This window comes from Leisingera caerulea DSM 24564, assembly GCF_000473325.1.
In the GTDB taxonomy this organism is placed as follows: domain Bacteria; phylum Pseudomonadota; class Alphaproteobacteria; order Rhodobacterales; family Rhodobacteraceae; genus Leisingera; species Leisingera caerulea.
Genome location: NZ_KI421513.1, coordinates 3,275,754 through 3,332,292 on the forward strand (window position 1 = coordinate 3,275,754; position 56,539 = coordinate 3,332,292).

51 protein-coding genes and 1 tRNA gene (1 of these 52 running past the window's edge) are annotated in these 56,539 nt (G+C 62.6%); 29 read left to right on the forward strand and 23 right to left on the reverse strand.

The genetic code is table 11. The features are described 5' to 3' along the window. Positions 1-64 precede the first annotated feature (64 nt). The 3 genes from CAER_RS0123185 to CAER_RS0123195 form a co-directional block, all read right to left on the reverse strand. Positions 65-895: an ABC transporter ATP-binding protein gene (locus CAER_RS0123185; protein ID WP_084299626.1), complete on the reverse strand. Its 831-nt coding sequence runs from the start codon at positions 893-895 to the stop codon at positions 65-67. After that, on the reverse strand, positions 892-1,680 hold the full coding sequence (locus CAER_RS0123190) for an ABC transporter ATP-binding protein (RefSeq protein WP_027237606.1): 789 nt from the start codon (positions 1,678-1,680) through the stop codon (positions 892-894). Before CAER_RS0123190 ends, CAER_RS0123185 begins: the two co-directional genes overlap by 4 nt. A 99-nt stretch (positions 1,681-1,779) precedes the next feature. After that, positions 1,780-2,973, reverse strand: a complete 1,194-nt coding sequence (locus CAER_RS0123195; RefSeq protein ID WP_027237607.1) for an ABC transporter substrate-binding protein — start codon at positions 2,971-2,973, stop codon at positions 1,780-1,782. 189 nt (positions 2,974-3,162) lie between these two features. On the opposite strand from CAER_RS0123195, the gene CAER_RS0123200 reads away from it, so the two are divergent. After that, on the forward strand, positions 3,163-4,266 hold the full coding sequence (locus tag CAER_RS0123200; protein ID WP_027237608.1) for a PQQ-dependent sugar dehydrogenase: 1,104 nt from the start codon (positions 3,163-3,165) through the stop codon (positions 4,264-4,266). Positions 4,267-4,286: 20 nt separating this feature from the next. On the opposite strand, the gene CAER_RS0123205 is transcribed toward CAER_RS0123200, so the two are convergent. After that, positions 4,287-5,291: a GlxA family transcriptional regulator gene (locus tag CAER_RS0123205; RefSeq protein WP_027237609.1), complete on the reverse strand. Its 1,005-nt coding sequence runs from the start codon at positions 5,289-5,291 to the stop codon at positions 4,287-4,289. 181 nt (positions 5,292-5,472) lie between these two features. Here CAER_RS0123205 and CAER_RS0123210 point away from each other — a divergent pair, with 181 nt between their 5' ends. Then, entirely contained in the window at positions 5,473-6,843 is a 1,371-nt protein-coding gene (locus CAER_RS0123210; RefSeq protein ID WP_027237610.1) for a class II 3-deoxy-7-phosphoheptulonate synthase, read from the forward strand. Positions 6,844-6,984: 141 nt separating this feature from the next. Here CAER_RS0123210 and CAER_RS0123215 read toward each other — a convergent pair whose 3' ends face one another. Further along, complete coding sequence (locus tag CAER_RS0123215; protein WP_027237611.1) at positions 6,985-7,836, reverse strand: PAS domain-containing protein; 852 nt, start codon at positions 7,834-7,836, stop codon at positions 6,985-6,987. Between the two features lie 238 nt (positions 7,837-8,074). Between CAER_RS0123215 and CAER_RS0123220 the strand changes: the two genes are divergently transcribed. From CAER_RS0123220 to phoB, 10 genes are all read left to right on the forward strand, one after another. Continuing rightward, complete coding sequence (locus CAER_RS0123220) at positions 8,075-8,971, forward strand: YicC/YloC family endoribonuclease (RefSeq protein WP_027237612.1); 897 nt, start codon at positions 8,075-8,077, stop codon at positions 8,969-8,971. A gap of 16 nt (positions 8,972-8,987) precedes the next feature. After that, positions 8,988-9,629, forward strand: coding sequence for a guanylate kinase (gene gmk, locus CAER_RS0123225; protein WP_027237613.1), 642 nt, complete (start codon positions 8,988-8,990; stop codon positions 9,627-9,629). Further along, a complete protein-coding gene (locus CAER_RS0123230) occupies positions 9,626-10,147 on the forward strand; it encodes a gamma carbonic anhydrase family protein (RefSeq protein WP_027237614.1) in 522 nt (173 codons plus the stop codon). The genes gmk and CAER_RS0123230 overlap by 4 nt, the downstream gene beginning before the upstream one ends. 103 nt (positions 10,148-10,250) lie before the next feature. Next, the gene (locus tag CAER_RS0123235; RefSeq protein WP_027237615.1) at positions 10,251-11,291 is read left to right on the forward strand and encodes a sensor histidine kinase; all 1,041 of its coding nucleotides are present in this window, start codon (positions 10,251-10,253) and stop codon (positions 11,289-11,291) included. A 206-nt stretch (positions 11,292-11,497) separates the two neighbouring features. Continuing rightward, positions 11,498-12,538: a substrate-binding domain-containing protein gene (locus tag CAER_RS0123240; RefSeq protein ID WP_027237616.1), complete on the forward strand. Its 1,041-nt coding sequence runs from the start codon at positions 11,498-11,500 to the stop codon at positions 12,536-12,538. A 109-nt stretch (positions 12,539-12,647) separates the two neighbouring features. Next, positions 12,648-14,120: a phosphate ABC transporter permease subunit PstC gene (gene pstC, locus CAER_RS0123245; RefSeq protein ID WP_027237617.1), complete on the forward strand. Its 1,473-nt coding sequence runs from the start codon at positions 12,648-12,650 to the stop codon at positions 14,118-14,120. Then, positions 14,120-15,478: a phosphate ABC transporter permease PstA gene (pstA, locus tag CAER_RS0123250; RefSeq protein WP_027237618.1), complete on the forward strand. Its 1,359-nt coding sequence runs from the start codon at positions 14,120-14,122 to the stop codon at positions 15,476-15,478. Before pstC ends, pstA begins: the two co-directional genes overlap by 1 nt. Positions 15,479-15,492: 14 nt before the next feature. Continuing rightward, on the forward strand, positions 15,493-16,290 hold the full coding sequence (gene pstB, locus CAER_RS0123255; RefSeq protein ID WP_027237619.1) for a phosphate ABC transporter ATP-binding protein PstB: 798 nt from the start codon (positions 15,493-15,495) through the stop codon (positions 16,288-16,290). 17 nt (positions 16,291-16,307) lie between these two features. Further along, entirely contained in the window at positions 16,308-17,018 is a 711-nt protein-coding gene (gene phoU, locus CAER_RS0123260) for a phosphate signaling complex protein PhoU (RefSeq protein WP_027237620.1), read from the forward strand. 3 nt (positions 17,019-17,021) lie between these two features. Then, entirely contained in the window at positions 17,022-17,711 is a 690-nt protein-coding gene (gene phoB, locus CAER_RS0123265) for a phosphate regulon transcriptional regulator PhoB (protein WP_027237621.1), read from the forward strand. Positions 17,712-17,784: 73 nt separating this feature from the next. Here phoB and CAER_RS0123270 read toward each other — a convergent pair whose 3' ends face one another. After that, entirely contained in the window at positions 17,785-18,696 is a 912-nt protein-coding gene (locus tag CAER_RS0123270) for a LysR substrate-binding domain-containing protein (RefSeq protein ID WP_027237622.1), read from the reverse strand. A gap of 99 nt (positions 18,697-18,795) precedes the next feature. On the opposite strand from CAER_RS0123270, the gene CAER_RS0123275 reads away from it, so the two are divergent. After that, positions 18,796-20,016 carry an acyl-CoA dehydrogenase gene (locus CAER_RS0123275; RefSeq protein ID WP_027237623.1) on the forward strand — a complete coding sequence of 407 codons (1,221 nt, stop codon included), beginning with the start codon at positions 18,796-18,798 and terminating at the stop codon, positions 20,014-20,016. 667 nt (positions 20,017-20,683) lie between these two features. Here the strand turns inward: CAER_RS0123275 and CAER_RS0123280 are convergent. Beyond that, positions 20,684-22,231, reverse strand: a complete 1,548-nt coding sequence (locus CAER_RS0123280; protein WP_027237624.1) for a trimethylamine methyltransferase family protein — start codon at positions 22,229-22,231, stop codon at positions 20,684-20,686. Between the two features lie 445 nt (positions 22,232-22,676). Between CAER_RS0123280 and CAER_RS0123285 the strand changes: the two genes are divergently transcribed. The 5 genes from CAER_RS0123285 to CAER_RS0123305 all read left to right on the forward strand — a co-directional run bounded on the left by CAER_RS0123285 (position 22,677) and on the right by CAER_RS0123305 (position 28,329). Continuing rightward, the gene (locus CAER_RS0123285) at positions 22,677-23,186 is read left to right on the forward strand and encodes a hypothetical protein (protein ID WP_245597399.1); all 510 of its coding nucleotides are present in this window, start codon (positions 22,677-22,679) and stop codon (positions 23,184-23,186) included. Positions 23,187-23,445: 259 nt separating this feature from the next. Beyond that, positions 23,446-24,027, forward strand: a complete 582-nt coding sequence (locus tag CAER_RS0123290) for an outer membrane protein (RefSeq protein ID WP_027237626.1) — start codon at positions 23,446-23,448, stop codon at positions 24,025-24,027. Positions 24,028-24,328: 301 nt separating this feature from the next. Further along, positions 24,329-25,882: a cysteine--tRNA ligase gene (cysS, locus tag CAER_RS28400; protein WP_036797553.1), complete on the forward strand. Its 1,554-nt coding sequence runs from the start codon at positions 24,329-24,331 to the stop codon at positions 25,880-25,882. A 46-nt stretch (positions 25,883-25,928) separates the two neighbouring features. Next, positions 25,929-27,563 carry a citramalate synthase gene (gene cimA, locus CAER_RS0123300; protein ID WP_027237627.1) on the forward strand — a complete coding sequence of 545 codons (1,635 nt, stop codon included), beginning with the start codon at positions 25,929-25,931 and terminating at the stop codon, positions 27,561-27,563. Beyond that, positions 27,553-28,329, forward strand: a complete 777-nt coding sequence (locus CAER_RS0123305; protein ID WP_027237628.1) for a squalene/phytoene synthase family protein — start codon at positions 27,553-27,555, stop codon at positions 28,327-28,329. Before cimA ends, CAER_RS0123305 begins: the two co-directional genes overlap by 11 nt. Before the next feature lie 61 nt (positions 28,330-28,390). Here the strand turns inward: CAER_RS0123305 and CAER_RS0123310 are convergent, their stop codons facing one another. Next, complete coding sequence (locus tag CAER_RS0123310) at positions 28,391-29,608, reverse strand: MFS transporter (protein ID WP_027237629.1); 1,218 nt, start codon at positions 29,606-29,608, stop codon at positions 28,391-28,393. Positions 29,609-29,703: 95 nt separating this feature from the next. On the opposite strand from CAER_RS0123310, the gene CAER_RS0123315 reads away from it, so the two are divergent. Beyond that, a complete protein-coding gene (locus tag CAER_RS0123315) occupies positions 29,704-30,363 on the forward strand; it encodes a DNA-3-methyladenine glycosylase family protein (RefSeq protein ID WP_245597400.1) in 660 nt (219 codons plus the stop codon). Next, entirely contained in the window at positions 30,360-31,025 is a 666-nt protein-coding gene (locus CAER_RS0123320; RefSeq protein ID WP_027237631.1) for an alpha/beta hydrolase, read from the forward strand. The genes CAER_RS0123315 and CAER_RS0123320 overlap by 4 nt, the downstream gene beginning before the upstream one ends. A gap of 37 nt (positions 31,026-31,062) precedes the next feature. Here the strand turns inward: CAER_RS0123320 and CAER_RS0123325 are convergent, their stop codons facing one another. Next, positions 31,063-31,485 carry a VOC family protein gene (locus CAER_RS0123325; RefSeq protein ID WP_027237632.1) on the reverse strand — a complete coding sequence of 141 codons (423 nt, stop codon included), beginning with the start codon at positions 31,483-31,485 and terminating at the stop codon, positions 31,063-31,065. 12 nt (positions 31,486-31,497) lie between these two features. Next, a complete protein-coding gene (locus CAER_RS0123330) occupies positions 31,498-32,151 on the reverse strand; it encodes a pseudouridine synthase (protein WP_027237633.1) in 654 nt (217 codons plus the stop codon). Positions 32,152-32,381: 230 nt separating this feature from the next. Here CAER_RS0123330 and CAER_RS0123335 point away from each other — a divergent pair, with 230 nt between their 5' ends. Further along, positions 32,382-32,966 carry an HNH endonuclease gene (locus CAER_RS0123335; RefSeq protein ID WP_027237634.1) on the forward strand — a complete coding sequence of 195 codons (585 nt, stop codon included), beginning with the start codon at positions 32,382-32,384 and terminating at the stop codon, positions 32,964-32,966. Between the two features lie 198 nt (positions 32,967-33,164). On the opposite strand, the gene CAER_RS0123340 is transcribed toward CAER_RS0123335, so the two are convergent. The 3 genes from CAER_RS0123340 to rocF are packed head-to-tail and all read right to left on the reverse strand — an operon-like array spanning position 33,165 to position 36,060. Continuing rightward, on the reverse strand, positions 33,165-34,211 hold the full coding sequence (locus tag CAER_RS0123340) for an ornithine cyclodeaminase (protein WP_027237635.1): 1,047 nt from the start codon (positions 34,209-34,211) through the stop codon (positions 33,165-33,167). Continuing rightward, entirely contained in the window at positions 34,208-35,137 is a 930-nt protein-coding gene (gene ctlX / locus CAER_RS0123345) for a citrulline utilization hydrolase CtlX (protein WP_027237636.1), read from the reverse strand. Before ctlX ends, CAER_RS0123340 begins: the two co-directional genes overlap by 4 nt. Further along, the gene (gene rocF, locus CAER_RS0123350; RefSeq protein ID WP_027237637.1) at positions 35,134-36,060 is read right to left on the reverse strand and encodes an arginase; all 927 of its coding nucleotides are present in this window, start codon (positions 36,058-36,060) and stop codon (positions 35,134-35,136) included. Before rocF ends, ctlX begins: the two co-directional genes overlap by 4 nt. Positions 36,061-36,172: 112 nt before the next feature. Here rocF and CAER_RS0123355 point away from each other — a divergent pair, with 112 nt between their 5' ends. Next, positions 36,173-36,598 (forward strand): Lrp/AsnC family transcriptional regulator, encoded by a 426-nt coding sequence (locus CAER_RS0123355; protein WP_027237638.1) that lies wholly within the window; start codon positions 36,173-36,175, stop codon positions 36,596-36,598. Positions 36,599-36,658: 60 nt separating this feature from the next. Here the strand turns inward: CAER_RS0123355 and CAER_RS0123360 are convergent, their stop codons facing one another. Both CAER_RS0123360 and CAER_RS0123365 read right to left on the reverse strand, forming a co-directional pair. Next, positions 36,659-37,126: a disulfide bond formation protein B gene (locus tag CAER_RS0123360; protein WP_027237639.1), complete on the reverse strand. Its 468-nt coding sequence runs from the start codon at positions 37,124-37,126 to the stop codon at positions 36,659-36,661. Between the two features lie 2 nt (positions 37,127-37,128). Further along, positions 37,129-37,707, reverse strand: coding sequence for a YqaA family protein (locus CAER_RS0123365; protein WP_027237640.1), 579 nt, complete (start codon positions 37,705-37,707; stop codon positions 37,129-37,131). Between the two features lie 164 nt (positions 37,708-37,871). Here CAER_RS0123365 and CAER_RS0123370 point away from each other — a divergent pair. Next, a tRNA-Leu gene (locus CAER_RS0123370) sits at positions 37,872-37,957 on the forward strand. Between the two features lie 117 nt (positions 37,958-38,074). Here CAER_RS0123370 and CAER_RS0123375 read toward each other — a convergent pair. From CAER_RS0123375 to ypfJ, 3 genes are all read right to left on the reverse strand, one after another. Further along, complete coding sequence (locus tag CAER_RS0123375; RefSeq protein WP_051357844.1) at positions 38,075-38,758, reverse strand: class II aldolase/adducin family protein; 684 nt, start codon at positions 38,756-38,758, stop codon at positions 38,075-38,077. After that, positions 38,755-39,861: an S-methyl-5-thioribose-1-phosphate isomerase gene (mtnA, locus tag CAER_RS0123380; RefSeq protein ID WP_027237642.1), complete on the reverse strand. Its 1,107-nt coding sequence runs from the start codon at positions 39,859-39,861 to the stop codon at positions 38,755-38,757. The genes CAER_RS0123375 and mtnA overlap by 4 nt, the downstream gene beginning before the upstream one ends. Positions 39,862-39,995: 134 nt before the next feature. Beyond that, complete coding sequence (ypfJ, locus tag CAER_RS0123385) at positions 39,996-40,841, reverse strand: KPN_02809 family neutral zinc metallopeptidase (RefSeq protein WP_027237643.1); 846 nt, start codon at positions 40,839-40,841, stop codon at positions 39,996-39,998. Between the two features lie 349 nt (positions 40,842-41,190). Here ypfJ and CAER_RS0123390 point away from each other — a divergent pair, with 349 nt between their 5' ends. Then, positions 41,191-42,339: an efflux RND transporter periplasmic adaptor subunit gene (locus tag CAER_RS0123390; RefSeq protein WP_051357845.1), complete on the forward strand. Its 1,149-nt coding sequence runs from the start codon at positions 41,191-41,193 to the stop codon at positions 42,337-42,339. A gap of 3 nt (positions 42,340-42,342) precedes the next feature. Continuing rightward, positions 42,343-45,468, forward strand: coding sequence for an efflux RND transporter permease subunit (locus CAER_RS0123395; RefSeq protein WP_027237645.1), 3,126 nt, complete (start codon positions 42,343-42,345; stop codon positions 45,466-45,468). 70 nt (positions 45,469-45,538) lie between these two features. Here the strand turns inward: CAER_RS0123395 and CAER_RS0123400 are convergent, their stop codons facing one another. Beyond that, a complete protein-coding gene (locus CAER_RS0123400) occupies positions 45,539-45,751 on the reverse strand; it encodes a hypothetical protein (protein WP_027237646.1) in 213 nt (70 codons plus the stop codon). Between the two features lie 506 nt (positions 45,752-46,257). Here CAER_RS0123400 and CAER_RS0123405 point away from each other — a divergent pair. From CAER_RS0123405 to CAER_RS0123415, 3 genes are all read left to right on the forward strand, one after another. Continuing rightward, complete coding sequence (locus CAER_RS0123405; RefSeq protein WP_027237647.1) at positions 46,258-47,223, forward strand: TAXI family TRAP transporter solute-binding subunit; 966 nt, start codon at positions 46,258-46,260, stop codon at positions 47,221-47,223. Between the two features lie 109 nt (positions 47,224-47,332). Beyond that, positions 47,333-49,942: a TRAP transporter permease gene (locus CAER_RS0123410; protein WP_027237648.1), complete on the forward strand. Its 2,610-nt coding sequence runs from the start codon at positions 47,333-47,335 to the stop codon at positions 49,940-49,942. Continuing rightward, on the forward strand, positions 49,939-50,370 hold the full coding sequence (locus CAER_RS0123415; protein WP_027237649.1) for a universal stress protein: 432 nt from the start codon (positions 49,939-49,941) through the stop codon (positions 50,368-50,370). Before CAER_RS0123410 ends, CAER_RS0123415 begins: the two co-directional genes overlap by 4 nt. Before the next feature lie 27 nt (positions 50,371-50,397). Here CAER_RS0123415 and CAER_RS0123420 read toward each other — a convergent pair whose 3' ends face one another. Genes CAER_RS0123420 through CAER_RS0123430 form a run of 3 tightly spaced genes read right to left on the reverse strand, consistent with a single transcriptional unit; the run spans position 50,398 to position 54,507 of the window. After that, positions 50,398-51,447 (reverse strand): lipocalin-like domain-containing protein, encoded by a 1,050-nt coding sequence (locus CAER_RS0123420; protein ID WP_027237650.1) that lies wholly within the window; start codon positions 51,445-51,447, stop codon positions 50,398-50,400. Then, positions 51,437-53,854 (reverse strand): ABC transporter permease, encoded by a 2,418-nt coding sequence (locus tag CAER_RS0123425; protein WP_027237651.1) that lies wholly within the window; start codon positions 53,852-53,854, stop codon positions 51,437-51,439. The genes CAER_RS0123420 and CAER_RS0123425 overlap by 11 nt, the downstream gene beginning before the upstream one ends. Then, the gene (locus CAER_RS0123430) at positions 53,851-54,507 is read right to left on the reverse strand and encodes an ABC transporter ATP-binding protein (RefSeq protein ID WP_027237652.1); all 657 of its coding nucleotides are present in this window, start codon (positions 54,505-54,507) and stop codon (positions 53,851-53,853) included. The genes CAER_RS0123425 and CAER_RS0123430 overlap by 4 nt, the downstream gene beginning before the upstream one ends. A gap of 192 nt (positions 54,508-54,699) precedes the next feature. On the opposite strand from CAER_RS0123430, the gene CAER_RS0123435 reads away from it, so the two are divergent. Further along, complete coding sequence (locus tag CAER_RS0123435) at positions 54,700-55,149, forward strand: potassium channel family protein (protein WP_027237653.1); 450 nt, start codon at positions 54,700-54,702, stop codon at positions 55,147-55,149. Here CAER_RS0123435 and cls read toward each other — a convergent pair. Continuing rightward, positions 55,146-56,539: the 3' portion of a cardiolipin synthase gene (cls, locus tag CAER_RS0123440; RefSeq protein ID WP_027237654.1), read on the reverse strand. 22 nt of this gene lie beyond the right edge of the window; only the last 1,394 of its 1,416 coding nucleotides appear in the window; the start codon falls outside the window, past its right edge; it ends in the stop codon at positions 55,146-55,148. The genes CAER_RS0123435 and cls overlap by 4 nt on opposite strands.

The window sequence follows — 56,539 nt, forward strand, 5'->3', positions numbered from 1 at the left end:
TCGTCGCTTGCGAACGCAAGCGAAGGAAGAACTGCAATGAACCCGAACAAAAATTTCCGCATTCTCAGCCCCCCAGGAAAGATTTGCGCACTTCGGGATCGGCCAGCAGCTCCTTGCCGGTGCCGGTATAGGCATTGCGCCCCTGCACCAGAACATAGCCTTTGTCCGCGATCTCAAGCGCTTGCTTGGCGTTCTGCTCCACCATCAGGATCGGCAGCCCGGTGCGGGCAACTTCGATGATGCGGTCGAACAGTTCATCCATCACGATGGGGGAGACGCCCGCCGTGGGCTCGTCCAGCATCAGCACCTTGGGCTTGGTCATCAGCGCGCGGCCCACGGCCACCTGCTGGCGCTGGCCGCCGGACAGCTCACCGGCCGGCTGGTTGCGCTTGTCGCGCAGGATCGGGAACAGATCATAGACCTGCTCCATCGTGTCCCGGAAATCATCGGTGCGGATAAAGGCGCCCATCTCCAGGTTCTCTTCCACCGTCATCGAGGTGAAGATGTTGCTGGTCTGCGGCACAAAGCCCATGCCCTTGACCACGCGGTCCTGGGGGCTGAGCAGGGTGATGTCCTCGCCGTCCAGCCGCACCGCGCCGGAGCGCACGTTCAGCATCCCGAACACCGCCTTCATTGCGGTTGACTTGCCGGCGCCGTTGGGGCCGACGATCACCGCGATCTCGCCCTTGTCGACGGCGATTGTGCAGTCATGCAGGATGTCCGGACCCTTGCCGTAGCCGCCGGTCATGGTGTCGCCGATCAGGAAAGGGCCGCCATCGACCTTATGCGTGGGGCCGCTCTTCAGATGGGCGGGCTGCATCGTGCCCACGCCTTTCAGGTTGGTGATCGAGGCGTCCTTGTTGCCGTGATCGTCCTGGTAGGGGTTGTCGCTCATGCGTCCGCCTCCAGCTTATCCTTGTTTTTCAGACCGGTGCCCAGGTAGGCCTCGATCACATGCTCGTTTGCCTTGATCTCGTCCAGGGTGCCCTCGGCCAGCTTCTTGCCTTCGGCCATACAGATCACCGGGTCGCACAGGCGGCCGATGAATTCCATGTCGTGCTCGATGACGACAAAGGTATAGCCGCGCTCCTCATTCAGGCGCTTGATCGCGTCGGCAATGGTATAGAGCAGGGTGCGGTTCACCCCGGCGCCGACCTCATCCAGGAAGACGATCTTGGCATCCACCATCATGGTGCGGCCCAGTTCCAGCAGCTTCTTCTGGCCGCCGGACACCTGGCCTGCTTTCAGGTCGGCGATGTGGCTGATGGTCAGGAACTCCAGCACCTCATCCGCCTTGGCCCGCAGCGCGCGTTCCTCGTCTGCAATCCGCTTGCGGCCGAACCAGGTGTTCCACAGCGTCTCGCCCGATTGCGCGCCGGGCACCATCATCAGGTTTTCCCGGCAGGTCATCGAGGAGAATTCATGCGCGATCTGGAAGGTGCGCAAGAGGCCCTTGTGGAACAGCTCATGCGGCGGCAGGCCGGTGATGTCCTCACCATCCATGGTGACCCGGCCTGAGGTTGGCTCCAGCACGCCTGCGATAACGTTGAAAAGTGTGGTCTTTCCGGCCCCGTTCGGGCCGATCAAACCGGTTATGGACCCCTTAGCGATTTCCAGCGAAGCGCCATCCACCGCGTGGAACCCGCCGAAGTGCTTATGCAAGTCCTCGACGACGATCATGTCATTTCATCCCCTGCCGCAGTTTGTGCGGCGTTTTTAATTTGGAACAGCCCGGGCAAAACCCGGGCTGTTCTTTTTTGGTTGCTTTTCCGATAGTTATCAGCGGAAGCGAAGGGTTTCGTTCTTGCCGTCCTTCACTTCGATCTCGCGGTAGGAGCCTGCGCTCTCACCCGGGCCGATCAGCTCAACGCCAGTTGCGCCCTGATAGTCGATCTCACCGCCTTCGGCGAGGATTTCAAGCGCCTTGCCCAGTTCACCCGGGTTGATCGGCTCGCCCGGGGCGTTGGCCACGTCCAGGATCTTGCCGACGTAATCCGCCGGGTTGGTGGAGTTGGCAGCCTGCATCGCCAGCAGGAACAGCGCCGCAGCGTCATAGGATTCGGACGCATAGGCGGAGGTGCCGTCAAAGCCGCGCTCTTTCGCCATTTCGGCAAAGATTTCCGCGCCCTTGCTGTCGGAGCCTGCGATCTGGCCAAAGGAGCCGTCCAGGTCCGGGCCGACGTTCTGCGGCAGGGTGTCGCCGATCATGCCGCCGGGCAGGCCAAAGGTGTCAAACGCACCGGAATCCAGCGCGCCCTGAATGATACCCAGGCCGCCCTGGTCCAGATAGCCCGCAACCACCAGAATGTCGCCGCCGGCCGATGCCAGCGCGCCGACTTCAGCAGAATAGTCGCCTTTGCCGTCTTCATGCGCGGTCACGATGGTGACTTCGCCGCCAACTTCCTCAAACGAGGTCTTGATCGCGTCCGCCAGTCCCTTGCCATAGTCGTTGTTGGTGTAGGTCAGGGCGATCGAGTTGATGCCGCGCTCTTTCAGGATCTCGGCCATCACCTGGCCTTCGCGCGCGTCAGACGGCGAGGTGCGGAAGAACAGGCCGTTGTCTTCCATGGACGACAGGCCGGGCGAGGTTGCGGAGGGCGAGATCATCACCATGCCGTTCGGAATTGCCACGTTCTGCAGGATGGCGCCCGTCACGCCGGAGCAATCGCCGCCGATGATGCCGTTCACGCCCTCAGCCACCAGCTTTTCGCCGTTTGCCACGGCCAGGCCGTTGTCGATACAGCCGGTGTCAGCACGGACCGGGGTCACGGTGGCGCTGTCCAGCAGCTTGCCCGATTTGGTGACTTCTTCCATGGCCAGTTCGGCGCCGTCGCCCATTGCCGGGGCCAGCGATTCAATCGGGCCGGTGAAGCCGAACAGCACGCCCAGTTTCACTTCCTTCGCATGGCCGCCAGCAAATGCGGTGCCAGCCGTCAGCGCAGCGGCCGCGGTGGCCATCAGCAGTTTTTTCATTTGAGAACTCCCATTGTTGGAACAAAAATGTTCACATCGGACCCTAGGCAAGCCGGTTGAAAAAGAAAAGTCTTATTGAACCGGAACAATTTTCCTCGGGCCGCTTGTTTCGCGCTGCTCCTCCTCTTGATCCCCGGATGCAGCGCCGGCGTGGATTTACCGTGGAATCAGCAGAAGGAAAAGACCTCAATGTTACAGCTGCTTCGCCCCGTGACGCTTGCCCTGGCGCTGATGACGGTTTTCACGGCGGCACCCGCGGAAACGCTCTCCAGCAGCCAGGGCGCGCTCCGCGTCACCCGGATCGCGGCGGGGTTTGATGTGCCCTGGGCGATTGCGTTTCTGCCGGATGGCGGCCTTTTGGTGACAGAGCGGGACGGCCGGCTTTTTTATGTGCGCGACGGGCAAAAGCAGCGCGTCAGCGGCACGCCGGCAGTGGCAGCCGAGGGGCAGGGCGGGCTGCTGGATGTGATGGTGCCGCGCGACTTTGCCCGCAGCCGCGAGATATTCCTGACCTACGCCAAGCGCCAGGGGCGCGGGGCTGGCACCGCCTTGGCTGTCGGCAAGCTCAGCCGGGACAATTCCCGGCTGACGAATGTCAGACTGCTGTTCGAGGCCGCGCCCGGGTCCCGCGGCGGGCGGCATTTCGGCTCCCGCGTGGTGGAAGCGCGGGACGGCACCTTGTTTGTCTCGCTGGGGGAGCGCGGCGACCGGCCCAGCGCCCAGAACCTGCGGCTACACCAGGGATCGGTGGTGCGGATCAACCGCGACGGCACGGTGCCAGTCAGTAACCCATTCACAAAGACCGAAGGCGCTCAGCCGGAAATCTGGTCCTTCGGGCACCGCAACCCGCAGGGCATGGCGCTGGACTTGCAAGGCAACCTGTGGGTCGCTGAACACGGCGCCAAAGGCGGCGATGAGGTGAACAGGGTCCGCAAAGGGGCCAACTACGGCTGGCCGGTGATTTCCTACGGCCGCCATTACTCAGGCGCGCGGATCGGAGAGGGCACCGCGAAACCCGGCATGGAGCAGCCGCAGTGGTACTGGGACCCCTCCATGGCGCCGTCCGGTATGATGATCTATTCCGGCCGGATGTGGCCGGAGTGGCGCGGTGACATCTTTGTCGGCTCACTCAAGTTCGACTATATCTCGCGGCTTTCCGGAGCGCCGCTGCAGGAGGTAGAGCAGTTGCAAAGCAGCGAAACGGGCCGCATCCGCGACGTGCAGGAAGCGCCAGATGGCAGCATCTGGTTCGCCTCGGAAACGGAGGGGGCCATTTTCAGGCTGTCCCGCTGAACGGAACAGCCAGCCGCAGGTCAGAGTTTGTAATGCGCCGCCTTGCTGCCGCGCTCGCGGTACGGCGTGGTGTCGTAATGCGCGCGGTAGCATTTGGAGAAATGCGACGGCGAGGCAAAGCCGCAGGCCAGCGCCACGTTGATCACGCTCATATCGGTTTGCATCAAGAGGTTGCGCGCCTTCTGCAGCCGAAGCTCCATGTAATAGCGTTTGGGTGAGCGGTTCAGGTAACGGCGGAACAGCCGCTCCAGCTGGCGGGTGGACATGCCCACATCCTGCGCCAGCACCGAGGGGCTGATCGGCTCTTCGATGTTGGCTTCCATCATCTGGATGACCATCGACAGCTTGGGGTGGCGCACGCCGATGCGGGTCGGGATCGACAGCCGCTGGGTGTCCTGGTCGGTGCGGATCGAGGAATAGATCAGCTGGTCCGCCACCGCATTGGCCAGTTCCTCGCCGTGATCGTTTGCAATCAGCTTGAGCATCAGGTCGATTGACGAGGTGCCGCCGGCGGTAGACACACGGTTGCCGTCGATCACAAATACCGATTTGGTCAGGTCCACCTCGTCGAATTCCTCGGCAAAGCTGTCTGCGTTTTCCCAGTGGATGGTGGCCCGTTTTCCATCCAGCAGTCCGGCCTTGGCCATGGTATAAGAGGCCGTGCACAACCCGCCCACAACCAGCCCTTTGCGGGCTTCGCGGCGCAGCCAGGCCAGCAGCTTTTTGGTGGTGGCCTCCTGCACGTCGATGCCGGAGCACAGCATCAGCACATCATCGCGGCGCAGTTCCGTCAAATCGCCATCCAGCTGGAACGTGGTGCCGGCCGAACAGGTTACGGTCTCGCCGCCTTCGCCGATCAGGGTCCAGGAATAAGTGTTTTCGCCATTCATCCGGTTGGCGATCCGCAGGCACTCGACTGCCGATGCAAAGGACAGCATCGTGAACTTGTCGAGCAGCACAAAGACGAACCTCTTCGGCTGGCCGGCTTCATTTCCAGAATCAGCAGGCTTGCGTGACGTCTGCATGGCGGGGGTCCTTCAAGAAACAATTCGGGCCGCGGGAGCACGCTCCGCGGCAGGTCAGAAAACCGTGTTCACAGGATGGACGCCGGGTCAAGTAGGCGCAATTCTAAACTGGCCTCCAAGGGACGGATTTTGTATAGAGCTTCCAACAATTTCTAAAGTCCTCTGATGCGGAGAAAAAGTCATGAGCGAATGGCAAAAATCGGACTGGCGCAACAAGCCGCGGGTTCAGATGCCGGACTACACGGATGCGGCAGCGCTGAACGCTGTCGAGGCTCAGCTTTCCAAGTTTCCTCCGCTGGTCTTTGCCGGTGAGGCGCGCCGCCTCAAGCAGCATCTGGGCGCTGCCGGCCGCGGCGAGGCGTTCCTGCTGCAGGGCGGCGATTGTGCCGAAAGCTTCGACCAGTTCAGCGCGGATGCGATCCGCGACACCTTCAAGGTGATGCTGCAGATGGCGATGGTGCTGACCTATGGGGCTAAGGTGCCGGTGGTGAAGGTGGGCCGCATGGCCGGCCAGTTCGCCAAACCGCGCAGCGCGCCGACCGAAACCATCGACGGCGTCGAACTGCCCAGCTACCGCGGCGACATCATCAACGAGCTCGCCTTCACACCGGCCGCCCGCATCCCCGATCCCAGCAAGATGCTGCAGGCCTACACCCAAGCCGCGGCCACGCTAAACCTGCTGCGCGCCTTCTCCACCGGAGGTTTTGCCGACATGAGCCGGGTGCACTCCTGGACCCTGGGCTTCACCGATGAACAGGAAGTCCAGAAATACAGCGAGATTGCGACCCGCATTCAGGACACCATCGACTTCATGGGCGCTGCGGGTATCACCGCCGAAACTACCCATGAGTTCTCCACCGTGGAATTCTACACCAGCCACGAAGGCCTGCTGCTGGAGTATGAAGAGGCGCTGACCCGCCTGGATTCGACCTCTGGCAAATGGCTGGCAGGCTCCGGCCACATGATCTGGATCGGCGACCGCACCCGCCAGCCGGACGGCGCCCATGTGGAGTTCTGCCGCGGCGTGCTGAACCCGATCGGGCTCAAGTGCGGCCCGACCACCACCGCCGAGGACCTGAAGGTGCTGATGTCGCGCCTGAACCCCGAGAACGAAGAGGGCAAGCTGACCCTGATCGCCCGCTTCGGCGCTGGTAAGGCGGGGGAGCATCTGCCGCGGCTGGTCAAGGCGGTGAAGGAAGAGGGTGCCAATGTCACCTGGGTCTGCGACCCGATGCATGGCAACACCATCAAGTCCTCCACCGGCTACAAGACCCGCCCCTTCGACAGCGTTCTGCGCGAAGTGCGCGACTTCTTCGGCATCCACAAGGCGGAGGGCACCGTGCCCGGCGGCGTGCATTTCGAGATGACCGGCCAGGACGTGACCGAATGCACCGGCGGTGTCCGCGCCGTGACCGAAGAGGATCTGAGCGACCGTTACCACACCGCCTGCGATCCGCGCCTGAACGCCAGCCAGTCGCTGGAACTGGCCTTCCTGGTGGCAGAGGAGCTGTCCGCCCTGCGCGCCGCTCAAAACGCCCGTCAGGCCGGCTGACACCGGACGGGCCGCGGGTTCGCGGCCGGTCTGCAAGGCTCGGCACAGAAAAAGGCGCCCCGGGGGTTCTCCCTCGGGGCGCAGTCAATTCAAGTGCTATGACCTTGTACTTGAATGAAAACAGCTATGCAGTGCGGCCTGTCAGTCGCGGCTGACCACCAGGCGCAGGTGCGGCGCGCCCTTGCGCTTGGCTGGGGCTTCTGCGGGCGTCTCAGCCGGTGCTGCGGGCCTCGACACCCGGCTGCGGTCCAGCAGCGCCTTGGCCTCGTCCAGAATGGACCGCTCCGGCTTGAACCGGGCCTGTGTTTCGGCAAAGCCCGGATTGGGCTGATTCACGTCGCGGCGCTCTTCCTTGGCGGCAGGCGTGCCAGCAGGCGCGGGGGCTTCGGGCCGCGGCTTGGCCTTGAACCCGGCAGTGCCCGGGGCTTTGGCGACCGCGCGCATTTCGATCGAGGAGATCGAGAACCGCTGCGAAGTGGCCGTGTCGCCCTCATCCGCCACCAGAACACCCAGAACCCGGCTGATATCGCCCAGATCGCTCCGAAGCGGCAGCATCAGCATGCGGGCTTCGCGCGGGGTGCGCAGGCGCGGCGCTTCGATCTGCAGCTCCAGCTCCACGATTGCGGGCGTGTCGAACATATGCTCCATCGCCGAGCTCAGCTGCTTGCGCGCGTCGGTGGTGAAGAAGGCGGTGATCGGCATGCCGCGCACTTCCATACCGGCCATGTCGTTCACCGTAGAACCGGCCAGGCGGAAGCGGGCGATGCCCGGTGCGATCCGCTCCAGAATAAAGGTGTGGCTCAGGATGTTTTCCAGCCCGCGCGGGTCAATCTGCGACCGGCTCGGCACATCATCGCCGCGGCGCAGTGCCGTCCAATAGGCCTCCGCCTGGCGCAGCGGCGACAGCGGCCCGCCCTTGCGGAACCGGTTCATGGAAACAACCTTGTCCTGTCTATTCGTCGTTCCGGTACCGCTGCGGCTGCCAAAAATCATTTCATTTCCCCTTCAACCCCGGCGCGCCTTGCGTCTCCTTCAGCCAGCGGCTGCGTTAACACTTAGGGCCGGAATGGTTACCCTGAAGTTAAGATGACACAATCTAATTCAAATTTGGACTACTTCTTTAAGCAATGGTTAACGCGCAGGGGTAGGGGCGTTTATGCGATTGCGCTTGCACCCTATACTTTCGAGACAGTAGAGCTGACCAACCACCAGCGACGAGAGGGCCTTTCCCATGACCATCCGCAGCATGACCGCCTTTGCCTCGGCGCAGGGCAGCACCGGGCAGCACAGCTGGAGCTGGGAGCTCCGCTCGGTCAATGCCAAGGGGCTGGACATCCGGCTGCGGGTGCCGGATTGGCTGGAAGGCCTTGAAAACCATATCCGTACGGTTCTGTCCAAGGCGCTGGCGCGGGGCAATGTGTCATTGACGCTGCGGGTATCCAGGACCGAAGACAGTGCCGCGCAGGTGCAGATAAACACGGCGGTCCTGCAGTCGGTGATCAAGGCCTTGGGCGAGGCGCAGTCTATCGCCCAGCAGAACAGGGTCGGCATCCGCCCGGCCTCTGCGGCGGAGGTGCTGGGCTTCAAGGGCGTGCTGGAGCAGGCCGCAATCGACGACGACCCGGCGCCGCTGGTCAATGCACTGAGTAAGGAACTGGACACACTTGTGGCGGAATTCGTTCAGATGCGCGAGGCCGAGGGCGCCGCGCTGGCCGTAATTCTTAACGGCCAGCTGGAGCAGGTCGCTTCACTGACGGCCCAAGCGGGCGCCCGCGCCGACGAGCGCAAGGTGAAGATGGCCGAAACCTTCAAGGCCAATCTGGCCCGGGTGCTGGACAACGCCGACGGCGCCGACCCGGACCGGGTGGCGCAGGAACTGGCGCTGATTGCCGTCAAGGCGGACGTCACCGAAGAACTGGACCGCCTCGGCGCCCATGTCGAAGCTGCGCGCGGCCTGCTGGTCAAGGGCGGGGCCGTGGGCCGCAAACTGGACTTCCTGATGCAGGAGTTTAACCGCGAGGCCAACACGCTCTGTTCAAAGGCGCAACACAGTGCCTTGACGGCGGTGGGGCTTGAGCTGAAAACCGTGATCGACCAGATGCGCGAGCAGGTGCAGAACATAGAATAAGACAAGGAGTGCCCAGATGGCGGACCGCCGCGGCCTTTTGATCATCCTCTCATCGCCTTCGGGCGCAGGCAAATCCACCCTGGCCCGCCGCCTGATGGCCTGGGACCCGGGCCTCAAGTTCTCGGTCTCCGCCACCACCCGCGCCCCGCGCCCGGGCGAGGAGCATGGCCGCGAGTATTTCTTCATGTCCGAGGACGAGTTCCGCCAGAAGGTGGCCGAAGGGGGCATGCTGGAGCATGCACACGTCTTCGGCAACTTCTACGGCTCGCCCGCAGGCCCGGTAAAGGACACCATCGAGGCCGGCCAGGACGTGCTGTTCGACGTCGACTGGCAGGGCGAAATCCAGATCCGCAACTCGGACCTGGGCAAGCACGCGCTGTCGATTTTCATCCTGCCGCCCTCGATCCCGGAGCTGCGCCGCCGTCTGGAAACCCGCGCCCAGGACAGCGACGACGTGATCGCGAAACGGATGCAGAAAAGCTGGGATGAGATCAGCCACTGGGGCTATTATGACTATGTGCTGGTCAACGACGACTTGGACCAGACCGAGGCCAAGCTGAAAACCATCGTCGAAGCCGAACGGATGCGCCGGATCCAACAGCCCAAGCTGCAGGAACATGTGCGCGCCTTGCAAACCCAATTCGAGGAACAGTCATGACCCTTTACACACTTGGAGAGGACAAGCCGCAAATTCATGAGGACACCTGGGTCGCCCCTGATGCCAACCTGATCGGCAAGGTGGTGATGGAGGCGGGGTCTTCGGTCTGGTTCGGCGTCACCATCCGCGCCGACCACGAGGAGATCCGCCTCTGCGAAGGCACCAACGTGCAGGAAAACGTGGTGATGCACATTGATGCGGGCTATCCGCTGACCATCGGCAAGAACTGCACCATCGGCCACAAGGCGATGCTGCACGGCTGCACCATCGGCGAGAACACCCTGGTCGGCATGGGCGCCACCATCCTCAACGGCGCCAAGATCGGCAAAAACTGCCTGATCGGCGCCGGCGCGCTGATCACCGAGAACAAGGAAATCCCCGACAACTCCCTGGTCATGGGCAGCCCCGGCAAGGTGGTGCGGGAGGTGGATGCTGCGCTGGCAGAGAAGCTCACCCAAAGCGCGCTCCATTATCAGGACAACATGCGCCGCTTCCGGGCAGAGCTGAAACCGCTGTAAGCGGACCGTGCCGTCCCGGATTTTGCGCTGCCTGAACGGCTGCTGCCACACGCCGTTTACATTGCAGCGCTAGGCAGTCCGGACTCTCATAAACGGGGATCTGATGACGACGGAGCTAATCGACGGATTTCTGGCGGCCATTCCGCTGCCCGCGGTGATGGTGGACCAGACAGAGCGCTTCATTGCGGTGAATGACGACGCCGCGACGCTGCTGGGGCAGGGGGTAAAGGGGCGCCATTTCGCCACCATCCTGCGCCAGCCCAGCGTCGCCGCCGCCATCGAAGGGTGCCTGCGCGACCGCAATCCGCGTGTCGCCAAACATCTTGCCAATGACGGCGCCCAGGACACCACATTCGCCGTCACCCTGCGCTATGTGCCCGGCATTGGTGCGGTCGGCGGCGGCGCGGTGCTGGCCTGTTTCGACGACGTCACCGAGCGCGAGCAGGCGGGTCAGATGCGCCGCGATTTTGTCGCCAATGTCAGCCACGAGCTGCGCACGCCGCTGACCGCGCTGATCGGCTTCATCGAAACCCTGCGCGGCCCGGCCCGGGAGGACGCGCAGGCCCGCGACCGTTTCCTGACCATCATGGAGGGCGAGGCCAGCCGGATGAACCGCCTGGTGGGCGACCTCCTGTCCCTGAACCGGGTCGAAAGCGAAGAGCGGGTGCGGCCCAAGCAGACGGTCGATCTGACCGGCCATCTGGCTTCGACTCTCAAGACGCTTCAGCCGGTGGCCGAGGCCCGCGGCGTGGCGATGAAACTGGAGGCGCCGGAAGAGGCCGTTTCGGTCACCGGGGATCCCGACCAGCTGCAGCAGGTCTTTACCAATCTGGTTGAAAACGCAGTGAAATACGGCGGCGACGAAGTCCGGGTGGTGCTGAGTCGCTCCGAACGCGACCCGGCGGTGCGTGCCGCCGCCGCCCGCGTTCAGGTGATCGACAACGGGCCGGGAATCGACCCTGTCCACCTGCCGCGCCTGACCGAACGGTTTTACCGCGCCGACAGCCACCGCTCTCGCGAAATGGGCGGCACCGGGCTGGGCCTGGCGATTGTAAAACACATCGTCAACCGCCACCGCGGCCGCTTGCGCGTCGAAAGTGAATTGGGGCAAGGGTCTGTTTTCAAGGTGGTTCTTCCGGAATAACTCCCGCCGCACATCCTGAACGTAAACAACCGCCGCCGGACATTTCCGGCGGCGGCTTGCTGATTCATGACGCATTTTTTGCCGCCCGGACCGGGTTTGTCATGAACCTGTTACACTGGTGTCACAAAAGCCTCATCAGCGGCCTCTAGGTGATGCGCCAAGATCACCGCGGGGTGATCGAACATTGAAAACTCATGGAGACAAAAATGTCCTTTGTGAAACTGACCGCGTCCGCCCTGGCAATTTCCGCCGTTTCTGCCACCGCAGCAGCCGCGCGCGACCAGGTGCAGGTTGCCGGTTCGTCGACCGTTCTGCCCTATGCCTCTATTGTGGCTGAGGCCTTTGGCGAGAACTTCGACTTCCCGACCCCGGTTGTGGAATCCGGCGGCTCCTCCGCGGGCCTCAAGCGGTTCTGCGAGGGTGTGGGCGAAAACACCATCGACGTCGCCAACGCCTCGCGCAAGATCAAGGACAAGGAAATCGCCGCCTGTGCCGAAAACGGCGTGACCGACATCATTGAGGTCCGCATCGGCTATGACGGCATCGTGTTTGCCTCTGACATCAACGCCAACGCGTTTGAATTCACCCCGTCCGACTGGTTCCTGGCGCTGTCCGACAAGATCCTGGTTGACGGTGAGCTGGCAGGCAACCCGAACACCACCTGGGCCGACGTGAACCCGGACTTCCCGGCCGTCGACATCCAGGCCTTCGTTCCGGGCACCAAGCACGGCACGCGCGAAGTTTTCGAAGACAAGGTTATCCTGGCAGGCTGTGAGGAAACCGGCGCCTTTGAAGCCTTCAAGGAGGCCAACGGCGGCGACAAGAAAGCAGCCGAGAAAGCCTGTATCGCCCTGCGCACCGACGGCAAGTCGGTCGACATCGACGGCGACTACACCGAGACCCTGGCCCGGATTGAGTCCAACAAGGACGGCATCGGCGTTTTTGGCCTGGCGTTCTATGAGAACAACACCGACAAGCTGCAGGTTGCCACCATGTCCGGCGTTGTGCCCTCGACCGAGAGCATCGCAACCGGCGAGTACCCGGTCTCCCGCCCGCTGTTCTTCTACGTGAAGAAAGCCCACATCGGCGTGATCCCGGGCCTGAAGGAATATGCTGAATTCTTCGTGGCTGACGAAGTTGCCGGCGAAGACGGCCCGCTGGCCGAATACGGCCTGGTTGCTGATCCGGAACTGGCCGAGACCCAGGAAACCGTTGCAAACGAAGCCGTCATGGGCGGCAACTCCTAAGACGTTGCCCTGATACAAGATTTGCCGGGGCGGATCCTTCTGCCCCGGCGCTGTTTGTCCCGGTCCCCGACGCTGTTTCCCTTTCCGTCACCGCCAAACGGAGCCCTCTATGCCCACTTTCTGGCTCGTTGTTCTCCTGCTTGCTTTGTCCGCAGCGGGTTTCTACCTGGGGCGCAGCCGCGCGCTCAGAACCGCCGGGGGCGATGCAAAAGACCTGCATTCGCTGCCGTCTTATTATGGCTATCACGTTGCGCTGGCCGCATTTGTGCCCGCCATCGCGGTGCTGGCCGTCTGGCTGCTGGCCCAGCCGATGATCATCGAAAACCGCGTCTCAGACATGATCCCGGCCGAGGCTGTGCCGGAAAACACCACCATCGGCCTGGTGATGAGCGACGTGCGCCGGGTTGCCGAGGGGCTGGATCTGGCGGTGGAGCAGGGGCTGCTGACCGCCCGCGACGCCCGCAATGCCGTGGCGGGCGAGCAGGACCTGCGCGGGCTGCTGGGTGAGGTGGGCGTGGCCCTTGGATCTAACGTGCGCCCTGAGGTGCTGGAGGCTGCGCAGGCCTACCGCAATCTGTCCCACACCGGCCGGACCGCCATGACCGCGGTTGTCGCGCTGCTGGCGCTTGGGGGCTTTGGCTGGGCGTACAGCCGCACTCATAAGGACTTCCGCGCCCGCAACGTTGTGGAGCGCGGCGTGCTGGCGCTTCTGATCCTGGCCGCTTCGCTTGCGATCCTGACAACGGTCGGCATTGTCCTGTCGATGCTGTTTGAGACCAAGAACTTCTTCGGCCTGCATAGCTGGACCGATTTCTTCTTCGGCAGCACCTGGGCGCCCAACTTCCGCGGCGACAGCGATCTGTCGATCCTGCCGCTGTTGTGGGGCACGCTGTATATCTCCTTCATCGCGCTGCTGGTGGCGGTGCCGGTTGGCCTGTTTGCCGCCATCTACCTTTCCGAATACGCCAGCAACACGGTGCGCTCTTTCGCCAAGCCGCTGCTGGAGATCCTGGCGGGTATCCCGACCATCGTCTACGGCCTGTTTGCGCTGCTGACGGTCGGTCCTGCACTGGCAGACCTGTTTGCCAAAGGCGGGCTGCTGGGGGTCGAATGGATGTCCGGTGCCACCTCTGTGCTGACCGCCGGGCTGGTGATGGGTATCATGCTGATCCCCTTTGTTTCCTCGCTGTCCGATGACATCATCAACGCTGTGCCGCAGGCCATGCGCGACGGCTCGCTGGGCCTGGGCGCCACCAAATCCGAAACCGTGCGCCAGGTGGTGATGCCAGCCGCGCTGCCGGGAATCGTCGGCGCGGTGCTGCTGGCCGCGTCGCGCGCCATTGGCGAGACCATGATCGTGGTGATGGGGGCAGGTGCGATTGCCAAGTTCTCCGCCAACCCGCTGGAGTCGATGACCACCATCACCACCCGCATCGTCAGCCAGCTGACCGGCGACACCGACTTTGCCAGCCCCGAAACCCTTGTTGCCTTTGCCCTGGGCCTGACCCTGTTTGTCCTAACCCTCGGCCTGAACGTCCTGGCGCTCTTCATCGTGCGCAAATACCGGGAGCAGTACGAATAATGACTGACCTCAGCCAATCCCCCGCAGGCGCTGCGCCCCGCAAACACGGCGGTTCGCTGCTGGAACAGACCCCGCGCACCAAAAAGCGCAACGCCGCCGAAGCGCGCTTTCGCGCCTATGGCATTGCGGCCATCACCGCGGGCCTGATCATGCTGGTGATCCTGGTGACCACCATCGTCGGCAAGGGCACCGGCGCGTTCCAGCAAACCTTTGTCACACTCAATGTGGAACTGCTGGAAAGCAAGCTCGACAAAAAGGGCAACCGCAATATCGAGGACATCAAGAAGGTCACCACCTTCGGCTATGCACCGATCATCAAGGGCGCGATGACCGCCGCGGTTGAGGAGCTGGGAATCGAAACCGGCCTCAAACCCAAAGAACTGGCTGGCATTTTGTCCAAGGATGTGGCCGCCCAGCTGCGCGATTATGTGATCGCCAACCCGGGCCAGATCGGCCAGACGGTGGAGTTCCGCTTCCTCGCCTCCAGCCGCGTGGACGGCTACCTGAAGGGCCGCGTCACCCGCGACAGCATCGTCAATGACAAGAATATATCCGCCGAACAGCTTGATCTTGTTGACGCTTTGGCTGCTGCCGGGGTGCTGGAGAAGACCTTTAACCTCGACTTCATCACCGGCGCCGACGCCTCTGACGCCCGCCCCGAGGCGGCTGGCATTGGCGTGTCGATGCTGGGTTCGCTGTTCATGATGCTGGTGGTGCTGGCTCTGGCGCTGCCGATCGGCGTCGCCGCCTCCATCTATCTGGAGGAGTTTGCGCCGCAGAACTGGCTCACCGACATGATCGAGGTGAACATCTCCAACCTCGCCGCGGTGCCCTCGATTGTATTCGGCATCCTGGGCCTCGCGGTCTTCATCAACTACATGCACATGCCGACCTCGGCGCCGCTGGTGGGCGGCCTGGTGCTGACGCTGATGACCCTGCCGACCATCATTATCTCCACGCGCGCCTCGCTGAAATCGGTGCCGCCGTCGATCCGCGACGCCGCATTGGGCGTCGGTGCGTCGAAAATGCAGGCGGTATTCCACCACGTGCTGCCGCTGGCCGCGCCCGGCATCCTGACCGGCACCATCATCGGGCTGGCGCAGGCGCTGGGGGAAACCGCGCCGCTGCTGCTCATCGGCATGGTCGGCTTTATCGCCTCCAACGCGCCGGAGACGCTGGCCGACGGCCTGCTGGCACCGAACTCCGCCATGCCCGCCCAGATTTACGAATGGGCCAAACGCGCCGATCCGGCCTTCTATGAACGCGCCTGGGGCGGCATCATCATCCTTTTGATCTTCCTGGTGACCATGAACACGCTTGCCGTGATCCTGCGCCGCCGCTTTGAACGCCGCTGGTAAGGGGGCATAGTGCAATGAACGACATGACCTTGATGGATAACACCGTGGACACTCAGAACATCAAAATCGCCGCAAAGGACGTGAACGTCTATTACGGCGACACCCACGCAATCAAAGACGTGAACGTCGAGATCGAGGACAACACTGTCACCGCCTTCATCGGTCCCTCCGGCTGCGGCAAGTCCACCTTCCTGCGCTGCCTGAACCGGATGAACGACACCATCGGCACCTGCAGGGTGACGGGCGATATCCTGCTGGATGGCGAGGACATTTACGACAAGCGCGTCGATCCGGTGCAGCTGCGTGCCAAGGTCGGCATGGTGTTCCAGAAGCCGAACCCGTTCCCCAAGTCGATTTATGACAACGTGGCCTACGGTCCCCGCATTCACGGCCTTGCCAGGAACAAGGCGGAACTGGATGAAATCGTTGAAAAATCCCTGCGCCGAGGCGCGATTTGGGACGAGGTGAAGGACCGTCTGGACGCGCCCGGCACCGGACTTTCGGGCGGCCAGCAGCAGCGCCTGTGCATCGCCCGCGCCGTCGCGACAGAGCCCGAAGTGCTGCTGATGGACGAACCCTGCTCGGCGCTTGACCCGATTGCCACCGCGCAAGTGGAGGAGCTGATTGACGAACTGCGCAGCCGCTACTCGGTGGTGATCGTCACCCACTCGATGCAGCAGGCTGCGCGCGTCAGCCAGAAAACCGCCTTTTTCCACCTCGGCAACCTTGTGGAGTTCGGCCCCACCGGTCAGATCTTCACCAACCCCGAAGATCCGCGCACCGAAAGCTACATCACCGGCCGGATCGGCTGATCTATAGGAATATCAACATGGTAGAACAGCATATTGCATCGGCATTCGACCGCGACCTGGAGGCAATTCAGGCCCGGATCATGAAAATGGGCGGCTTGGTCGAGGACGCCATCCGTGAGGCGGCCCGCGCGCTGGAGACCCGCGACGAAGAACTGGCGCTGACAGTGCGCCACGGCGACAAGGCCATCGACGGGCTGGAAGAGCTGATCAACGAGGAAACCGCCCGCCTGATTGCGCTGCGCGCGCCCGCAGCCTCTGACCTGCGGCTGGTGCTGTCGGTGATGAAGATTGCCGGCAACCTGGAACGCATTGGCGACTATGCCAAAAACATGGCCAAGCGCACCGCCGTGCTGGCCCAGGGTCCTAGCATTAGTGAAGGCACCGCCGCCCTGCGCCGGATGGCGCGCGAGGTGGAGCGGATGCTCAAGGACGCACTTGATTCCTATATCCAGCGCGACGTGGAGCTGGCCCGCGATGTGATTGAACGCGACCGGGACGTGGACCAGATGTACAACGCCTTGTTCCGTGAATTCCTGACCCACATGATGGAAGACCCGCGCAACATTTCGGCCTGTATGCACTTGCATTTCATCGCAAAAAACACCGAACGCATGGGCGACCACGTGACCGCGATTGCAGAGCAGGTGATCTATCTGGTGACCGGCGAAAAGCCGGAGGAAGACCGCAAGAAAGCCGACACAACCTCGACAACACCGCAGGAGATCTGACCGATGGCTGCCGATCAGCCCACCGTTCTTGTTGTTGAAGACGAAATGGCCCAGCGGGAAGTGCTGGCCTACAACCTCGAGGCCGACGGCTTCCGCGTGCTGCGCGCCGAACATGGCGAAGAAGCGTTGCTGGTGGTCGAGGAGGACATGCCCGACATCATCATCCTGGATTGGATGATGCCCAACCTCAGCGGCATCGAAGTGTGCCGCCGGCTGAAAACCCGCTCTGAAACCCGCAACATTCCGGTGATCATGCTGTCGGCCCGCTCGGAAGAGGTCGACAAGGTCCGCGGCCTGGAAACCGGCGCCGATGATTACGTGGTCAAACCCTATTCGGTGATTGAGCTGATGGCCCGCGTGCGCGCCCAGCTGCGCCGGGTGCGGCCCTCCACCGTGGGGGTCCGGCTGGAGTACGACGACATCGTGCTGGACGCGGAGACCCACAAGGTCAGCCGCGCCGACAATCCGCTGAAGCTGGGGCCGACGGAATTCCGTCTGCTCTCCACCTTCATGGAGAAGCCGGGCCGGGTCTGGAGCCGGGAGCAGCTTTTGGACCGGGTCTGGGGCCGCGACATCTATGTCGACACCCGCACCGTCGATGTTCATATCGGCCGGCTGCGCAAGGCGCTGACCCAGCATGGCGGCAGCGACCCGGTGCGCACTGTGCGCGGCGCGGGCTACGCGCTCGGCTGAGGCGGCATCAGGGGGTGTACAGGCGGTGCACAGGGGGTGCACGCATGTCACCCCCTTGTTTTCCGGCCGCCGGTCAGCGCGGCAGCGGATCTTCCGGCTGCGCCTGGCCCGCCAGCCACTCCCGGAACTTCACCAGCGCGGGCGCGCCCGATTTCCGCTCCGGCCACACCAGGTAATAGGCGCCGGAAGTCTCAGCAGCCTCCGGGTGCAGGGCCACCAGACGGCCCGTCGCCAGGTCCTGCTCCACCAAGTAATCCGGCATCAGCGCCACCCCCAGGCCATGCAGCGCGGCCTGAGTGATGGTTGCGAATTGATCATAGATCGTGCCGCTCAGCCCGTCCTCGGCGGCAATTCCAAGCCGGCCGAACCAGTCGCGCCAAGCGGTCGTCCGGGTTTGAATGTGCAGAAGCGGCAACTTGAGAATGTCTTTAGGTTCGGTAACACTTCTGCCGTCCAAAAGCTGCGGCGCGCACACCGGCAACAATTGTTCGTGCTTCAGCAGCAGGGATTGCGTGCCGGGCCACTCTGCATTTCCATAATGAATAGCCGCGTCAAAGGGTTCTGAGGAAAAGTTGAAAGGTTCCAGCCGGGTCGACATATTGATTGTCACATCTGGATGCAGCCGGGCAAAGTCCGGCAGCCGCGGCATCAGCCAGCGCATTCCGAAGGCCGGCAGAATGGCCAGATTCAGCGTTCCCGCCAACGGCGCGGCTTGCAAACGCAGGGTGGACTGCACGATCTGTTTCAAGGCCTGCCGGATCTCCGCCGCGTAATCCTGCGCCTCTGTGGTCAGCATCAAGCGCTTCTGGTCCCGTTGCACCAGCTCCATCCCCAGTTGCCGTTCCAGCGTTTGCAGCTGCCGGCTAACAGCGCCTTGTGTCAGCGCCAGTTCCTCGGCCGCGGCGGAGGCGCTGCCTAAGCGGTCAAGCGCTTCCAGCGCGCGCAGGGAGGGGATAGACGGCAGGAATTTGCGAGGTACAGACATGTATGAGTTTTTGTCATGCTTCTGTGCAAAAGTCTCGCTGTTTTTTCCGTTCACCTGCCGTTAGGGTTTGGCCAAATCGCGAACCATTGAGGTAACAAGATGACCGACAAACCCGCGCTGCGCGCCAAGGATGCCCCGGATCTGGGCCGTTTCAACTGGGAAGACCCGCTGCGGCTGGAGGATCAGCTGACCGAGGATGAACGGATGATCTCCGCCTCCGCCCGCGCCTATGCCCAGGAAAAACTTCAGCCGCGCGTTCTAAGTGCATATGAGAACGAGGAAACCGATCCGGAGATCTTCCGCGAGATGGGCGAGATGGGCCTGCTCGGCACCACGATCCCAGAGGAATACGGCGGGCTTGACGGCGGCTATGTGTCTTATGGCCTGGTTGCCCGCGAGGTGGAGCGTGTGGACAGCGGTTACCGCTCGATGATGTCGGTGCAAAGCTCGCTGGTGATGTATCCCATCTATGCATACGGCAGCGAGGAGCAGCGCCAGAAGTATTTGCCGAAACTTGCCTCCGGCGAGTGGATCGGCTGCTTCGGCCTGACCGAACCGGATGCCGGGTCCGACCCTGCCAGCATGAAGACCCGGGCCGAAAAAACCGAAGGCGGTTATAGGCTTACCGGCTCCAAGATGTGGATTTCCAACGCACCGATTGCCGATGTTTTTGTGGTCTGGGCTAAGTCCGAGGCGCATGGCGGCAAAATCCGCGGCTTTGTGCTGGACAAGGGCCTGAAGGGCCTGAGCGCGCCGAAGATCCAGAGCAAGGCCTCCTTGCGTGCGTCGATCACCGGTGAAATCGTGATGGACGGCGTTGAGGTAGGCGAAGAGGCGCTTCTGCCGCATGTTCAAGGGCTTAAAGGGCCTTTCGGGTGTCTGAACCGCGCCCGTTACGGGATCAGCTGGGGTGCTATGGGCGCAGCAGAGGCGTGCTGGCACGCGGCGCGCCAGTATGGGTTGGACCGCAGCCAGTTCGGCCGGCCGCTCGCCAACACCCAGCTGTTCCAGCTGAAGCTTGCCAACATGCAGACAGAGATCACCCTTGGCCTGCAGGCCTCTTTGCGGGTCGGGCGTCTGATGGACGAGGCGAACGCGGCCCCTGAAATGATCTCGATAATCAAGCGCAACAACTGCGGCAAGGCGCTGGAGATTGCCCGGATGGCCCGCGACATGCATGGCGGCAACGGCATCAGCCTGGAGTTCAACGTGATCCGCCACATGGTGAACCTGGAAACGGTGAACACCTATGAAGGTACCCATGATGTGCACGCTCTGATCCTGGGCCGGGCACAAACTGGCTTGCAGGCTTTCTTCTGAGGACTGCGTGCAGCGCGGGGTAAGGCCTCGCGCTGCACTTTTGCATTTTGATCTTGCGGATTTGCTGGCGGTGACCATCCTGCGGATTTCGCAAAGGATCCCGGCGCGGCGCGTTTGCGAATAACCGCACAATCGGATCCCAAAAACTTACCGCCAATTGCAAAGCAGGCCGGGGTTTTAAGGTTTTTCTGCTGTCTGGCAGTTTAACCGGTTAACGTCGCGCACCTTGCTTGCGCAGAACAGCAACCCTTCGAGGTCATTCCGAAGCTCCGACTTGCGTTTTTTCAGGCGATGACATCAGGCCTCTTTGATGCAAGTGTTTTGCATCCTTCAAGGGGTGCTGCTCTGCCGAGGACGCCGGGCGCATTGTCATTTGCATTTTTGCAGGATGATATTGCGCAATTGCCCTGGCAAAATTACATGTCCTCCACTACCCGTGCTAAGAGTGGTTTGCAAGAAATCACGCCTTAACAAAAGGTTATCATTAATAATTCGGCTGCAAAAGCCAATTATTAGACTTCTAGAAGTTTCAGCCGCTGCGGCGCAGAAGCGGTAGGGCCAAGTAAGCGGGTTAGCGGATTGGCAGCGTTCCTGCCGTTGAAATGGCTGGCAGAGCGGCACAAAAACGGGCCGGAGTGACCGGCCCGTCTGCAAGCGATTCGGGCGCTTATGCTGGCAGATGGATGTTGAATTTCTTCCGGATGGCCATGTCGGTGGCAGCGTCAAACCGGGCGGCGGAGCGCTGCGACAGGATCTTTTCCTTTTTCGCAATCGCTTTCTCGATCAGGTCCGGCTTGTCGCGTTCCGCCCACTCCTTGGGCGAGGTCCGGTCCCCCAGGTCGGGATAGACATAGTCCATCTGCATCCGGCTGAGGGTCTGGTCGGTGCCGAGATAGTGGCCGGGCCCGCCGAGACAGGTGGCACGCATCTGGTCCAGGGCCAGAGTGTCTTCGTTCACTTCGATGCCGCGCACGCAGCGCTGCGCCTGGCCCAGCAGATCGTTGTCGAGGATCAGCGACTCATGGCAGAAGCCCAGCAGCGAGGCGTGCATGCCCGCGGCCTCGTAAGCCATATTCAGACCTGAGAGACCCGCCATGACGGCAGAACACATCTGCTCCCAGCCGGCCTGCATATCGGGCATTTTCGAATCCGAGGCACCCGCAGCGGCACCGCCGGGCAAGTCATAGAATTTGTGCATCTGGGCGCAGCCAGCGGTCAGCAAGGCCTGTTCGCCGGAGCCCACGGACATCGCGCCGGTCCGCAGGTCCAAGCCAAAGGGCCAAGTCCCGAAAATCGCGGGTGCACCGGGCTTTACGGCGTTTACGTAAACCAGTCCGGCCAGGCATTCCGCAACTGCCTGGGCAATTGCGCCGGCAATGGTGGAAGGGGCGGTCGCGCCTGCCATGCCCGCCGACAGCAGCAGCACTGGCATACCGCCCTTGATGCATTCCTCCATCACCTCGCAGGATTCCGTGGCAAATTTCAACGGCGGAACCACAAAGCAGTTGGAGTTCGAGACGAAGGGGCGCTCGCGCCATTTGTCCTCGCCGCCAGCAATCATGTGCAGCAGCTCCAGCCCGGGTTTCACGAAGCCCGGCTCAGTGAAGGAGACGCCCACATGTTTGGTGGTCCCGGCGGTGGTGGCGTAGATCGAGTTCAGATCCATCTCGCAGTTATCGGCGATGTCGCGGCACACCATCGGGCGCTGGACAAAGTGGATATTGTCAAGCTGGTCACAGATGCGCGCGGCGTCGTGCAGGTCCTGCACGGTGGAGTCGCGGTAGGTCTTGCCATGCACGTCCACCATGCTGACCGCGGCGCCGGCGGTGCCGTAATGGACCCGGCCGCCAGAGAGCTGCAGGTCGGTCTTGCCGTCCCGGCTGTAAAGGGTGACGGAGCGGTTTGCCTTGGCAATGGTGTCTTCGACCAGGGCGCGGGGGAAGCGGATCCGGCCATCGTCGCCCAGAGTGCAGCCTGCCGCGGTGAGGTAGCCGATGCCGCTTTGAGGCGCATCGGCGAGGCCGATTTCTTCCAGTGCGGTCAGTGCGGTCTGATGGATCTTCTCCATGTCCTGCGGGCTGAGAACTTGGAGGGCTTTGGATTCCATTCCCGGACGTACGGGACGCAGATGATCGGGCAGTGCTGCAGCGCGGGCTGCACGGCGCGCGTTGCGTCCGCCGCTGCGGCCAGCGCGGGAGGAGGCTTGGTCGTTCATTACATTTAGCCTTTCAGTTGGATGAGCATAAAATTCTGGAATTTCAGCTCAGAACGGCCGTCCTCTGGCCGCACGCCCGCGTGCCGCACCGATGGTGCGGAAGATCAGGCTGACAAGGCAGCGTTCACCCTGCATGCGGACTCCCTCTGGTTTGCTGAAGAGTGCCAGCCCTGGAAGGGGTTTCTAGCACAATTGCGACCAGTGTGAAAAAAACGACAAGAATTTCACCCGGGTTCAGAGGCGGCTTTGGACAGTCTTGAAGCAGTGGCTTTAAGTAAATGTTTTGACTTTTAATGGTGGGACTTCGATTTTTGACGCTATGCGGGGCGGGTGGATATTGGCAGGATGACCCTGGGAACCGAATATTAATCATTAACGGTGATACTGGGGCCCTGGGGATGGCGCGCTGACACGGCGCATTTCAAAGAGGCAGAGAGACATGCCGATGGTCAGGAAAACCGCACTTATCCATGCCTTTGCCGCGGGTGTCACGGTGGCGCTTACTTTTGGCCAGTCAAGTTCGGCAGAAGGGTGGGCGCGGCCGCTGTTCAACACCTCCGCTCGCGCCCCTTCCGGCGGCGGCAGCGCGGAGCCGCAGGCGTTCCAGCTGGCCTTTATCCGGGAGTTCGGCAGCATTATCTTCGGCGGCACTGTTGCGTCCAACCGGTCCGGCCTGCTGACGCGGGCAGTGCAAGCGGACGAAACCCACCAGCTGCGCCTGCATGCCGGCTACGACTTTGGGCCGGCAACGGGTGTTGTCACGCTCGGCGGGCTGCAGGCCGAAACTTCAGGCGGCAAGCGTCAGGGGACGCTGTTCGGGTTGGGGATGCGCGTGTCCCTCAACCGGGCGCTGCAGCTGAGGGGTGAAGTGCTGCATCACGAAGCTGGGCCCAGGGACGGCAGCGGCCGCCCGCGCGGCGAGACTCTTTCTATCAGCGCGGCCTTCCGGTTCTGACAGGCGTTGCCGCGTGGGCAGGCGTGAAGCAGCCGGGTAGACAGGCCTCCCGCTAGGTGCCCGCAATCATATTTCAATGGCTTATCCGAATTCCGTCAGCCGCGGCCGGCGGAAAAGCGCACGCAGCAGGGGAATTTCGGCCAGTCATTGCCAGCTCAAGGGAACGTGAGCCGGAAAGACTGGAAGTTCGGGCACGGAGCCCTTTTGTAAGCTCCAACGGCGCACAACCTGCGCCGGGACTGCAAAAGGAGAAGTCTAAATGACTCGTTTCGTAGCTATGACAGCCATCGCAGCCGTAATGGGCAGTGCAGCATTTGCCGGCAACATCAGTGAGCCGGTGGTCGAACCCGCGCCGGCACCGGCACCCGTGCCGGTGGCCAATGATGGCGGCGACTGGACCGGTTTCTACCTGGGTGGCCAGATCGGCCAGCTGGACGTGGACGCAACCAACGGAGCCTCGGGTGACGATGCCGCTTACGGTATCCACGCCGGTTACAACTATGATTTCGGCCGTTTCGTCCTGGGTGGCGAACTGGACTATGACACCACCGACGTGGACCTGGGCGGCGGCGCAACCGTGGATTCCGTCGCACGCGCCAAGGTGAAAGCCGGTTACGACTTCGGCAACGTTCTGGCCTATGTGACCGGCGGTGTGGCTGAGGCCGACAGCTCGCTGGGCAGCGAAACCGGTGAGTTCTACGGCGTCGGCCTGGCCTATCAGGTCACCGACCAGTGGCAGATCGGCGGCGAAGTGCTGGAGCATGAGTTCGACGATTTCGGCAACTCCGGTGTGGGCGCAGATGCCACCTCGGTTTCGCTGCGCGCGTCGTTCAAGTTCTAATCTGACGCACACGCTGGCGCGGCGGCGCTTTTCCGCCGCGCCGCTGGCCGCCCGGTCTGTACCCAAGGCAGACGGGGCGGCCTTTTTGCTATTTGGGGCAAAAGGCTTGGCGGGGCTGGCGGCCCATGCTAAGCAGCCCTTATGAACCAGAAATGCACCGCCATCATTTGCTGCATTACCTGCTGACATATCAGCGGGCTGGTTTCTGTCGTTTTCATTTCCCTGACAACTTGCTAAGCCCGCGCTGCGCGCAATGGGTTATGCCGGCCATCTGAGAGCTGGGCATGGGAAAGGAACGGGCATGGGAACCAAGGACATAGTGATCAAGCTGCACAACACAAAGACCCGCAAGAAAGAGGTCTTTGAGCCGATCGACGCCAGTAACGTGCGGATGTATGTCTGCGGGCCTACCGTCTATGACCGGGCGCATCTTGGCAATGCCCGGCCGGTGGTGGTGTTCGATGTGCTGTACCGGCTGCTGCGAGAAGTTTATGGCGCAGATCAAGTAACTTACGCCCGGAACTTCACCGACGTTGACGACAAGATCAACGCCCGCGCCGCCGAAAGCGGACGCCCGATCGGCGACATCACCGCGGAGACCACACAGTGGTTTCTGGATGATATGGGCGAGCTTGGCGCGCTGCAGCCCAACCACATGCCGCGGGCAACGGAGTACATCCCGCAGATGGTGGCGATGATTGAGGACCTGATCGCCAAGGGCCACGCCTATGCCGCAGAGGGACATGTGCTGTTTGCTGTCGACAGCTGGAAGGACCGTTACGGCAATCTGTCAGGCCGGTCTGTTGATGACATGATCGCCGGCGCCCGGGTTGAGGTAGCGCCCTATAAAAAGAACCCGATGGATTTTGTGCTGTGGAAGCCCTCCACCGAGGATCTGCCGGGCTGGGACAGCCCCTGGGGCCGGGGGCGGCCGGGCTGGCATATCGAGTGCTCGGCAATGTCTTATGAGTTGCTTGGGGAGAACTTTGACATTCACGGCGGCGGCAACGACCTGATGTTCCCGCACCATGAGAATGAAATTGCGCAAAGCTGCTGCGCCCATCCGGAGGGTGAGTTTGCACGTTTCTGGCTGCACAACGAGATGCTGCAGGTCGAAGGCAAGAAGATGTCCAAATCGCTGGGCAACTTTTTCACCGTGCGCGATCTTCTGGATCAGGGTTACCCCGGCGAGGTGATCCGGCTGGTGTTTCTGCAAACCCACTACCGCAAGCCGATGGACTGGACCGATAAGAAGGCCAAGGAGGCAGAGGCAACGCTGCGCAAGTGGCGGGCGCTGACCGCGGGCATCGAACCCGCGTCCAGCGCTGCTGCCGCGGTCCTGGAGGCGCTGGCGGATGACCTCAATTCCGCGGGCGCCATTGCCGAGCTGCACAAGCTGGCAGCGGCGGGCGATGCCGCGGGGCTGCTGGCCTCAGCCCGGATGCTGGGACTTCTGACGGACGAGATGGGGGCCTGGTACTTAGAAGGTGAACAATTGGACAAATCGTTCTTTAAGTCTGAAGTCGAAGCACTAATGGCAGTGCGGGACTTGCTCAAAGTAAAAGGTAAGGCAAGCTTTAAGGCTGGCGACCGCGAAACAGGAAGTCAGTTCTTTAGTGACGCTGACGGAGCCCGAGATGCGCTCAATGACTTAGGATTTGAAGTAAAGGATCTTGCAGAAGGTTACGAGTGGGAACTTGGACCACGTCTACGTCATAAAGGAGCCGTTTCAACTAGTGTGGAAGGCGTCTCGGCATCTGAAATAACACGTCAAGATCGTTGGAGAAAAACTCTCAAAAAATTGAAGTCCTTTCGTCTTGGCCTCGAAAAAAGCATGAAGGAACGTGGGTTGTGAGGATCGTGAGAACTTTTCAGAACCTCCTGTCGATGGAGGCGCTTTGATGGCCAAGGAACGCCTCTATCTTTACGACACCACGTTGCGCGACGGGCAGCAGACCCAAGGCGTTCAATTCTCCACCGCGGAAAAGAAGCAGATCGCGCGGGCGCTGGACGATCTTGGTATCGACTATATCGAGGGCGGCTGGCCCGGGGCGAATCCGACAGACAGCGCGTTTTTCAGCGAAGCGCCGGACACCCGTGCCACCATGACCGCCTTTGGCATGACCAAGCGGGCCGGGCGGTCGGCGGACAACGATGATGTGCTGGCGGCAGTGATGAATGCGGGCACCCAAGCGGTGTGTCTGGTCGGCAAAAGCCACGACTATCACGTGACCCACGCGCTGGGGATCACGCTGGAGGAGAACCTCGACAACATCCGCGCCTCGGTCGCCCATATCGTGGCGCAGGGGCGCGAGGCGCTGTTTGACGCCGAGCATTTTTTTGACGGCTACAAGGACAATCCGGACTATGCACTGGCGGCTTGCCGGGCCGCGCTGGAGGCCGGAGCGCGCTGGGTGGTGCTGTGCGACACCAATGGCGGCGCGCTGCCGGCCGAGGTGAGCCGCATCGTCACAGAGGTTGTTGGCGCCGGAATTCCGGGTGAGAAACTGGGTATACACACCCATAACGACACGGAAAATGCCGTGGCGTGCTCATTGGCTGCGGTAGACGCAGGGGCGCGGCAGATCCAAGGAACGCTGAATGGTTTGGGCGAACGCTGCGGGAATGCCAACCTGACCGCGCTGATCCCGACACTGCTGCTGAAGGAGCCCTATGCCAGCCAGTTCGAGACCGGTGTGAGCCTGCAGGCGCTTGCCGGGCTGACCCGCATCAGCCGGATGCTGGATGATATCCTGAACCGGGTTCCGGTGCGGCAGGCAGCCTATGTGGGGGCGTCAGCCTTTGCCCATAAGGCGGGGCTGCATGCCAGCGCGATCCTCAAGGATCCGTCGACCTATGAGCATATCGAGCCGGATAAGGTCGGCAATGCGCGCGTCATCCCGATGTCGAACCAGGCCGGGCAGTCGAACCTGCGCAAGCGTTTGACCGATGCGGGGCTGTCTGTTGATAAGGGCAACCCAGCGCTGGCGCGGATTCTGGAGCGGATCAAGGAGCGCGAGGCGGAAGGCTATTCCTACGATACAGCGCAGGCTTCGTTCGAACTGCTGGCGCGCGATGAGCTGGACCAGCTGCCGGAGTTCTTTGAGGTCAAGCGCTACAAGGTCACCGTCGAGCGCCGCAAGAACAAGTACAACCGCATGGTGAGCCTGTCGGAGGCGGTTGTGGTGGTGAAGGTCGATGGCGAAAAACGGTTGTCTGTCAGTGAATCGCTGGATGAAACCGGCAGCGACCGCGGCCCGGTGAACGCGCTGGCCCGGGCGCTGATCAAGGATCTTGGGCGCTACTCGTCACAGCTGGAGGACATGCGGCTGGTCGACTTTAAAGTGCGGATCACCCAGGGCGGAACCGAAGCTGTTACCCGCGTCATCATCGACAGTGAGGACAGCCAGGGCCGCCGCTGGTCCACTGTTGGTGTCAGCCCGAACATCATAGACGCATCGTTTGAGGCGCTGCTGGATGCAATCCGCTGGAAGCTGGTGCATGACTGCGGAACCGGGCGGACGGATGCAGTTTGACGCGGACCTGACGGCCTGCGCCGACCTGGTGCAAAAGAGCGACCCGGACCGGTTTCTGGCCACGATGGCCGCGCCGGTTCAGGCGCGGCCGCTGCTGTTTGCGCTGTACGCCTTCAATATCGAGCTGGCGCGCGCACCCTGGGCCAGCCAGGAGAGCATGATTGCCGAAATGCGGGTGCAGTGGTGGCGCGACGTCGGGGCGGAGATCGCCGAAGGCAAGCCGGTCCGGCGCCACTATGTGGCGACACCCTTGGCGCAACTGCTCAAGCCGGAGCTTGCGGCCTGCATCGACGGCATGGCCGAGGCACGGCGCTGGGACATCTACAAAGACCCCTTTGAGGATGAGGCCGCTTTTGACAGCTATATCGACCGGACCAGCGGGTCGCTGATGTGGATGGCGGCCGCGTCCTTGGGTCGGGCGGATGAGGCTGCGGTGCGCGATTTTGCCTATGGCACTGGTGTCGCCAATTGGCTGCGCGCCATTCCGGAACTGGAGGCGCAAAAGCGGATACCTCTGTTGGACGGCACCCTGGAGGGTGTGCAAGCTTTGGCGCATAAGGGGTTGGAGAAAATACAAAACTCCCGCTCACGCGGCGGGAGGATTTCGAAGCAGTCGGGCGCTGCGCTGCTGGCGGGCTGGCAAGCGGAGGGCCTGCTGAAACAGGCCATCCGGCAGCCCGAACGGGTGGCGCAAGGCGCGCTTGGGCAGAGCGAGTTCCGGCGCAGGGCCGGTTTGATGTGGCGTACAGCCCTGGGGCGCTGGTAAACCCCTGCCAAAGAAAAAGGCGCCTCCCCGGGCGCCTTTCTTTTTGCCTGCCGCTAGGACATCAGGCCTCTTTAGGGCGCAACACCAGCCACATCAGCGCGCCGCCCGCCAGCACCAGGAAGGGGGCCATGGCCATGCTCACTGCGCTCCAGCCCTCCACCGGGTTGCCGCCCGAGCAGTTCATCAGCCCGCCAGATGCCAGCGAGGCCATGGTGACGCCGCCAAAGACCAGGAGGTCGTTCAGCCCCTGCATCCGGCCGCGCTCATAGCTTTCATGCGCGCCGGCCAGCATCGTGGTGGCGCCGATGAAACCAAAGTTCCAGCCGATGCCCAGCAGCACCAGCGCTATGAAGAAGTTCTCCAGATCAACGCCTTGCAGCGCGACGGCACCGGCACCTGCGAGGATCACCAAACCGGCGGCGACGATTTTTTCCACGCCGAAACGGGCAATCAGGTGGCCCGTAAAGAAAGAGGGCACATACATCGCCAGTACATGCCAGGTGACCACATCCGCGGCGTTGCCCTCGGTATAGCCGCAGCCGACAACGGCCAGCGGGGTCGAGGTCATCACCAGGTTCATCAGCGCATAGGAAACCATCGCGCAAATAACTGCCACCGCGATCACCGGAGTCTTCAGCAGTTCCATCCGGCTGCGGCCCTTTGGGCTGTCCTCAGTGGGGGCAGGCGGTTTAGGAATTTCGAGAAACAGGAACAGCGCAGCGCCCAGGACGTTGACCGCAATTACGGCCAGATAAGTGCCAAGGAATGGAATAACAAAAGCTTGGCTGGTGGCCTTCACAATCTGCGGCCCGATGATCGCCGCCGCCAGCCCGCCTGCCATAACGTAAGAGATCGCCTTGGGGCGGAAGGCTTCGGAGGCTGTATCGGCGGCGGCAAAGCGGTAAAACCCGTGCGCGCTCATGTAGACGCCGGTCAGCAGGCTGCCGAGCAGAAAGATGGGGAAGGAGCCCAGATACAGACCATAGGCGCCGACCAGCCCGCCAACAGCGCCAAAGGCGGCGCCGACAAAGAAACCCGCCCGGCGGCCCCAGCGCTGCATGATTGCCGAAATTGGCGTGGCGGCCAGCATCGACCCGCCGACGATCAGCGAGATCGGCAGCGTTGCAAAACAGGGGTTCGACGCCAGCGACTGCCCCGCAAGGCCGCCGATGGTAAAGATCATCGGCATCTGCGCGCCGAGGATCGCTTGGGCCAGCACCAGGATGGCGACGTTTTTCTTGGCGACGGCGTCGCTGGGGGTGGTCATGCTCATGGTCATATGGGATGCGTAACGGTGAATATGTTGAGGAGCAAGCCAGCGGCATTGGCTTGCCGATCACGCTTTCTTTCAACAGCTGCCAATCAGGGGGTGACGTGGCGTCAGAAGTGCAGACATTCCTGCCGGGTGTGGGCCGGATCATCCAGTGTGACGCCTGCGTGTCCGAAGGTGCCGCGTGGCTGGCGGCGCAGGACAGCCGGTTTGCCGGGGCGCTGGAACTGACCGGCGCGCTTCCGCTCAGGCGGAGGCCGGACGGGTTTGCGGAACTTCTGAGCGCGATTGTCAGCCAGCAGGTCAGCGTGGCTTCGGCCAACGCGATCTGGACGCGGATGAAAGAGACGGAACTCACCGGCCCACGCAAAATCCTTGCCGCTACGGATGACGATTTGCGCGCCGCTGGCCTAAGCCGTCAGAAAATCCGCTATGCCCGCGCCCTGGCAGATGCACGTATTGATTTCAAAGCCTTGCGCGATGCCCCTGACGCCGAGGTGATTGCAACGCTGGTTCAGGTTCCGGGTGTCGGCCTCTGGACGGCAGAGATATATGCGATGTTTTCGCTGGGCCGCGCGGATGTGTTTGCCCATGGTGATCTTGCCTTGCAGGAGGCGGCGCGGGTGCTGTTTGAGCTGCCCGCCCGGCCCAAGGAACGCGAAATGCGGCAAATGGCCGAAGCCTGGTCCCCCTGGCGGTCGGTTGCGGCGCGCATTCTCTGGGCCTATTACCGGGTGGCGAAGGACAGGGAAGGGATCCGATGACTCGTGTACTGAATGCCGGCCGCAAAGAGCCGGTTTCCGGCAGCACCCGCTCGATTGTGGTGTTCCTGCATGGCTATGGCGCCAATGGAGCTGATTTGCTGGGGCTGGCCGATCCGCTGGGGGAGCATCTGCCGGATACGCTGTTTGTCGCTCCGGATGCGCCGGAGGCCTGCGCCGGCGCGCCTTTTGGCTTCCAGTGGTTTCCGATCCCCTGGATTGACGGCTCATCTGAGGAAGAGAGCATGCGCGGCATGCTGTCGGCAATTGAGGATCTGAACGCCTTCCTGGATGCGCTGATGGTGGACGAGGACGTGCTGCCGGAACAGGTCGTGCTGTTCGGCTTCAGCCAGGGCACCATGATGAGCCTGCATGTGGCACCGCGCCGCGAGGACGCAGTGGCAGGGATCGTTGCCTTCTCCGGCCGGCTGCTGGAGCCCGAACTGCTGAAGGATGAAGCGGTCTCAAAGATGCCAGTGCTGCTGGTGCATGGCGACCAGGACGACGTGGTGCCGGTGCAGTCGCTGCCCGAGGCTGCCGAAGCGCTGCAGGAGGCGGGCTTCCAGGATGTTTTTGCCCATATCCAGAAGGGCACCGCGCATGGCATCGCGCCCGACGGGCTGAGCGTGGCCCTGGCGTTCATGCGCGACAAGCTTGGGCTGTAACCTGCTGAAAAACCTGGCCTTCCGTTTGCGCGGAAGGTCAGGGTGCCCACAGATGCGGTTCGGCGATTTCAACTGAATTTCCGGCCGGATCGCGAAAATAGACGGACCGGGCGCCACTCGGCCAATCAAACTCAGCCTCTATCGCAACACCGGCTTTTTTGAGCCTGGCGCGCATCAAGAGCAATTCTTCCCTGGTCTGTGCAAAGCACACGTGCCCGGGCCCGCGGGCGCCGTGCGGCGGCACCGGCAGCCGCGGGTTGCCCGGTGGTTTCACGGTTTCCTCAGCGTTGAACAGCAGCAGGACGGAGGGTCCGCAGCGGAAAAAAACATGCCGGTTTGCCACCCTCTGAATACGTTCCAGCCCTAAGATACGGCCATAAAAGTCTTCGGCTGCGTCCAAGTCGTCAACATAGAGCGACGCTTCGAGAATGGCGATCGGGGCAGGGGCGTGCGGCAGCATGGCTGCAGGCTATCAGCGGCGGCGGGGTCTGTCACCTTTTGCCGGGCGCGCCAAGGAAGCCTTGGGGCGGCGCGGCGGCTTTTGCGAAGGTTTCGGCGGTCCGAGAACCCGGGGCGGTTCCAGATCCTCCCATGTTCCTTGCGCGAGCCCGTCAAGCGTCCAGGCGCCGATGCTGTAGCGGATCAGGCGCAGCGTGGGATGCCCGACCGCCGCCGTCATCCGGCGCACCTGCCGGTTGCGGCCCTCGCGGATGGTAAGTTCGATCCAGCAATCGGGAACGGTCTTGCGCATCCGGACCGGCGGCGTGCGCACCCACAGGCCCGGCGGTTCGGGCATCAGCCGGGCCTTGGCGGGCCTGGTTTTTCCGTCCTTTAGTTCGACACCTTCCGACAATGCTCTGAGAGCGTCCTGATCCGGAATTCCTTCGACTTGAACCCAATAGGTTTTGTCCATCTTATGCTTGGGGTCGGTGATCCAGGCTTGCAGACGGCCGTTGTCGGTCAGCAGCATCAGCCCTTCGCTGTCCCGGTCCAGGCGGCCGGCCGCATAGACGCCCGGGCAGTCGATATAATTGCTCAGCGTGGGCCGCGGGCTGTCCTGGCTGCCGCGGTCGGTGAACTGGGGCAGAACGTCATAGGGCTTGTTGAAACGGATCAGGCGGGTCATGGCACGGCAATAGGGGTCCCGGCGCCGCAGGGCAAGAGCCCCGGAGGCCAAGCCCCTGTGGATAAGTGTCACCGCGGTGTCACGGAATCAGCACAGATTGCTCCCGACATATTGTGGATCATCAGGGCTTGTCAGGCGCTAACCACGATATATAGTCAAAGTTAGGCTGGGGCGGGTTCCCCGCTCTGGTTCCGCAACACGGAAGATCAGGGCGAGGAAGACGTTCAAAAATGGATGGCGATTTCAGAGCAGAGTTTGTCAGATCTCCGGGGGCGCTGAAGCAGCACCCGGCACTGGTGCTGAACGCGGACTACCGGCCGCTCTCCTATTATCCTTTGTCTTTGTGGACCTGGCAGGATGCGGTCAAGGCCGCTTGGCTGGACCGGGTGGCCATTGTGGCCGAATACGACGAGGTGGTGCACAGTCCGAGTACCGAGATCCGAATACCGTCTGTGGTGGTTCTGAAAGATTATGTGAAACCTCAAAAGCGCGTGGCCTTCACGCGCTTTAATTTGTTTCTGCGGGATGAATTCCGCTGCCAGTACTGCGGCAGCAAGGGTGAGCTGACCTTTGACCATGTGGTGCCGCGCGCGGCTGGCGGTGTGACCAGCTGGGAAAATGTCGTGGCGGCCTGCAGCCCCTGCAATCTGAAGAAAGGGTCCAAATCGCTGCACCGGGCCGGCATGTCGCTGCGCAAGCCGCCGCGGCGGCCGGGGGCGGAGGAGCTGCGCAACACAGGACGCAAGTTCCCGCCCAACCACCTGCACGAAAGCTGGATGGACTTCCTGTACTGGGATACTGAGCTGGACGCTTAAGCGAAACTGTCCATCTACTTGGAAGATAAGGGTTCCGGCCTCATTGCCTGAGTGCCTGCTCCCGGTGGGGCGACTGCTCAGATCCCCATGAGCAGTGCCGGCAGATGCCGCTGACTGCGGCGAACAGACAAGGAGGCCGGAGGTGCCGGCGGCCTCAGTTCAGCGGGCCGCCTTTGCAGGGTGTCAGGGCGCGGCGCTTCAGGGTTTGGCGCGCTGAAGCATACCGAACAGGTCGCGCGGATCGTCCGGATCAGCAAGCATGTCCAGGTCGATGAAGTAATCGGTCCCCTTGATGCGGTCGCGGATATAGCGCAGCGCCGAGAAGTCCTCGATGGCAAAGCCGACGCTGTCAAACAGCGTGATCTGGCGGTCACCGGTGCGGCCCTGTTTATTGCCCGCAATCACTTCCCACAATTCGGTCACGGCAAAATCATCCGGCATCTGCTGGATCTCGCCCTCGATCCGGGTTTGGGGCGGGTATTCGACAAAAACGTCGGACCGGTTGAGGATGCCGGGCGCCAGTTCGGTCTTGCCGGGGCAGTCGCCACCGATCGCGTTAATGTGGACGCCGCTGCCCACCATGTTGTCGGTCAGAATTGTGGCATACTGCTTGTCCGCGGTGCAGGTGGTGAGGATCTGCGCGCCTTCGATCGCCTCCTCCGGCGTCTTGCAGGACACGACCTCAATTCCCACCCCTTGCAGGTTGCGGGCGCATTTTTCGGTCGCGGCCGGGTCATTATCATACAGGCGCACGGATCTCAGGCCGATGATTGCCTTCATCGCCAGCGTCTGGAATTCAGACTGGGCCCCGTTGCCGATCATCGCCATCGTGGTCGACCCCTTTGGGGCCAGATACTTGGCGGCCATTGCTGAGGTCGCGGCGGTGCGCAGCGCGGTCAGCATGGTCATTTCGGTCAGCAGCACCGGGTAACCGGTGTAGACATCCGCCAGCAAGCCGAATGCGGTGACGGTTTGCAGCCCTTCGGATGTGTTCTTGGGGTGGCCGTTCACATACTTGAAGCCATAGGCCTCCCCATCGGAGGTCGGCATCAGCTCGATCACACCGACGTCGGAGTGGCTGGCGACGCGCGGGGTTTTGTCAAACAGCTCCCAGCGCTTGAAGTCTTCTTCCACATATTCGGCCAGATCGCGCATCATCTGCTCGATGCCGACGTGATGAATGAGGCGCATCATGTTGTCGACGCTGACAAAAGGCACCAGTGCCTTGTCCGAAGGCTGTGTCATGCGGATTTCCTTTCACGGGGGCTCAGGTGGATGCCTGCCAGCATGCAGCGCACCGACCCGCCTGCGGTTTCGATGGTGGGAATGGTCAGCGGCAGCGGCTCTGCGCTCTGTTCAATGACTGAAATCTGATCCGGACGCAGCGCGTCCAACGCCTTGGCCGACAGAGCCAGAAGCCGTTTGCGGCCAGTAAGCTCCAGGGCGTTGCCTGCGAAACTGGCGATCTGATGGGGCGTGAGGTCAATTACCTGCCGGCCGGTTTCCTCCAGCCGTGCGGCAACCTCAACGCGGCGGGCGGGATCGGCAATCATGTCCAGGCAGATCAGCGCGTAACCGGTGCCGATCCCCATCAGAACATTGGTGTGATACACGTCGCGGCCCGCTTCATCTTTGGCTTCGAACACCATGGGTTCAAAGTTGAAATGAGTACAGAAGCGCTCCAGCAGCACTGGGTCGGCGCGGTTGGACTTCACGGTGTAGGCAATGCGGCCGATGTGGTCCAGCACCATGGCACCGGTGCCTTCCAGCGACAGCCCGTCCTGTTCCAAGCCGGAATAGTCGATCACGTCCTGAACCCGGTACTCCCGTTTCAGCAGCTCGATCACATCCCAGCGGCGCTCCTTGCGGCGGTTCTTCGCAAACATCGGATAAACCGCAACGTGGCCGCCTGCATGGGTAGAGAACCAGTTGTTTGGAAACACGCTGTCCGGGGTTTCGGTGGTGGTATCGTCGAACACATGCACCGAAACGCCCGCGCCGCGCAGGGCTTCAACGGCGCCATCGAATTCCGCCAGCGCCTGGGCCGCGGTTGCCGTGACCGAGGTATTTGCCAATGTTTGGAAAGCGTTGTCGCCCTTTGTTTCCGGGTTCGAGCGGAAATGATGCGGCCGGATCATTACCACCGCAGAGGGGGCTTGCAGGCTGGTCACTGGTAGCTCCGTGTCGGGCGGTCGAACACTCGGCGGCCCAGGGCGGAGGCGCAGAGGTCCACCATCAGATGCGCCGTGCGGCCGCGCTCATCCAGGAACGGGTTCAGCTCAACCAGATCCAGCGAGGTCATCAGGCCGGAGTCGTGCAGAATTTCGCAGACCAGGTGCGCCTCGCGCACGGTGGCGCCGCCGGGAACGGTGGTGCCGACAGCCGGCGCGACCGAGGGGTCGAGAAAGTCCACGTCCAGCGAGACGTGAAGCATGCCATTGGCCTGGGCGACCTGATCCAAGAACCGGTTCAACGGGCCGGCAATGCCGTTTTCATCAATATGGCGCATGTCATGGGTGCGGATGGAACTGTCTTCCAGCGCGAGCCGCTCCTGAGTGTCCACAGACCGCAGGCCGATCATGCAGACATTCTCCTCCGGAACCGGGTTCAGAACTTCAGGAAAGTCGTCGAACCCCCTGCGCCCGGTGAAATATCCAACCGGTGTGCCGTGCAGATTGCCGCTGTCCGATGTCTCCGGCGTGTGGAAATCCGTATGCGCGTCCAGCCAAAGCACAAACAGCGGCCGGCCTTCCTTTGCGGCAAAGTTTGCAGCCCCGGCCACGGATCCCAGCGACAGCGAGTGATCGCCGCCCAGGAACACCGGCAGGCCGCACTCCAGCGCGTCTTCGGCAGCCTGCGCGAGGCGCGAAGTCCAGCCGATGGTTTCGTTGCGGGCGTAGACGAGTCCGTCATTGGTGTCGGCAGGATGGGCCTCCGGCGCCAGGTTGCCAATATCTTCCACCGTGTGGCCAAGGCTTTCCAGGGCGGCGGCAATCCCAGCGGTCCGGTAGGCGTCCGGGCCCATCAGGCAGCCGGCCCGGCGCTTGCCGCTGTCGACCGGGGCTCCAATTAGAATGCAATGTTGCGACGTCACGGTTTTGCTCTCTCAAAACGTTGGCTTTCTTCCTGTTAACTTCCGAAATGTGATGGAATCCAGTCATCACTTTGCGCATAATGGGAACTGATTGTTCAAATTGAGGTGGAGTATGGACAAAACGGATGAGCGTCTGATCTCTGCGCTGCGCCACAATGCGCGGGCGTCTTTGTCAGACCTGGCGCTGGAACTGAACCTGTCGCGGACGACGGTGCGGGCCAGGATCGAGCGGCTGCAGGCGCGCGGCGACATTCTGGGGTTCACCGTGGTGCTGAAGGAGGATGTGCTGCGCGATCCGGTGCGCGGCCTGATGATGATCGGCATCGAGGGCCGCGGTACCAGCCGGATCACCCGGCAGCTGCAAGGGCTGCCGGAGGTGCGGGCGATTCACACAACCAACGGCCGCTGGGATTTGATCATCGAACTCGGGACCGAGACTTTGGAAACACTGGACGCAGCGCTGGCCAAGATCCGCACCTTTGAGGGGGTGGTGAGCAGCGAAACAAATCTGCTGCTGGCCACGAAAAAGGACACCTGAAGCCGGGACGGCCTAAACGCGATCAATGGGTTAGCGGCCTGGTTTCAGCTTACCGGACCGTTAACCTTTCTTGCGGGCATGGTTGGCGGCGGCAATCCAGATCAGCGCCAGGCCAAAGGAGGCAATGGCATTCCAGCTGGCCATGGAGAGGGAAAACAGCTCCCACGGGACCTCATCGCAGCGCACCAACGGCGCGGCCATGATCTGCTCCATCAGCTGATCGGGCGACAGCCCGCTCACCGGCCCGGAGGTGCAGGTGGAGGGGCCTTCCCACCAGCCGCGCTCAACACCGGTATGATAGACGCCGACCCCGGCAGTGGACAGCGCCGCCAGCGCCCCCAGATAAGGCAGCACCGCACTGGGAATGATCAGTGCCAGAACGCCGATCCCGGCCGCCGCAGCATGCGGATAGCGCTGCCAGTAGCACAGTTTGCAGGGCGCCATCTCGCCAATGTACTGGAAGCCCAGCGCCCCAAGCAGCAGTGCGGCAGAGCCGGTGGCAGCGATGACAATCAATAAGCGGTGCATGATCAGAGAAACCTCACCATCAGGAAGCCGCCGAACAGGACGACCATAAAGGCCGAGAAGACCAGCCCCAGGCGGCGTTCAATGAAGTCGCGGATCGGGGCCCCGAACTGCCAGAGCAGACCAGCCACGATGAAAAAACGCAGTGCCCGCGCAAGGATAGAGGTGGCAATGAAGGTCCCAAGCGGCATGCCTGTCCAGCCCGACATGATAGTGATCACCTTGTAGGGGAACGGCGTGATGCCGGCGCCGAGAACCGCCCAGAAGCCAAAGTCGTTGAAGCGGGCGTTGAATTCCGACATGGCGCCGCCTTTGCCCATCGCCTCCAGCACCGGCTGGCCAATGCTGTCATAGAAGAAGGCACCGATGGCATAGCCGAGCATTCCGCCTGCGACAGAGGCCGCCAAGGCCACCAGTGCAATCAGCCAGGCGCGGGACGGGCGGGCCAGGATCATCGGGATCATCAGCACGTCGGGCGGAATCGGAAATACCGAGCTTTCGACAAAGGCCACAGCGGCCAGACACCAGAGCGCCTTGGGGTGATCGGCCAAGGCCATCGTCCGGTCATATAACGGTTTCAGCATGCTGCGCCCTGCGTCCTCAACGGCGTTTGCAGAGGGACGTGGCACGTGCGCCGGCCTCCGTCAACCTTTGCTGCGGATGAAATTGCAACGGGGTGTGAATTCGGCGCAGAAGGGCCGTTTTGCCTCTGGACCTTGGCGGCAGGCTTGGCTAGGAAAAGGGCGTGGCCCAAGTGGCGGAATGGTAGACGCAGGGGATTCAAAATCCCCCGATGGCAACATCGTGAGAGTTCGAGTCTCTCCTTGGGCACCACAGATTTCCGCTAAATATCAAACACATCGGGAAAGTTCCGGAGCCAGTGCGGCAAGTTCGGTAGGGATTGCCTGCGGCGGGCGGCTCACCCCGGTTGTGCTTTGCGTCCGCGCAAAATCAGCGGCTGTCTTTCAGGCCGTAATCAGCGAAGGCTGCGATCACCGCCGCCATCTCGTCTTCGCTCAGGATATGCGTTTTTCCCAAGGTCAGGCTGGTCGCATAACCCTTTGCCAGTGTTTCGAGTTCCGTCATCCTCCAGAGCGCGCGGGGAAGGCTTTCACCTGTGGCGACCGCGCCATGGTTGGCCATCAGGCAAGCACTGCGGTTCTGCAAAGCGCGGGTGATATTTTCCGACAGCTGGCGGCTGCCGAACAGGGCATAGTCCGCCACCGGCACGTCGCTGCCGCCAAAGGCCGCCACCATATAGTGGCAGGCGGGGATTGACTGCCGGTTCATCGCCAGCGCGCTGCAATAGACAGGATGAGCATGGACAACGGCGTTGACGGCAGGCTTGGCCTGCAGGATCGCCAAGTGAAACGGCCACTCGGTGGAGGGTTTCAGCTGACCCTCTGGCGCGGCACTGCCGTCCAGCGGCATACAAACCAGATCCGCGGGGGTCATCTTTTCATAAGGCACGCCGGAGGGGGTGATCAGCATATGATCGCCCGCCCGAACGGAGATATTGCCGGATGTGCCCTGGTTGATCCCGGTGGCATTCATCTCAAGGCAGGCGTCGATCACCGCCTGCCGTAGCCCGGTGCAATCCTGGTAGGGCGGTTTCACCTCAGACGCCCCGGTCATGCGGACTTGGCAGCGGTCATTTCCGGGAACAGCCCGGCCAAGCCTTCCTCGGAGGCTTCGCAGACGCCGCGTTCGGTGATCAGCCCTGTGACCAGCCGGTTGGGCGTCACGTCAAAGGCGGGGTTGCCGCCAAGGGTACCATCGGGCGTGACCTGGACCACACCGATTTCACCGCTCTCCGTCTTGCCCTGGACATGGGTGATCTCGCGTTCGCTGCGCTCCTCAATCGGAATTTCGGAAGCGCCATCCGAGACGGTCCAGTCGATCGTCGGCGAGGGCAGGGCGACATAGAAGGGCACGCCGTTGTCCTTGGCTGCCAGCGCCTTGAGGTAGGTGCCGATCTTGTTGCAGACGTCGCCGCGGCGGGTAGTGCGGTCGGTGCCGGTGATCACCAGATCGACCTGGCCGTGCTGCATCAGATGGCCGCCGGCGTTGTCGGTGATGTAGCTGTGGCTGATACCGTGGCTGCCCAGTTCCCAGGAGGTCAGCGCGCCCTGGTTGCGCGGGCGGGTCTCATCCACCCAGACGTGGATCGGGATACCGGCGTCATGGGCCTGGTACATCGGGCTGGTGGCGGTGCCCCAGTCGACGGTGGCAATCCAGCCAGCGTTGCAGTGGGTCAGCAGCCGGACGGGCTCGCATGCCGGTTTGCCGGCGGCGATTTGTTTGATCAGCTCCAGCCCATGCGCCCCGATGCTGCGGTTGATTTCGACATCCTCATCGGCGATGTCATGGGCCAGCGCCAAGGCCGCCGGGGCGCGTTCGCCTTCGGCCAGCGGGCGCAGGTGATTGCGGCAGCGGTCCAGCGCCCAGCGCAGGTTGATGGCGGTGGGGCGGGTGGCGTTCAGAAAGCTCCACGCCTGATCCATCGCGGTATCGGACGGATCCAGCCGCATCGCCAGCGCCATCCCATAGGCGGCGGTCGCCCCGATCAGCGGCGCGCCGCGCACCCGCATTTCGACAATCGCGTCTGCAAATTCCTGCAGGGTGCTGACCTGCTGGATGCGGAAGTCATGCGGCAGCCAGCGCTGATCAATGATCTGCAGCGCGTCCTTGTCATGGTCCCACCACAGGGACCGGTAATGCGTACCGTCAACTTTCATCTGGCTGTCTCCCTAGTCCGGCGGCCATGGCGCGGCGCCGGAATCGATCCGGTTTCCGGCTCCGGCGTAGCGCTGCCTGTAAAGTTAGACAACCACCAACCCCAGCAGAATTCAATGGACCCGCAGCCGCTGGATCAAAGCGAGTTGGCCGAGAAGGTGTCGCAGGTGTTGATATCCCCGCTCTCGTACCCGCGCGCAAACCAAGCCTGCCGCTGGGCGCTGGTGCCGTGCGAGAAGGTATGCGGCTGCGGCACTTGGCCCGCGTTGCGCTGCAGCGTGTCATCGCCGATCTGTTTGGCGGCGTTCATCGCTTCGCTGATGTCGCCCGGCTCCAGCGTGCCCAGCTGATCCCGGGCATAGCGCGCCCAGATGCCGGAGAAGCAATCGGCCTGCAGTTCGGTGCGCACGGAAATCGCGTTGGACTCAACCTCGCTGACCTGGGCGCGGATGCGCTGGGTCTGGCCCAGGATGCCAAGTTCGTTCTGGACATGATGGGCAACCTCATGCGCCACCACATAGGCGGCTGCGAAATCACCGCTGGCGCCCAGCCGCTGGCTGAGCGTGGTGAAAAAGGAGGTGTCGAGATAGACCTTCTCATCCAGCGGGCAATAAAACGGTCCGGTCGCGCCGGAGGCCCCGCCGCAGGGCGATTGCGTGACGCCCTTGTAAAGCACCAGAACAGCAGGATCGTAGGCCCGGCCCAGCTGCTGGTCGAAAATCGTCGACCACACATCCTCAGTATCGGCCAGGGCGACGCTGACGAATTCGGCCGCGGCCTGGTCGGCTTCGGTGACCGGCGCGGACTGGCTGCTTTGCGGTGCCGTGCCTTGCAGCAGAGGCGTCAGGTCCACACCCAGAAAGGCGCCGACCACAATAATCAGAATCGCCCCCGCGCCGCCGACTCCGGCGGTTCTGCCGGTGAAACCCCGGCCCCGCCGGTCCTCAATGTTGCTGCTTCCGCGGCGTCCTCTCCAACGCATGGTATCCTCCTGGCATTCTGGCCTGCCGGCATCTGCGGGATCAGATAGCGGCGCGGCGGCAGCTATCAACGGGGCCCGCCCGGCCGGCCTGTCCGTCGGGCTCCCGTGTTGATAACCCCTGGCCGCCGCCTGGGGTTCCCGCCTGGCGGTGATTGAGCAGCGCGCCGGGGGAAAATGGTGCGGTTGTCCGGGCCAAGCAGCAAGAGAAACGCCCAAGACGTAACAACGGCTCTTGCGGTTAAGGTTAGCAAATTATTGAATGGAGGAAATTTCGTTTCCGCAAAAGCGGCTGCCACAGCCGTTGCTGCAATCATTCCTAATACACTTCCAATATTCGAAAGGGCACAGCATGGCACGATTTTGGACTGCAGGCCTGTCTGGTGGAACCGGTCTTGCGATGGTTGCAGCTGCAGGGCTGATGCTTGCGGGGCCTGCAGCCGCCCAGCAGGGCTCGGCGCCGAAGGTGTCGGTTGCGCCGGCTGTCGTGAAGCCGATCAAGGACACGGCCACGTTCATCGGCCGGGGCGAGGCGATTGACAAGGCCGACATCATGGCCCGTGTCAGCGGTTATCTGGAGGAGGTGCTGGTGGAAGACGGCGCCGAGGTGGAGCGGGGGGATGTGCTGTTCCGCATTGAGCGCAGCGCCTATGAAGCCGTGCTGGAAAGCCGCCGGGCGGAACTGGCGCAGGCGGAAGCCAACCTGGAGCTGGCCTCGCTGGATCTGGCCCGCAAGCAGGAACTGTTCGAGCGCGGTTCGGTGCCGGAGGCGGACCGTGACACCGCCCGCGCCAATGAGCTGGTGGCCGAAGCCCAGGTGCGGGCCGCCAAGGCTGCCATCCAGCAGGCTGAACTGGACCTGAGCTACACAGAAGTCAGCGCGCCGTTTTCCGGCCGCCTCGGCCGGGTCGAGGTCAGCATTGGCGACGTGGTAAGCCCCAGCGGCTCCCCCTTGGTGAACATCGTGCGGGAGGCTCCGGTCTATGTCTCCTTCTCGCTGAATGAAAAGCAGTTCGTCGAGATCCTGCAAGAGCTGGAGGCCAAAGGCCGCGACCGCGCAAATCCCGAAACCGCACCGGAAGTGTTCGTCGTGCTGCCGAACGGTGAAGAACTGGAGGAGAAGGGCCGGATCGCCTTTGCCGGCAACCGGGTTGACCCGGACACCGGCGCCGTCACCGTGCGGGCGAAATTCGACAACAGCAACCGGTTGATCCTCGACGGTGCTTTTCTGACCGTCGGCCTGCAGTCGCAGGAGGCCATTGACCGGATCATCATCAGTCAGGCCGCGGTTCAGCGCGATCAGCAGGGACCGTTTGTATTAGTTGTCGACGGCCAGAACCAGGTCCAGCAGCGCTATATCGTGACCGGGGATGTGCAGGGCACCGGCATTGTCGTGCTGGACGGGCTGACGCAGGGTGAAACCGTTGTGGTCCAGGGCCTGCAAAAGATCCGCCCCGGCGTCGAGGTGGACCCGGTCCCGGCGGCGCAGGCTGGAGAGTAAGCGATGTTTTCCTCTCTCTTTATCTCACGCCCTAAATTCGCAATTGTCATTTCCCTGGTTCTGACGGTCATGGGGATGATCGGTTATTTCGTTCTGCCTGTTGCACAGTTCCCGGAAATCACTCCGCCGGTGGTGAACGTCACCGCCAGCTACCCGGGCGCCAACGCGGAAACCGTTGAAAAAAGCGTCGCCGCGCCGATCGAGGCGCAGGTGAATGGGGTGGACGGGATGCTCTATATGTCCTCAAACTCCGCCGACAACGGCAGCTATTCGCTGTCGGTGACCTTTGAGGTCGGCACCGACCCTGACATCGCCTCCGTCAACGTGCAGAACCGGGTGGCGCAAGCGGTTGCGGCGCTGCCCGCCGAAGTCACGGCCAACGGTGTGGTGACGCAGAAAAGCTCCTCCAACATGCTGCTGGTGACGGCGCTCACCTCACCCGAGGGGACCTATGACAGCGTGTTCCTGTCGAACTATGCCGCTATCAACATCAAGGATGCGCTGGCGAGAGTGGCCGGCGTCGGCAAGGCGGACATCCTGACAAATTTTGAATACGCCATGCGCGTCTGGCTCGACCCCAACAAGATGGCCGGTCTCGGCATTTCGCCCGGCGACGTGATCAACGCGGTGCGGGAGCAGAATATCGAGGTCTCGGCGGGGCAGGTGGGTGCACCGCCGGTGCCCGGCGACCAGGTGTTCCAGTACACCATCAAATCCAAGGGCCGCCTGACCGAGGTCAGCGAGTTCGAGGACATCGTGATCCGCACCGGCAACGGCGGCAGCACCGTGCGGCTGAGCGATATCGCGCGGGTGGAACTGGGCGCCTCCAACTACAGCGCCTCGGGCTTTTACGATGGCGTGCCGGCCACCATCCTGGCGGTCTATCAGGCCCCTGGCGCCAATGCGCTGGCCGTTTCCGAAGCGGTGCTGGCCGAGCTGGAGAGGCTGTCGCAGGATTTCCCTGCAGACGTCGCCTATTCCGTGCCCTTCAACACCACCGATTTTGTGGAGCAATCGCTGAACGACGTGATCACCACCCTGATGATGACCTTTGTGCTGGTGATATCGGTGGTGTTTATCTTCCTCGGCTCGCTGCGGGCGACCGTTATTCCGGCGGTGGCAATCCCGGTGTCGCTGATCGGGACCTTTGCGTTTTTGCTGGCCCTTGGCATGTCACTCAACACCATCTCGCTGTTTGCGCTGGTGCTGGCGATCGGCATCGTGGTCGATGACGCCATCGTGGTGGTGGAGAACGTCGAACGGATCATCGCCGAGGAGGGTCTGCCCCCGGTGGAGGCCACCCGCAAGGCGATGGGTCAGATCACCGGACCGGTTATCGCGACCACGCTGGTGCTGCTGGCGGTGTTTGTGCCGGTCACCTTCATGCCCGGGATCACCGGCAAGCTGTTCTCCCAGTTTGCCGTGACCATTTCGGTTGCGGTTGTGATCTCCTCGATCAATGCACTGACCCTGTCGCCCGCGCTTTGCGCCATGGTGCTGAAACCCCGGTCAGGCCCGCCCAAGGGGCTGCTGGCCCTGTTTGAGAACATGATCGGCGGTGTGCGCAACGGCTACCTGGGCATTGTCACGCGCCTGCTGCGCCTGCCGGTGATCGGGCTGGCGATTATCGCGGCTTTTGCCTTCGGCACCGGATCGGTATTTACGGCGACATCAAAAGGCTTCCTCCCGTCCGAGGACAACGGGTACCTGTTTGTCGATGTGCAGCTGCCCGATGCGGCGGCCTTGGGGCGGACCGAAACGGTGACCAGCCGGATTGACGAACAGATCCGCCAGATCCCCGGCGTCCAGGGCACAGTCCTGGTCAATGGCTTCAGCCTGCTGAACGGCGCCAGCGCCAATGGCGCGATGATCATCGCCAACCTGGCTCCGTGGGATGAGCGGCAGAGCGAACCCCTGCAGCCAAACGCTATCCTCGGCCAGATCTACGGGATCGCCAACGCCGAGGCCGCGGCCAGCATCGTTGCCTTCAACCCGCCGCCGATCTCCGGACTGGGCATGTCGGCCGGTGTAGAGATGGCGGTCCAGCAAACCGCGGGCGGCACTCCGCAGGATCTGGCTCAGTCGGTGGGATCGCTGGTCTATTCTGCCAATCAGCGGCCCGAGATCGCCCAGTCCTACACCACCTTCCGGGCCAACGTGCCGCAGGTATTTGTCGATCTGGACCGGGAGAAGGCCAAGACGCTGAACGTGCCGATTGCCGAGGTGTTCCAGACCATGCAGACGCATCTGGGCTCTTACTATGTCAACGATTTCAACCTGTTCGGTCGCGTCTACAAGGTGATGCTGCAGGCTGAGGGCTCCTATCGCGACAAGATCGAGGACATTGGCGGGCTTTATGTGCGGGCGCAGACCGGCGAGATGGTGCCGCTGTCGACCCTCATAGATGTGGAGAACGTGCTGGGGCCGGTGCTCCTTAAGCGGCACAATATCTTCCGCTCAGCCACTGTGACGGCAGTGCCCGGGCCCGGGCTGTCAACCGGGGATGCCATCCAGGTGATGCAGGAGGAGGCCGCCACGGCGCTGCCGCCGGGCTATGCCTTTGAGTGGACCGGCACCGCGCAGCAGCAGCTGGATTCCGCGGGGCTGGTGACGGTGATCCTGGCGATGGCGGTGCTGTTCGGCTACCTGTTCCTGGTGGCGCAATACGAAAGCTGGACCATGCCGGTTGCGATCCTCCTGTCTGTTATCGTTGCCTTGTTCGGCGCCGTCGCGGCGGTAGCCATCGCAGGCAATGACATCAACCTCTACACCCAGATCGGGATGATCATGCTGATTGGCCTTGCGTCCAAGAACGCCATCCTCATCGTTGAATTTGCGATGGAGCAGCGCGCGGCCGGCCTAAGTATCCGGGACGCCGCGCAAGAGGCCGCCAAGCAGCGGTTCCGCGCCGTGATGATGACGGCGCTGTCCTTCCTGCTGGGGGTGGTGCCGCTGATGGCGGCCTCCGGCGCAGGGGCTTCCAGCCAGCGCGCCATCGGTATCGCGGTCTTTGGCGGCATGCTGGCAGCGACGGTTGTCGGGGTGATCGTGGTGCCGGTGCTTTATGCAATGATGCAAGGCATGCGCGAACGCATCAAGGGCACGCCCGCAGCCAGCCCGGCAGAATAACGATGCGGCCCCCGCGAGCCTGCGGGCTGGCGGGGCCGTCCGTGCGTGCCGAAGCTTGGATGCAGCGTATTCAGCCCTGGCGTGCCCGCAGGCCGCGTTCATGGGCCGCCGACAGGATCAGATCCCATTTCCGCGGCGTGCAGCGGAACTCCGGTTCCACATCGCAGGTCAGCGGCGCACTGGTCTCCTGCGGTATCTTGCGGGCCTCGGCGGAGACGCAGCGCTCCAAAGCCCAGAAATCCGTCAGCGACGGGTTGTCGTGAATTACTTGGCTCAGCAGCATTGCCGCAAGCTCCCTGACTTCCTGCCCGCAGTTTCGGTTCTTGAACCGCGGATCAATTTTTGTGTGACGCTTATTAGCGCCATCTGCCGGATTTGTCACCAGGGCAATCCCCCAACCAACAGCAAACAAGCGCAAAAAGCGGTGGCAGACCCCGCCCGGCACGTGACAGCCCAACCGCAATTGCCGTAGCGCAAGAATCGCCGGCCCGCAGATTTCCCTTGCAATTAAATTCTTTGTATGCCGGTACCTGGAAGCCAGGGAAAACTGACGGGGAAATTTACCTAACTGTCGTCATGGCAGAGAAAAATGCTGTTTTCAGGGGTGCGTCAATAGATAGCACCCTTGACTTGGGAAGGTCCCGGTGAAACCCTTGCGGGCGTGCAAAAAAAATCCGCACACGCCTTGCTTGGGGGCCAAATTCTCTGGCCGTGCGATAAGCAAAACACCGCTTTCGCTAAGCCCCGGGCCGGGCTGAAAATCATAAGACAAGTGGGAGAGACTTGATCATGAAACACACCAAGCTGGCGATCGGTGCTTTGGTGACCGCGGCCTTTATGGCTCCGGCAGCATCTGCGCAGGAATTCATCACCATCGGCACCGGCGGCGTGACCGGCGTGTATTATCCGACCGGCGGCGCCATTTGCCGTCTGGTGAACAAGGGCCGCAAGGAGCACGGCTTCAAGTGCGCCGTCGAATCCACCGGCGGTTCGGTCTACAACATCAACACCATCCGCGAGGGCGAGCTGCAATTCGGCGTCGCCCAGTCGGACTGGCAGTACCACGCCTACAACGGCTCCTCCAAGTTTGAGGAAGCGGGCCCGTTCGAAGGCCTGCGCGCCGTGTTCTCGGTGCATCCGGAGCCGTTCACCGTGGTGGCCCGCGCCGATGCCGGCATTTCCACCTTTGACGACCTCAAGGGCAAGCGCGTCAACATCGGCAACCCGGGCTCCGGCCAGCGCGGCACCATGGAAGTACTGATGGACGCCAAGGGCTGGGGCATGGAAGATTTCGCCCTGGCAACCGAGCTGAAGGCGGCGGAACAGTCCGCGGCGCTGTGCGACAACCAGATCGACGCGATGATCTATACCGTCGGCCACCCGTCCGGCTCCATCCAGGAAGCCACCACTGCCTGTGACTCTGTTCTGGTCACCGTGGACGGCGAAGCGGTTGAGAAACTGGTTGGCGACAACTCCTTTTACCGCACAGCCACCATTCCCGGCGGCATGTACCGCGGCACCGACGAGGACGTGAAGACCTTTGGTGTGGGCGCGACCTTCGTGACCTCGGCAGACGTGTCCGAGGATGCGGTTTATGCGGTCGTCAGCTCGGTATTCGAAAACTTCGAAGCCTTCCAGAAGCTGCACCCGGCCTTCGCCAACCTGAAGCCGGAAGAGATGATTGCGGACGGCCTGTCGGCTCCGCTGCATCCTGGCGCGGCCAAGTACTATAAGGAAAAAGGCTGGATCGAGTAATCCGCCTGAGCACTGGGACGGGGCGCATCAGCGCCCCGTTTCTGCCCCCGGATCGGGGGATGAAATTTGAGGCCGAGCCGCTCCGCGCCGGCCCTAGGGGAGATTATCCATGACATCCGATGCTCAGGGAAATCGACCGCTCAGCGAAGAAGAGCTTCAGGAACTTGTCGCGTCCTCTGACGCCGGCGCCCGCAACCCGGTGGGAAGCGTGGGGCTGTTTCTGGCAATCGTCGCAGTCATCTGGTCGGTTTTCCAAGTCATTCTGGCTTCACCAGTTTCCAACTTGCTGCTGCCTGGCAGCGTGGTGAACAATTCGCGGCAAATCCATTTGGCCTTTGCCATTTTCCTGGCCTATGCCGCCTATCCCGCATTAAAAAGCAGCCCGCGCGGATACATTCCGATACAGGACTGGATCTTTGCCATCGCCGGGACCGGCATCGCGCTCTATGGCTATATTTTCTATCAGAAAATCGTCGACTCTGGCGGCCTTGCCGATGACATGGACAAGTGGTTTGCCCTGGCCGGCCTGATCCTGCTGTTCGAAGCCGCACGCCGCGCTTTGGGGCCGGCAATGGCGATCATTGCGACAATTTTCCTTCTCTATGTTTTCTTCGGCTCTTCGGAATACGTGCCCGAAGTCATCCGCTGGAAAGGGGCCAGCCTGAAAAAGGCGATGAGCCACATGTGGATCACGTCTGAGGGCGTGTTCGGCATTGCCCTGGGTGTGTCCACCAAATTCGTGTTCCTGTTTGTGCTGTTCGGCGCGCTGCTGGATAAGGCAGGCGCCGGCAATTACTTCATCAAGATGGCCTTTGGCGCGCTTGGCCACCTGCGCGGCGGCCCGGCCAAAGCGGCGGTTGTGGGCTCTGCCGCGACCGGCCTGATCTCCGGCTCCTCGATTGCCAACGTGGTCACCACCGGCACCTTCACCATCCCGCTGATGAAACGCGTGGGCTTCACGTCAGAACAGGCGGGCTCGGTTGAGGTTGCGTCCTCCGTGAACGGCCAGATCATGCCGCCTGTGATGGGCGCTGCGGCCTTCCTGATGGTGGAATATGTGGGCATCTCCTATGTCGAGGTGATCACCCACGCCTTCCTGCCGGCTGCGATTTCCTACATCGCGCTGGTCTATATCGTGCACCTGGAAGCGGTGAAGCGGAACATGCCGACGCTGGGCAACCGCGTGGTGTCCATGGGCCGTACTATTGGCGGTATGGCGCTGTTCTTTGCCGGCTTCGCAGCGCTTTGCTATGGCGTGCAGTACCCGGTGAAATGGATCGTTGCAGCCATGCCGGACGCGTCCGGGCTGACGCTGTCAGCCTTGGTTGTGACCGCCTATATCGCACTGCTGTGGCTGGCCGCCGGCGTTGATGATCTGGTGCCGGATGACCCCAATGCCGCAGAGGTCGAACTGCCTGTTGTGGCAGAAATCTATAAGGCGGGACTGCATTACCTGCTGCCGATCATCGTGCTGGTCTACTTCCTGATGATCGAGCAGAAGTCGCCCGGTCTTTCCGCCTTCTGGGCCACGGCGCTGCTGTTCGTGATCCTGGTGACCCAAAAACCGCTCAAGGCCATTTTCCGCGGCCAGAGCGATATGGCCAATGCCTTCATGGAAGGCGTTAGCGACCTGTGGCACGGGCTGATCGACGGCGCCCGCAACATGATCGGCATCGCGCTGGCAACCGCCACCGCCGGTGTGATCGTGGGCACCGTCACCCTCACCGGTGTGGGGCAGGTGATGTCAGAGCTGGTTGAGTTCATCTCGGGCGGCAACCTGATCCTGATGCTGGTTATGGTCGGCATACTGTCTCTGGTTCTGGGCATGGGTCTTCCGACCACCGCCAACTACATCGTCGTCAGCTCGCTGATGGCCGGTGTCGTGGTGGAACTGGGTGCCCAGTCGGGCCTTATCGTGCCGCTGATCGCGGTGCACCTGTTCGTGTTCTACTTCGGGATCATGGCCGACGTGACGCCGCCAGTCGGGCTTGCCAGCTTTGCCGCGGCCGCTGTGTCTGGCGGCGATGCCATCCGCACCGGTTTCACCGCATTCTTCTACAGCCTGCGGACCGTGGCGCTGCCGTTCGTGTTCATCTTCAACACCGATCTCCTGCTGATTGATGTGAACTGGATACAGGGGATACTGGTTGCCATATCGGCTACCATCGCGATCCTGGTCTTTACCGCCGGCACAATGGGCTATTTCATCAGCCGCAACCGGATCTATGAAAGCATCCTGCTGATCTTTGCCGCCTTTGCGCTGTTCCGGCCGGACTTTTTCATGGACCGGATTATGCCACCCTATGCGCAGGTTCCGCCGGCGCAGCTGGTGCAGGCGATGGATGAGGCAGAGCCGGGCGCTGAGCTGCGGATCACTGTGGAAGGCCCTGATTTCGACACGTCCGAAATCAAAAGCACGACGATGCTCCTGACCGCCGATGGCACTGGCGGCCAGCAGGCTGTGGATGCCTATGGCCTGCTGCTGCTGGAAGAGGACGGCGTGGTGAAACTGGAGGAGCCGATGTTCGGCACCCCGGCGGCGCCCAATCTGGAAAGCTTTGACTTCTACGCCGACGAACCGGTGCGGATCATTGCAATCCAGGCCCCGGCCAGCCAGCTGCCCAAGGAACTGATCTTCATCCCGGCGCTGCTGCTGGTGGCGCTGATTGCGTTTCTGCAGCGCGGACGCGCGCGTGAACAGGAAGGAGTACCGGCATGAGCAAACCCGTTCTTTGCGCCCTGGAGCTGAGCGACCGCGCCTTGGACGAAAAGGTCCTGACCGAGGCCGCCAGGCTGGCGGATCTTGACGGCGCCCAGCTGGACGTGGTCAACGTCCTGCCCAACTTCGGCGAGACCTGGGTGTCCGGCTTTTTCGAGGAACACCACCACGAAAAGGCAGTAGAGGACGCCACCAAGCGGCTTCAGGACCTGTGCAGCAAGCTGCTGGGGGAAGAGCGCAATGCAAAGGTGCGCCATCTGGTGGCCACCGGCACAGCCTATCAGGAGATCCTGAAAGTGGCCGAAACGGCGGGCAGCGGGCTGATCGTGATCGGCGCGCACAAGCCGGATCTGAAAGACTACCTGCTCGGGCCCAATGCGGCCCGGGTGATCCGGCACTCGGATTGCTCGGTCTTTGTGGTCCGCTGAACATCTTAGGGGCGCCTTCGGGCGCCCTTATTCGTACCCGGTCATCTCAAGATAGCCCGTGCCGCTGTGGCTGCCGGTGACTGTGACCGGCCCTTCCCAATACGAGAATGTGGTGCCCATCCAGCTTTGCGGGTTAAGTGCCTGGACTTCAACGGAAACAGCTTTCTCCGGCAGGCGCGCGCTCCAGCGTGTCGGGATCCTGCGGCCCTGCACCTCGCTGTATTCCAAGGGCTCGGCTTGGAAGGTCCCCGGCTCCAGCGGCTCCGCCGTGCCATCTGCCGAAATCCAGGTGCCGGAGGTGAAATCGCCGCTTTCTGCCCGTAGGACAAAGCCCATCAGCTTGGCGCCGTTCTCGAAGCTGAGCGAGAACCAGTCCCAGCCGCTTTGATCCTCAGCCAGCGGCTGGCTGGACCATTCCCTGTCCAGCCAGCCGTGGCCCGTGACCTCAACCGCGCTCTGGGGAAACGACACGGTGCCGGTGACCTCGTAATGCGGCTGCGAATAGTAATAACTCGCCTGGCCGCTGGCGGATTTCACGGAATACCCGTCTTCTCCATGCAGCACTAAGGGGCCAGACGCGGTGAGTTGCAGATCATAGGAAAAAGTTACGCCCGCAGCGGTAAGCTTCAGGTTTTCAAGTCCATGTTGGGACGACGCCATCTGCCAGTTGTCGATCCAGGCCGCGAAGGGCTGCGCTGTGACGCCTGCCTGGCCGATGCCGCCGCGGGCGATACGCTCGGCAAAAAGGTGCTGATCCGGTGCGGTCACTGCCGCATGGGCCATCCATATCTGCGGATTCTGCCAGCCGGCCCCGTCGCCTGGCGCCAGGGCCGAGCGGAACAGCGTCCATTGGACGCCGTAATCCCGGCCATCCGCGCCTTCAAGATTGGCGGTCAAGTACCACCACTCAATACGGAAGTCCGGGTGCGGGCCATGATCCGCGGGGAAGTCCAGCTGATAGCCGCGCTGCGGTATGGCAAAGCCTTCGGCCTCTGAGCCCAGACCGGCAAACCCTTGCGGCAGCGCGGGCGAAGCCCACCCGGCAACAACAAGCGCGAGGACAGTTCTAGCGTTCATTGGCAAACACCTTGAGCAGTTCGGACGGATCGAGCCGGCTGAGCCGGCGCGCGGGCAGGGCGGCAGCCACCATGGCGGCCAGCAGCGCCAGCAGAAACAGCCGCAGCCAGTCGCCCGGGAAGACATGCATGGGCAGCTTCCAGCCAAAAGCTTCGACATTGATCACCGCAAGCAGCGCCCAGGCCAGGATCAGCCCCAGCGGCAGCGCCAGCACCGCGGTGATCGCGGCGAGCAGGACACTGCGCAGCACCTCGGTTGCGGCAAGCTGGCGGCGGCTGAGCCCCATCGCCCAGACCGGCGCCAGCTGCGGCAGGCGCTGGCTCCACAAGGTCAGCAGGCTGGTCAGCATGGCAAAGGCGGCCACCCCGAGGGTCAGCAGGTTCAGCGCGGCGGTAACGACAAAGGTCCGGTCGAACACCGCCAGCGAGCGCGCCTTGAGGCTCGCCTGATCAACGATGTTTTCCCGTGGTATTTCAAAACTCTCCCGGATGGTGCTGATGAGGTCAGGAACCTGATCCGGCGGCAATCGCAGGCCGAACTGCCGGTTGGGTATGCCGGGCGCGCGGGCCAGCAGTTGGTGCAGCGCGGCAATCGCCTGGCCGTTGGGGTTGCCGTAGTCGGAATAGATCCCGGCAATCGTCAGCGACCATCCGGGTTCAAGCTGGAGCTTTCCGCCAGGCGCCAGGCCGTGGCGGCGGGCTAGCTGCTCGTTTATCAGCACGGCCTCTCCGGCAGCGACGCGATCCCAGACCCGCGGCAAGGCCTGTAGCAACGGCCAATGCTCCCGGTAGGTCGGATCGTCCACCACCCCATAGATCCGAAGCGGCGCCCCTTTGAACCGCAGATCGCTTCGGCGGATCGGCAGCACGGTTACCCCTTGGCCGTCGAGCCAATCGGCAAGCGCTGCGCCTTGCGCGTCAGTTCCTGCGGTCACATAGACCTCAGCCGCCAGGCGCTGGTCCAGCCAGCCCACAAACGTGAGCCTGAAACTGGAAACCATCGTTCCCACGCCAATATTCGTCGCCAGCGCCAGCAGCAGCGCCATCAGGGCAAGCGACATGCCCGGCAGCTGCGCCCGGGTGTCAGCCCAAAGCCATTCCGCATATGGCCGCCGGGCCAGCCGCGCGCCGAGCCGGAGGCCGCCTGAAATCAGCAAGGGCAGCATCAAAGCGGCGCCCAGCATCAGGCCGCCAAGAAAGACAAACCCGGAAACAAGCCCCTGAAATAAATTAATAACGTAAATCCCTGCCAGGATGCAGACGCCCCCCGCAGCGGCAGATAGCAGATGCGTCCGGCCAGCCTGCTGGCCGCGGGCGCGGGTTGCTGGTGCCGCCAGGAGCGGCATCCGCCACATCGCAAAAAGCGCCTGTGCCCCGGCCAGGAATGTACCGCCAAGCGCCATTGCAAGCCCGGACAAGACCCAGCCAGGGCGCAGGGACAGGCTGCCATCCACCGGCGCCCCGTAGAGCCCGGCCAATGTGGCACTGACATCCGGCAGCAGCGCCGCAGCAACCAGGTAACCGCCTGCCAGCCCAGCCGCACCCGCAATCAATGCTGCAATCGCCAGTTCTGCGGCGAACAGGCCGGTCAGGACTTGCATCGGCACCCCAAGCCCGCGCAGCGTCCGGATCAGGCCGCGGCGCTGCTCCAGGCTGAGGGTGATTGTCCCCTGGACAATGAACAGCCCCACAGCGAAGGACAGCAGCCCAAAGGCGGTCAGATTGAGGTGAAAACTGTCGGTGAGCCGCGCGGTGTCTGCTGCTGCGCTTTGGGCGGCAACGCGGGTCAGCGCGGGGGCGAGTTCCGCCAGCGGTGTCAGGCCCGGAATCTGGCCGGGCAGGACCAGAAGATAGCTCAGCGCCTCCGGTTGCTTCAGCAGACGGCTGGCGAGGCTCAAATCAGCCACCAGCACACCGCGGGGCAAGGCGCTGGTGCGGGTGACCGGGTGCTGCTGCTGCGCGGCTGCAAGCTCTGCTGCAGTGTCCGGATGCGCAAAGAAGCGGCCCGGCGCCAGCAGCGCGTCCAGCGGCGGCGCGCCATCCTGTTCCGCTGCTTCGGCCATGTCCGCCACCAGCGGATGGCTGAGCAGGTCAACGCCCATAATATCAAAGCTTTGCCGCCCGAACCTGACAGTGCCTTCCAGCACCGGCGCCAGCTTCCAGCCCGCCCGGCGCAGGGCTGCATACTGGCGCAATGCGATACCGCCGCTATCCGGCACCAGCCGGTCAGCACCTGCGGTGCCCAGCTGCTGCGCCGCCCGGGCATAGCTGGCGCGGGCCTCGCCATTGATCGCCTGCACTGCCGACCACAGGCCGGTGGCCAACGCCAGCCCGGCAATCAGTGTCGCCAGCTGCAGCGGATGGCGCCGCCAGTGGGACAGGATGGATCCCAGGGCGGCGCGGATCATGCGGCCTTGCCGTGCTTGAGGTGCAGCTGCCGGTCCAGCATCTGTGCGATTGCGGCGGAATGTGTGACCAGAAACAGCGCCGCACCGCTTTCCCGCACCAGTTCCAGCATCAGCTCCATCACCGCGGCGCTGGCGGTCTCATCCAGGTTTCCGGTCGGCTCATCCGCCAGCAGCAGTTTGGGACGCAGGGCAAGGGCGCGCGCGATGGCAACCCGTTGCTGCTGGCCGCCCGACAGCTGCTCCGGGTAGCGGTCAAGCAGCCCGGACAGGCCAAGGCGGTCCGCCAGCTGCTGGCCCCAAACCGCGTCCCAGCGGCCGCCAAGCCGCGCGTGCAGCGAGATGTTTTTCCGGACCGTGAGTGAAGGGATGAGATTAAATTGCTGGAAAACCAGAGAAACCTCTTTCCTGCGAAGCGCTGCGCGATGGCGGTCGCCAAGACCGGAAAGCCGGGTGGCTCCAATCTCGATCTCGCCGCTGTCAAAGTGATCCAGCGCTCCGGCCAAGTGCAGCAGGGTGCTTTTGCCGGAACCGCTGTCACCCGTCAGCGCCAGGCTGGTACCCGCAGCAAGGTCAAGCGACACCCCCCGCAGCACGGCGGTTTCCGAGGTCTGGCCGGGATAAGCCTTGGTCACGTTGCGGATCTTCAGAACCATTCTACGGCACCTCCGGCGTTTGGCCGTCCATTCCTGCAAATGCACTCAATACCTCTGGCTCTTGGAAGTCCAGTGCGGCAGAAAGACAGGGCCGGATGCCTGCTGCTGGCGATCCTCGGCTTAAGTGGTTAAGAACAGAAACCAATTAGGCGGCCGGGAGAGGCCAAGCCACCGACGAAGACGAGGGCAGGAATGACACTGTGGAACCAGCTGCTGTGGGGCTCGATCTATCTGAGCGTCTGCCTGATCCTGGAGATCTCGGTTCTGGTCTGGTGCGCGTCGGTGCTGAACAAGCTGTCTGCCCGGTTTCCCAAACCGTACCGCCGATGGCAAATCGGACTGATGCTGGTCGCGGCGATTTTCATCATCCTCGGCGGCCACACCGCACAAGTCTGGATCTGGTCCTCGGCCTTTGTCCTGGTCGGCGCGATTGAGGACTGGAACACTTCCGTCTATTTCTCGCTCGCGACCTACACCACGCTGGGCTATGGCGACGTGGTGCTGGGGCCGGCGCTGCGGATCTTTGCCGCTTTTGCCGCCGTGACCGGGCTGTTCGGGTTCGGCATCAGCACTGCCTTCCTGGTCAGCGCGATGGGGCGCCTGTTCTCTCTGAACGGCCAGCCGTATGACGGCCAGGATTAAAGCACCGGCGCCAGCAGCCGGGCTACCGGGGCCAGCAGCCGGATGCTGAGCCTCTGCTGGTCCAGCGGCAGGCTAAGCTCGGTCGCACGCTGAAAATCCTGGGCCAGCATGTCTGCAATTTCCCCGGCGGAGCCGCGGTCGAAGAACAGCGCCATTGTCTCGAAATTCAATCGGAACGAGCGGTTGTCGAGATTGGCGGTGCCGACGCCGGAAATCGTGTCGTCAATGACAAAACATTTCTGATGCATAAAGCCGCCCTGGTAGCGCAGGATGCGCACGCCCGCGCCGCGCAGTTCGTCAAAATAGGCAAAGGCCGCAAGCCAGGGCAGCACGTGGTCGGCGTGTTCCGGCAGCAGGATCCGGACATCAAGCCCGCGCAGGGCTGCGTGCTTAAGCACTGCAAACACATCCTGGTCCGGCACGAAATAGGGGGAGGCCAGCCACACTCTCTCCTGCGCCGCGGAAATAGCAGAGAAATACAGCATCGAGCCGTTGCCAGTGGTGTCGCCGGGTCCGGTGGAGGCAATCAGCGCCGGGCGGTCCTGCGGCGAAGCCTCAGCTTCCCAGTTCAGCAGGTCCAGAACAGGTTCCTGGGTTCGCCAATGCCAGTCTTCCGCGAAGGACAGCTGAAGCTGCTGAACAACCGGGCCGGTGAGACGCACATGCGTGTCGCGCCACGGCCCGAATGCCGGGTCCAGCCCCATGTACTCATCCCCGACGTTCAGGCCGCCGGTGAATCCGACGCGGCCGTCCACAACAACTGTCTTGCGGTGATTGCGGAAGTTGATCCGCAGCCGGTGCCAGGGCGCCCTCTGAACCGCCGGGTCAATTAGGTTGACACCGGCGGCTTCCAGCGCGCTGGTGTACGCACGGGGCAGTTTGCGGCTTCCGATGCTGTCGGTCATGAACCAGATGGTTACCCCGCGCTCAGCCGCAGCGATCAGCCGTTTCTGAAGCGCGTGCCCGAGGTCGTCCGCATGCAGAATGTAATACTGCACAAGGATGTATTCCTGCGCATTTTCAAAAGCCTCGAAGATGGCATTGAAGGTATCCTGACCATTGATCAGAAGCGTCATGCCGTTCCCGCGGCACACATTCATGCCGGCAATCGCTTCAAACGGGCTGGGGTTGACCGGCAATTCCTGCGCGTCCTCGGATTGGGCACTGGTATAATTACGGGTGGCGATCACTGCCTGTTCCGCGCCACGGCGGGCCTTCCAGTAGCCTCTGAATCTGTGATGCCCGAAGATCATATAGGCGGGCAGGGCAATCACCGGCGCCGACAGCAGGAACACCACCCAGCCGATCGCCCCTTGGGGGGTCCGGGCTGTGCGGGCCGCACTTAGGGCAGCCAGCCCGGCAGCCGCCCAGGTTGCGGCGATCGCGCCCG

Coding starts and splice junctions, on each gene's coding strand:
- CAER_RS0123185 (WP_084299626.1), bottom strand. CDS start 895: ATGAGCGACAACCCCTACCAGGACGATCACGGCAACAAGGACGCCTCG.
- CAER_RS0123190 (WP_027237606.1), bottom strand. CDS start 1,680: ATGATCGTCGTCGAGGACTTGCATAAGCACTTCGGCGGGTTCCACGCG.
- CAER_RS0123195 (WP_027237607.1), bottom strand. CDS start 2,973: ATGAAAAAACTGCTGATGGCCACCGCGGCCGCTGCGCTGACGGCTGGC.
- CAER_RS0123200 (WP_027237608.1), top strand. CDS start 3,163: ATGTTACAGCTGCTTCGCCCCGTGACGCTTGCCCTGGCGCTGATGACG.
- CAER_RS0123205 (WP_027237609.1), bottom strand. CDS start 5,291: ATGCAGACGTCACGCAAGCCTGCTGATTCTGGAAATGAAGCCGGCCAG.
- CAER_RS0123210 (WP_027237610.1), top strand. CDS start 5,473: ATGAGCGAATGGCAAAAATCGGACTGGCGCAACAAGCCGCGGGTTCAG.
- CAER_RS0123215 (WP_027237611.1), bottom strand. CDS start 7,836: ATGATTTTTGGCAGCCGCAGCGGTACCGGAACGACGAATAGACAGGAC.
- CAER_RS0123220 (WP_027237612.1), top strand. CDS start 8,075: ATGACCATCCGCAGCATGACCGCCTTTGCCTCGGCGCAGGGCAGCACC.
- gmk (WP_027237613.1), top strand. CDS start 8,988: ATGGCGGACCGCCGCGGCCTTTTGATCATCCTCTCATCGCCTTCGGGC.
- CAER_RS0123230 (WP_027237614.1), top strand. CDS start 9,626: ATGACCCTTTACACACTTGGAGAGGACAAGCCGCAAATTCATGAGGAC.
- CAER_RS0123235 (WP_027237615.1), top strand. CDS start 10,251: ATGACGACGGAGCTAATCGACGGATTTCTGGCGGCCATTCCGCTGCCC.
- CAER_RS0123240 (WP_027237616.1), top strand. CDS start 11,498: ATGTCCTTTGTGAAACTGACCGCGTCCGCCCTGGCAATTTCCGCCGTT.
- pstC (WP_027237617.1), top strand. CDS start 12,648: ATGCCCACTTTCTGGCTCGTTGTTCTCCTGCTTGCTTTGTCCGCAGCG.
- pstA (WP_027237618.1), top strand. CDS start 14,120: ATGACTGACCTCAGCCAATCCCCCGCAGGCGCTGCGCCCCGCAAACAC.
- pstB (WP_027237619.1), top strand. CDS start 15,493: ATGAACGACATGACCTTGATGGATAACACCGTGGACACTCAGAACATC.
- phoU (WP_027237620.1), top strand. CDS start 16,308: ATGGTAGAACAGCATATTGCATCGGCATTCGACCGCGACCTGGAGGCA.
- phoB (WP_027237621.1), top strand. CDS start 17,022: ATGGCTGCCGATCAGCCCACCGTTCTTGTTGTTGAAGACGAAATGGCC.
- CAER_RS0123270 (WP_027237622.1), bottom strand. CDS start 18,696: ATGTCTGTACCTCGCAAATTCCTGCCGTCTATCCCCTCCCTGCGCGCG.
- CAER_RS0123275 (WP_027237623.1), top strand. CDS start 18,796: ATGACCGACAAACCCGCGCTGCGCGCCAAGGATGCCCCGGATCTGGGC.
- CAER_RS0123280 (WP_027237624.1), bottom strand. CDS start 22,231: ATGAACGACCAAGCCTCCTCCCGCGCTGGCCGCAGCGGCGGACGCAAC.
- CAER_RS0123285 (WP_245597399.1), top strand. CDS start 22,677: ATGGTCAGGAAAACCGCACTTATCCATGCCTTTGCCGCGGGTGTCACG.
- CAER_RS0123290 (WP_027237626.1), top strand. CDS start 23,446: ATGACTCGTTTCGTAGCTATGACAGCCATCGCAGCCGTAATGGGCAGT.
- cysS (WP_036797553.1), top strand. CDS start 24,329: ATGGGAACCAAGGACATAGTGATCAAGCTGCACAACACAAAGACCCGC.
- cimA (WP_027237627.1), top strand. CDS start 25,929: ATGGCCAAGGAACGCCTCTATCTTTACGACACCACGTTGCGCGACGGG.
- CAER_RS0123305 (WP_027237628.1), top strand. CDS start 27,553: ATGCAGTTTGACGCGGACCTGACGGCCTGCGCCGACCTGGTGCAAAAG.
- CAER_RS0123310 (WP_027237629.1), bottom strand. CDS start 29,608: ATGACCATGAGCATGACCACCCCCAGCGACGCCGTCGCCAAGAAAAAC.
- CAER_RS0123320 (WP_027237631.1), top strand. CDS start 30,360: ATGACTCGTGTACTGAATGCCGGCCGCAAAGAGCCGGTTTCCGGCAGC.
- CAER_RS0123325 (WP_027237632.1), bottom strand. CDS start 31,485: ATGCTGCCGCACGCCCCTGCCCCGATCGCCATTCTCGAAGCGTCGCTC.
- CAER_RS0123330 (WP_027237633.1), bottom strand. CDS start 32,151: ATGACCCGCCTGATCCGTTTCAACAAGCCCTATGACGTTCTGCCCCAG.
- CAER_RS0123335 (WP_027237634.1), top strand. CDS start 32,382: ATGGATGGCGATTTCAGAGCAGAGTTTGTCAGATCTCCGGGGGCGCTG.
- CAER_RS0123340 (WP_027237635.1), bottom strand. CDS start 34,211: ATGACACAGCCTTCGGACAAGGCACTGGTGCCTTTTGTCAGCGTCGAC.
- CAER_RS0123355 (WP_027237638.1), top strand. CDS start 36,173: ATGGACAAAACGGATGAGCGTCTGATCTCTGCGCTGCGCCACAATGCG.
- CAER_RS0123360 (WP_027237639.1), bottom strand. CDS start 37,126: ATGCACCGCTTATTGATTGTCATCGCTGCCACCGGCTCTGCCGCACTG.
- CAER_RS0123365 (WP_027237640.1), bottom strand. CDS start 37,707: ATGCTGAAACCGTTATATGACCGGACGATGGCCTTGGCCGATCACCCC.
- CAER_RS0123375 (WP_051357844.1), bottom strand. CDS start 38,758: ATGACCGGGGCGTCTGAGGTGAAACCGCCCTACCAGGATTGCACCGGG.
- mtnA (WP_027237642.1), bottom strand. CDS start 39,861: ATGAAAGTTGACGGTACGCATTACCGGTCCCTGTGGTGGGACCATGAC.
- ypfJ (WP_027237643.1), bottom strand. CDS start 40,841: ATGCGTTGGAGAGGACGCCGCGGAAGCAGCAACATTGAGGACCGGCGG.
- CAER_RS0123390 (WP_051357845.1), top strand. CDS start 41,191: ATGGCACGATTTTGGACTGCAGGCCTGTCTGGTGGAACCGGTCTTGCG.
- CAER_RS0123395 (WP_027237645.1), top strand. CDS start 42,343: ATGTTTTCCTCTCTCTTTATCTCACGCCCTAAATTCGCAATTGTCATT.
- CAER_RS0123400 (WP_027237646.1), bottom strand. CDS start 45,751: ATGCTGCTGAGCCAAGTAATTCACGACAACCCGTCGCTGACGGATTTC.
- CAER_RS0123405 (WP_027237647.1), top strand. CDS start 46,258: ATGAAACACACCAAGCTGGCGATCGGTGCTTTGGTGACCGCGGCCTTT.
- CAER_RS0123410 (WP_027237648.1), top strand. CDS start 47,333: ATGACATCCGATGCTCAGGGAAATCGACCGCTCAGCGAAGAAGAGCTT.
- CAER_RS0123415 (WP_027237649.1), top strand. CDS start 49,939: ATGAGCAAACCCGTTCTTTGCGCCCTGGAGCTGAGCGACCGCGCCTTG.
- CAER_RS0123420 (WP_027237650.1), bottom strand. CDS start 51,447: ATGAACGCTAGAACTGTCCTCGCGCTTGTTGTTGCCGGGTGGGCTTCG.
- CAER_RS0123425 (WP_027237651.1), bottom strand. CDS start 53,854: ATGATCCGCGCCGCCCTGGGATCCATCCTGTCCCACTGGCGGCGCCAT.
- CAER_RS0123430 (WP_027237652.1), bottom strand. CDS start 54,507: ATGGTTCTGAAGATCCGCAACGTGACCAAGGCTTATCCCGGCCAGACC.
- CAER_RS0123435 (WP_027237653.1), top strand. CDS start 54,700: ATGACACTGTGGAACCAGCTGCTGTGGGGCTCGATCTATCTGAGCGTC.